This window comes from Acetanaerobacterium sp. MSJ-12, from assembly GCF_018917875.1.
GTDB lineage: Bacteria > Bacillota > Clostridia > Oscillospirales > Ruminococcaceae > Bittarella > Bittarella massiliensis.
The window spans coordinates 282,729-330,447 of the sequence record NZ_JAHLPK010000003.1 but is presented as its reverse complement, the minus strand read 5'-3'; the positions used below and the strand labels follow the sequence as shown (position 1 = coordinate 330,447).

Sequence of the window (47,719 nt, the reverse complement as noted above, 5' to 3'; positions counted from 1 at the left end):
CCGCCCTGCCCGGCGCCCGAGCGGGTGGCGGCCCCGGCGCGCCCGGCGGCTGCCGCCAGGGCAAAGGCGCCCGCCGCCAAGCCGTCCAGGGCCACCGTCTCCGGCGGGGAGGAGATCCTCGGCAAAAAGATAAAGCTCGGCCAGGTGACCCCCCTGGGGGAGCTGAACAGCGACTTCAACGACATGGCGGTGCTGATCCGGGGCAAAATCTTCGACATCGAGAAGAAGGAGATCCAAAACGGCCAGCGGCTGGTGGTGCAGCTCGACATCACCGACGGCACCGGCTCGATGACCGTCAAGACCATCAAGGAGCCGGCCAAGCTGGAAAAGGTCATGCAGCTGGGCAAGGGCGACAGCATCCTGGTGCGGGGCAAGGTGGTCTACGACCGCTTTGACCGGGACATCAACATCCAGCCCTACGACATCAACGAGACTGCCGACCCCATGCAGGGGCGCAAGGACACCGCCCCCCGCAAGCGGGTCGAGCTGCACATGCACACCAAAATGTCCTCTATGGACGGGATGAGCGAGGCCTCCGATCTGATCAAACAGGCCCACAAGTGGGGCCACCGGGCGGTGGCCATCACCGATCACGGGGTGCTGCAGGCCTTCCCCGACATCATGAATACGGTGGCCGGCATCCGCAAGGAGGACCCGGATTTCAAGGCCATCTACGGGGTGGAGGGGTACTATGTCAACGACGCCACCCCCTGCGTCAAGGGCCCCGACAGCGTCCCCTTCGACGGGGAGTTCGTGGTCTTTGACATCGAGACCACCGGGCTGCAGGCCGCCAGTGAGCGGATCACCGAGATCGGCGCCATCCTCCTGAAAAACGGGGAGGAGGTGGACCGCTTCTCCACCTTTGTCAACCCGGAGAAACCCATTCCCCCAAAAATCACCCAGCTCACCGGTATCGACGACACCATGGTGCGGGACGCCCCCAGCGAGAGGGAGGCGGTGGGGGAATTCCTGGCCTTCTGTGGGAACCGCACCCTGGTGGCCCACAACGCCGATTTCGACACCGGCTTCATCGCCGCCGCGGCCGCCCGGCACGGCCTGCCCTTTCAAAACACTTACATAGACACGGTGCTGCTGACCCAGATGATCCACCGGGACCTGCGCAACTACAAGCTGGACACGGTGGCCAAGTACCTGGAACTGCCCCCCTTCAACCACCACCGGGCCACCGACGACGCCAAGGTGCTGGCCGACATCCTGGTGCGGCTCTTTGCCACCCTGCGGGAGCGGGGGCTGCGCGCCACCGGGGACATCAACACCTCCCTCTCGGGGGCCGACCCCAAGAAGCTGCACTCCTACCACATCATCCTGTTGGTGCGCAACAACACCGGTCTGAAAAACCTCTACAAGCTGGTGTCTGAGAGCAACCTGGACTACTTTTTCCGCCGCCCGCGGATGCCCCGCAGCCGCATCAACGCCCTGCGGGAAGGGCTGATCATCGGCAGCGCCTGTGAAGCAGGTGAACTTTACAGGGCGATTGCCGACGGCAAACCCTATGAAGAGCTGCTGAAGATCGCCGACTTCTACGATTTCCTCGAGATCCAGCCCCTGGGCAACAACATGTTCATGGTGCGCAACGGCTCGGTGAGCGACGTGGGGGTGCTGCAGGAGCACAACAAGCTCATCTGCCGCCTGGCCAAAGACCTGGGCAAGCCGGTGGTGGCCACCGGGGACGTGCACTTTTTGAACCCCGAAGACGCCATCTTCCGGGAGATCCTCATGACCGGGCAGGGCTTTAGTGACGCCTCGGAGCAGGCGCCCCTCTACTTCAAGACCACCGACGAGATGCTGGAGGAGTTTGCCTACCTGGGGCGGGAGCTGGCCGAGGAGGTGGTCATCGACAACCCCGGCAAAATTGCCGACATGGTCGAGCAGATTCGCCCCATCCCCATGGGCACCTTTACCCCCACCATCGAGGGGGCGGAGGAGGACCTGGTGCGCATCACCAACGACCGGGCCAAAGAGCTCTACGGCGACCCCCTGCCCGATTTGGTGCGAAAGCGGCTGGATCGGGAGCTGGACTCCATCATCAAACATGGGTTTGCGGTGCTCTACATCATCGCCCAGAAACTGGTCTGGAAGTCGGAGGAGGACGGCTATCTGGTCGGCTCCCGGGGCTCGGTCGGCTCCTCCTTTGTGGCCAGCATGGCCGGCATTTCGGAGGTCAACCCCCTGGTGCCCCACTACCGCTGCCCGTCCTGCAAGTATACCGAGTTCTTTGACGACGGCAGCATCGGCTCCGGCTTTGACCTGCCGGACAAGGTCTGCCCCCAGTGCGGCGCCCCCCTGGTGGGGGATGGCCACGACATCCCCTTTGAGACCTTCTTGGGCTTCAACGGCGACAAGGCCCCCGATATCGACCTGAACTTCTCGGGCGAGTACCAGGCCAGCGCCCACAAGTACACCGAGGAGCTCTTCGGCAAGGACCACGTCTTCAAGGCCGGCACCATTTCCGGTATCCAAGACAAGACCGCCTACGGCTACGTGATGAAGTACCTGGAGGAGAAGGACCGGGTGGTCCACAAGGCGGAGATGAAGCGGCTGGTGCAGGGCTGTACCGGGGTCAAGCGGACCACCGGCCAACACCCCGGCGGGATGGTGGTCGTCCCCTCCAACCACGAGGTGTACGACTTCACCGCCGTGCAGCACCCGGCGGAAAAGGCCGACTCCGACATCATCACCACCCACTTCGACTTCCACTCCCTCCACGACACCATCCTCAAGCTCGACGAGCTGGGACACGATGTTCCCACCCTCTACAAGCACCTGGAGCGGCTCACCGGCATCCACGTCAACGACCTGCCCATGAACGACCCCCAGGTGTTCAAGCTCTTCACCAGCCCGGAGCCCCTGGGCATCACGGCGGAGGAGTTGGGGAGCGAGACCGGCACCTTTGCCATCCCCGAGATGGGGACCAATTTCGTCCGCCAGATGCTGGTGGACACCCAGCCCAAAAACTTCACCGACCTGCTGCAGATTTCAGGCCTCTCCCACGGCACCGACGTCTGGCTGGGCAACGCAAAGGACCTGATCAAAGACGGCATCTGCACCATCAGTGAGGTGGTGGGGACGCGCGACAGCATCATGGTCTACCTGATGCACAAGGGGTTGGAGCCCAGCATGGCCTTTAAAATCATGGAGATCACCCGAAAGGGCAACGCCAAGAAGCTCCTCACCGAGGAGCACTTTAAGGCCATGCGGGAACACGGCGTCCCCGAGTGGTACATCGAGAGCTGCCTGAAAATCAAGTACATGTTCCCCAAGGCCCACGCCGCGGCCTACATCATCGGCGCCATGCGGCTGGCCTGGTTCAAAATCTACCGCCCGCTGGAGTTCTATGCCGCCCACTTCACCGTGCGCGGCGGCGACCTGGACGCCGAGGCGGCGGTCCGCGGCCCGGCCTACACCAAGACCCAGATGGACAATCTCAAGGCCAAGGGGATGGAGCGCTCGGTCAAGGAGGAGGACACCTACGGCACCCTGCAGGTCATGTACGAGATGATGCTGCGGGGGTACGAGTTCCTGCCGGTGGACATCTACAAGTCCGGCGCCACCGACTACCGGTTGGAGGACGGCAAGATTCGGCTGCCCTTCAACTGCCTGCGCGGACTGGGCGACACCGCCGCCATCGCCCTGGAGGAGACCATCAAAGAGGGGGGCTTCATCTCCATCGACGAGATCCAGACCCGTTCGGGCATCTCCAAGACGGTGGCGGACAGCCTCAAGGAGTGCGGCGCCTTCGGCGACCTGCCCCAGTCCAGCCAGATGACCTTCTTCTGATCGCTCCGCCGTTTGTGCGCGCTTCTACTCGGCAGTCCGCCCCTCTCTGAGGCGGGCTGCTTTTTGTGCGAACCCCAAGCACACATCGTTTTCCCGGGACCTTCGCACCGAAAAATTGGGTAGCAGAGTGGGGGAAAGGGGAAGGAATGGGAGAATAGATCTTGCAGTTTGACATTTGTTTGTGGAAGTTGTATTGTTGTGGTGAAAGAATACCTGCCTTTTTGTAGGTGTTTGCTGTCTCGCTCCCACGCGGAGCGAGTGGATTGAAATGATATGCTCGCCTACAAAAAGCGCGCCAACCCCCGGTCTCGCTCCCACGCGGAGCGAGTGGATTGAAATGCAAAATCGCTTGAATTTGATCGCCAAATAGTGCGGTCTCGCTCCCACGCGGAGCGAGTGGATTGAAATACGTTATGACCAGCGATGTGCAGTTTCCCGCGCGTCTCGCTCCCACGCGGAGCGAGTGGATTGAAATGAGACAACAGGTGTAGTGATTGTGTACGACACATAGTCTCGCTCCCACGCGGAGCGAGTGGATTGAAATACCTGTCCATTCTGAAAGCTATCCTTGACCCGACGTCTCGCTCCCACGCGGAGCGAGTGGATTGAAATATAATTAATAATTTCAATAGAACCATCTACTTCTTGTCTCGCTCCCACGCGGAGCGAGTGGATTGAAATACCCCCGCCGCCTTGGCCCGCAGAAACTCCGCCTCGTCTCGCTCCCACGCGGAGTGAGTGGATTGAAATTGGGGCCGTCTACCATATCGAAAAGGTCGAGAATGTCTCGCTCCACGCGGAGCGAGTAACTAAAATCTTTCCGTCGATTTGAGAATTGCCTTACCCCCCTGCCTTTTAGAGGGTGGCAGGGGACATCCTATTCCCCACAAAGCACTTTCCCATTTCCCTCCATCAAAAAAGAGAGAGCCAGACAGCACCACCTGTCTGGCTCTCTTTTACTTCTTCTTGCGGGGCTGGTTTTGCCCTCGTTGTCCGCCCTGTCCAGCGGGTTTTCCATTGGCCGCGGGCCGTCCGCCCGGCTGTCTAGTTGCGGGCTGCCTGGGCGGAGCTGGGCGCTCTCTTCGGGGCGGCCGGGGCTGTTTGGGGGTGGGCTCCAGGATTTCCATGGGGTAGGGGTGGTTTTTGACCACCGGGATCTCCTGCTTGATGAGCTTTTGGATGTCCTTGAGGTAGGGGATCTCGTCGAACATGCAAAAGGAGATCGCCGTGCCGCTGAGCCCTGCGCGGCCGGTGCGGCCGATGCGGTGGACATAGGTCTCCGGCTCGTTGGGCAGGTCGTAGTTGATGACGTGGGACAGCTCGTCGATGTCGATGCCCCGGGCGGCAATGTCGGTGGCCACCAGCACCCGGATGGAGCGGTCCTTGAAGGCCTTGAGGGCGGTCTGCCGGGCGCCCTGGCTCTTGTTGCCGTGGATGGCCTTGGCCTCGATCCCCGCCCGGCCCAACTCCTTGACCACCCGGTCGGCCCCGTGTTTGGTGCGGGTGAAAACCAGGGCGGACTCGATTTCCGGCTGCTGGAGGAGGTCGGCCAGCAGCCGCTTTTTGTTGGGCTTGTCCACGTAGTAGAGGGACTGGCTCACCTTCTCGGCGGTGGTGGCGGAGGGGGTCACCGAGACCTTGAGCGGGTTTTTGAGGATGGTGCGGGCCAGCTTTTCGATTTCCGGCGGCAGGGTGGCGGAAAAGAGCAGGGTCTGCCGTTCCTGGGGCAACTGGGCCACCACCCGCCGCACGTCGTGGATAAAGCCCATGTCCAGCATCCGGTCCCCCTCGTCGAGGACAAATATCTCCACCTTTTTGAGGGAGATGTACCCCTGTCCGATCAGGTCGTTGAGCCGCCCGGGGGTGGCCACCAGGATGTCGACCCCCCGCTGCAGTTTCTCCACCTGCGGGTTTTGGGAGACCCCGCCGAAGATGACGGCGCAGCGCAGGGGGAGGTACTTGCCGTACTGGACAAAATTCTCGTAGATTTGCAGGGCCAGTTCCCGGGTGGGGGTGAGGACGAGGGCGCGGATGGGCGGGCGCTTGCCGACCCGGTCGGTGCCCAGCCGCTGGAGGATGGGGGCGGCAAAGGCGCAGGTCTTGCCGGTCCCCGTCTGGGCGCAGCCGAAGAGGTCCCGCCCGGCAAGCACCGGGGGAATGGCCTTTTCCTGAATGGGGGAGGGGGTTTGGTACCCCATCTCCGCCAGGGCTTTTAGAATGGGGGGAGAGAGTTTTAAATCGACAAATTGCAAATCAGTGTTCCTCTTTTCTGTATGCGGTGGGCGCGGTCTGCGCCCCTTCGTGGGGGAGGGAAAAGTCCCCTGGCAGGAACCAGGGGCGCAGGGAAAAGGTCTTTCCCTCCAGATAGGCGAGGGGGCTGTCCCCCTCGGGGTGGAGGCGGAGGAGGTAGGCGCAGAGGGCCTGTCGGGTGTAGCGGTCGGTGGGGCCGCCGTACTTGCCGTCCCCCAGCAGGGGGTGGCCGGCGGCGGCGAGCTGGGCCCGTATCTGGTGGGAGCGGCCGGTGAGCAGGGTGATTTCCACCAAGCTGTCCTCCCCCAAGGGGGCGATGACCCGGTAGCGGCTGTGCACCGGCTTGCTGCTTGGCTGGGGGGTGGGGTAGACCCGGGAGCGGTTTTTCCGCCCGTCCTTGACGATGTGGCCCTGCAGTTCCCCCCTGTCGGGGGAGAGGGCGCCGGCGGCCAGGCAGAGGTATCGCTTCTCCGCCCGCCCCTCCCGAATGAGCCGGGTCAGCTCCCGCAGGGCGGCGGCAGTTTTGCCAAAGAGCACCAGCCCCTGGGTGTTGCGGTCCAGCCGGTTGCAGGGGGCGGGGGCAAAGCTGTGCTCCCGCTGGGGGAGATAGCTGCCGTTTTGAATGAGGTGGGCCAGGGCCATCTCCCGCAGGGAGGGGGAGCCGCTGTCGTCCGGCTGGGTGGGCACCCCCACCGGCTTTTCCAGCACCAGCACCTGCGGGTCCTCGTACACCACCCGGCAGGGCTCCAGCGCGGGGGGGAGGGTGAGCCCCGCCCCCCGGCTTTCGCGGGGGGTGACCCCTTCGGGCAGGTAGAGGTCCAACTGGTCCCCCTCCTGCACAAAGGAGGAGAGCTCGACCCGTTTGCGGTTGAGCTTGATTTTTTTCTGCCGGTTCCACTTGTAAAAGAGGGAGGTCGGGCAGTCCGGCAGCAGCTTTTTCAGCAGGCGGTCCAGCCGCTGGCCCCCGTCGTTGGGGCCGATGGAATACTGGTACAAAACAGGCGCTCCTCTGTCGTAGCTTTTTTTGTGGGAATGGGGTATAATGGCCGCAAAGCAGCTGTTATACCGAGGGCGGCCGGGCAGGCCCGCAAACGCTGTTTGCTCCCTGCCCGATGGCCAACACCACCGCTCGCCTTGCGCTTGTGGTATAATGGATGCGCGGCGAACGCTGTCGAATGGGCCCCTTTGCCCCGCTTCGGGGGGCGGCGGGCCAAATTCGCATATCTGTCAGTATAACCCAAACGCCGAGAGATTACAAATGCGGCTTTTGCGCCGCTTCTTTCCGAGGTGAATATGAGCGACGAACACAAGGGCCACCGGGACCGCACCCGGCAGCTGTTTTTGCAGATGGGCGGGGAGGGCCTGCCCGACCATATCCTGTTGGAGATCCTCCTCTACTACGCCATCCCCCGGCGGGATACCAACGAGCTGGCCCACCGCCTGCTGGACGCTTTTGGCGGCATCAAGGGGGTGCTGGAGGCCGACGTGGACGAGTTGCAGCAGGTCCCCGGCATCGGCTACAACGCGGCGGTGCTCCTCAAGCTGGTGCTCTCCCTCTTTCGCAGCTATTTAAAGGACATGCAGTCGTTTGAAAACGTCCTCGACTGCACCCAGAAAATCGGGGATTACCTGATCCCCATGTTCATCGGCAAGACCGACGAATCCCTCTATCTGCTCTGCTTCAACGACCGCTACAAGCTGCTTCGCTGCGAGCTGATCGCCCAGGGCATCCACAACGCGGTCTCCATCAACCAAAAGAAGATCGTGGAGCGGGCCGCCCTCTCCAAGTGCAGCCGGGTGGTCATCGCCCACAACCACCCCGGCGGGGTGGCCCTGCCCTCGGACGAGGACGTCCGCTCCACCCTGCAGATCCACAACACCCTCAAGGCCCTGCACATCCAGCTGGTGGACCACATCATCGTCTCGGGGGACGACTACATCTCCCTGGCCGACAGCAACATCTTTGTCGCCCTTTAGGGCGGAGAAAAAGGAGGAAAAAATGACTGACTGGTACCTGGAAAACGACGACACCGAACCGGTGATCCAGGCGCGGGTCCACGCCCGCAGCGAGCACCGGGGGGAGCCCCTCGACCTGCCGGAGACGGCGGTCCTCTTCTTTCAGTCCCAGGGGGTGCCCTATCTGCAGGCGCACCATCCCGTCGTCACCCTGACGGAAATGCTGCCCCGCTTCCTCTTTCCCACCCCCGTCTACGCGGTGAAGGGGGAGGAGGGGGTCTGTTTTCTGGACGGCGGCCGGGGCGCGCCCCAGGGGGCCGACACGGTGGAGACCCTCTTTGCCCTGGGGGTGAAGAAATTCATCCTGGTGGGCTACTGTGGCTGCTTTGCGGGGGAGGTGGGGCTCTGCGACGCCGTCGCTCCCCCTCGCATCTTGGTGGAGGAGGGGACCAGCCACCACTACCACCCCCACATTCGCTGGGCCGCCCCCTCGCCGAAACTGCACCGGCAGGCGGTGGCGTTCCTCTCCCCCCGCCTGCGGGTGTGGGAACAGCCGACGGTCACCACCGACGCCGTCTACCGCCAGACGGTGCGCAAGGAGGCGCTCTGGCGGCAGCAGGGCTGCGTGGGGGTGGACATGGAGGCATCCGCCGTCCTGAGCGTCAGCCAGTACCTGGGGGCCGAGGCGGTGGCCCTGTTGCTGGTCTCGGACAAACACCCCACCGCCGAGGACCCCACCCCGTGGAGCTGGGGCGTCCGCCGCCGGGTCGAGGCGCGGGACCGCTTCTTTCAGGCGGCCATCGACTTCGCCTTTTCGCAGGGGCGGTAGTGGCTTGTCCCCGCGCGATTTGACCTCGCTGAGAGCCGAGGGCCGCTGGCCCCCGGCTCTTTTTGGCGGGGCGGCAGGCCTTTCTCTCGCCACTTCTTCATATCTCTTCATCGATTTATAGGAAAATCGACAAGGGGTTTTTGAGAACTCTCCTGTACAATGAGGGACAGAGAGGAGGAGAGAACGATGCATCGATTGGAAGCATATGCCAGGCTGGCGCTGATTTTTATTGTGGCGTTGGCGATTTTGTACCTGCCCGTCTTGTTCTTTTTGAAGAAGCGGGGAAAGCCCGTTTCCCGGCAAATCAGCTACTTGGGGCTTGTCTGCTCCCTTTTTCTCATCGCCTTTGCGACGATTTTCTTCACCCCGATTTCCTTTCACCCGGGGACGCACACTTTGAATGTCGTCCCCTTTGCATGGGTGGGGGCGGGGGACGATCTCTCCCTGCTCATCGTCGAAAAGGTCCCCAATGTCTTGCTTTTTATTCCGCTGGGATTTTTTCTCCCCGCCATCTTCCAAAAGATGAGGCGGCTCTCTGCCGTCGTGCCGGTTTCATTTTTGACCACCTTCAGCATCGAGTTTTTTCAGTTTTTTATAGGGCGTTCGTCCGACATTGACGACATCATAGCAAACCTGTTGGGCGCCGTGCTCGGATATGGCCTGTTCAAGCTGCTGGGCGCCCTTTTCCACAGCAAAAGCCACTGGAAATCGTTCATCGGGAGCCGCTAAAATGGAATGCCGCCCTTAAATAGACCACTTTTTTGTGCGGTCAGGGTCCCTTGCAGGCACTTGCCGCAAGGACCGGGGGAGAGCTGTGCGGCAGCCGCCGACCAAACGCCTGTCCACCGCTTCTCTGGCGGCGCTGGTTTGGCTGTCGCCCCTGTAGGATCCATGTGGGAAAGAAATAATTGGGTTGATTTGGCATCGACAAAATGCTACAATAAAGACACATATATCGGTATACGGCAAAGGGACGACTGCTTGCCGCCGACCGGGTGCTCTCAATCCCCTTCGATCGGCGTGCAGCCGCCTCTTTTTAACGGCGACAAGGGCGGGGCGGCCCTTCGACCGGTGTCGGTTTGGCCGACGGCAGGGTCTGGAGAGAGCGGACACCTGCCCTTTTTATTGGTGCAGGGCAAAGGGGGGCAGGCCCCCTAAAAAACAGGCAGCAGAGTGAGGACAGGTGGGCTTTGATGAAAAAGACGCCGGGGAATACAGGCCGGAAAAGTGGGCTGTACCAAGACAGGAAGAGCCTTTTTCGCATGGCGGGGAGCTTGGCGCTGGTGCTGGTGCTGATTGCCGGCGTGCTGGTGTTTGTCAACAGCATCAACGACAACCTGCGGGAGGACACCGAGAGCGGCATCAAGAGCATGACCAAGATCGGCGCGGACTACATCGAGGAGTATGTCGACCAGGACATGCGCTGTCTCGGTCAGCTGTCGGAGATGATTGCCCTGCTGCCGGAGGAGCGGCGGCTGGGGCAACTTCAAAAGTACGTGGAGCAGGGCGTTTTCAGCCGGGTTGCGCTGGTGTATGCCGGTGGTCACGGCGTCTTTGACGACGGCGCGGCGATCGCCCCTGAAACCGACATGCAGTGGAGCGACTTTCCCGCGGGCAGCGACATCAGCGACGCCTTTTTCGGCTGGAACGGCAGAAAACAGGTGGCCATGCGCACGCCGGTCACCCTGGGCGACGGCTCGCAGGCCATGCTCTACGGGTACGTGGAGCTGGAACACTACTACGTCCCGGCGGCAATGGAGTTTCTCGGCGGCCGCGGCTTTGCCTACATGATCGACGGGGCGAGCGGGGACTACCTGGTCTACACCAAAAATACGGTGGCCCAGCGGACCTACGCCTCCCTCTACAACACCCTAGAGGGGAGCGGGAACCCCGAGGGCTCTCTGCAAAAGGTGAAGGAGTTGGTGGAGGCCGGCCGCTCCGGGAGCATCGTCCTCACAATCGAGGACACCACCAACTACCTCTATTTCACGCCGGTGGCGGGTACCCCCGGCTGGTACATGACGGCGATCGTGCCGCTGGGCGTGATCCAGCAGGCCCGCAGCTCGATCCTCTTTCTCATGTCGGTCGTCTGCGCCTTTATCTTTGTCTGTGTGATCGTGCTGATGCTGCTGGTCAACAGCCGGAAGCGGGATGCCGCCCTCTCGCGGGAGAGGGGGTACCGCGACGCCCTCTTCGGCCTGATTGCCGAGAATGTGGAGCAGGTCTTTATGATCTACAACGGGCGCCGCCACCGGATGGAGATGGTCTTTCAAAACTCCCTCCAGGTACTGGGGATTCGGGACGATGTCTGCCGGGAAGACCCCATGCTGTTCTTCGGGCGCTGCGGAAGCGATGCCCTGCGGCGGGCGGCCAGCCAGATGCTGAGCGGACTGCTGCACAAAAATGTGGGGGAGGAGTGCCGGTACAACCACCCGGACGGCCAGACCCTTTGGCTCAAGGTGAAGATCCTGCGCGTTGGCGGCAACGAGGCCGAAAACCGCTACATCGTGGCGGTGGAGGACCAGACCGCCGAGCGGGAGATCAGAAAGAACCTGGACGACGCCCTGGCGGCGGCGGAGACGGCCAGCCGGGCCAAGAGCGACTTTCTCTCCTCCATGAGTCACGACATCCGAACCCCCATGAACGCCATCATGGGGATGACCGAGCTGGCGCTGTTGCAGGGGGACTGCCCCCCGCGGGTGAGAGAACTGCTGCAGAAAATCAGCAGTTCCAGCCGCTATCTGCTGAGCCTGGTCAACGACATTCTGGACATGAGCAGGATCGAGAGCGGGAAACTGCACCTCAAGTTGCAGCCGCTGCGGGTCGAGGAGGAGATCCAGAAGGTCGCCAACATCATCCGCAGCCAGGCGGAGGAGCGCGATCAGACCTTCACCGTCAAGGCCGACAAGCTGCGCTACAGCACCATCTACGGCGACGCGCTGCGGGTCAACCAGGTGCTGATCAACATCCTGGGCAACAGCGTCAAATTTACCCCCGACGGGGGAGCGATCTCCTGGGAGATCGCCGAGTTGGAGGACGAGCCGGGCTGGGTGAAAATCAAGCAGACGATCCGGGACAGCGGCATCGGCATGGCGGCGGAGTTCCTGCCCCACCTCTTTGACTCCTTTGAACAGGAAAACCGCGGGCAGGCCGGTCGGTCGGGCAGCGGTCTCGGCATGGCGATCGCCAAGAGGCTGGTCGACCTCATGGGCGGCTCCATCTCGGTGGACAGCGCGCCGGGCAGGGGGACCACCTTTGTCGTGGAGCTGCGCTTTCAAATCGCACAGGGCGAGGAGGGGCCCCAGACAGAGGGCGCGCCGCTCTCCCACAGCCGCGCTCTGCCCGCCGGCACCCGGGTGCTGCTGGTGGACGACAACAGCCTGAATCGGGAGATCGCCGTGGAGATGCTCTCTCTCTTCGGCCTGGCGGTGGAGACGGCTGTAAACGGGGCAGAGGCGGTGCAGAAGTTCACCGCCAGCGAGCCGGGGCACTACCGCGCCGTGCTCATGGACATTCAGATGCCGGTGATGGACGGCTATGACGCGACCCGCGAAATCAGGGCTCTCTCGCGGCCGGACGCAAAGGCCATCCCAATTGTCGCCATGACCGCCGACGCCTTTGCGGAAGACGTTCAGAAGGCCGCCGACGCGGGGATGGACGGGCATGTGTCAAAGCCGGTTGACTTTGAGCAGCTGTATGAGATCCTGCGAGAGCTCTTGCAGTAAAAAGGGGGAGGGGCACAGGTGAAACACCTAAAGAGAGGGATGGCGATCGCGCTCTGCGCGGCGATGGCGGCCGGGGGACTTTGCGGCTGCGAGCCCAAGAGCGGGATGCGCCTGGACGAGGAGACAGAGCCCGTCGTGCTGTCGTTTTTCATGCCCATGGGCGCCCAGAAGAAGGAGGGCGCCAACATATTCTTGAAACTGATCGACCAGTACAACGCCTCCCACAGCGACGTGCAGGTCGAGGTGGAGGGGATCTCCATAAAGGACGGGTACAACGAGGTGTTGGAGCGCCGTCTGGCGTCCGGCCAGGGGGACGACCTCTTCACCGTCAACGCGGACAGCGTCAAGTCCTTTGCCGCCAACGGGTATCTGTGCGATCTGTCCGGGCTGCCGGCCTGCAGCCGCCTTTACCCCGCGGCGCGAGAGCAGGCGGAAATAGGCGGGTTGGTCTACACCATCCCCCTCACCATGGCGGCCTACGGGATGTATGTGAACACCGACCTGCTGGCAAAATACGGCCTTGAGCCCCCTGCGGACTACAGCTCCTGGATGCACTGCTGCCAGGTGCTCAAAGAGGGCGGGGTGACCCCCTTTGCCGTCAACCGCTGGTACGCCATGACCGTGCCGGTGATGGCGAGGGGTCTCTACAAGCTCTACCAGTCCGAGCATTACGGCGAGCTGGTGGAGGGCCTCAACGACGGGAGCGTCCCCATCGGCGACTACATGTTAGAGGGCTTTCAGATGTTCGAGGAGTTCCTGGACCAGGGCTATTACGGGGACGACCTGACCCGGGAAGGGGTGGACAGCGTTCCGGCCCGCACCACCGACCTGCAGGATTTTCAAAACCAGAAGGTCGCCTTTGCCTTTTTCAGCAGCGGGGTGGAGAAGTACTTTGTCGACGAGGGGGAGGGGATGCCCTATTTGGTGCAGGGGGTGCCCGCTCTCCCGGAGGGGACAGTCTGTCTGCCCTCCATTGCCGACCGCCTCTGTGTCAATGCCAACAGCGAACACCTGGAGGAGGCGCTGGAGGTGGCGGAGTATATAACAGACGCCACCGCCGCGGAGCTGTTGACAAACGGGGACGGCTCCCTGCCGTCGCGGGAGGGTCAAGAGGGGGTGCCGCTGGGCGCTGAGCACATGCAAAGACTGCTGCCCCTGGTCAACCGGGAGGGGCAGATCCCCATTGAGGACATGAACCTGCACTTCACCTATTGGGACACCACCCGCACCCTCTGCCTAGAGATGATCGACGGTCTCTCTGCCCAGGAGGCGGCGGAGAAGTACAACGCCATCCAGCTCGAACAGATTGGAAAGTACGGGGACGAGTAGGGGGGCCGGGGAGGGCTTGGACGATCCTGTCCAGCCTCTCTCCGGCTTTTTGCGTGGGAAAATAGGGGAAGGCTGCTTCCGAAGTCCCGCGCCCTCTTGCCCCCTGCTGTGCAGTGGTCGGCGCCCCTGCATTTCCCGCGGCGATTTGGCAAAAATAGATATAAATTTCAATTTCTTACAAACAAATGTTTTTCCTTGTGAACCTTTTAAAGAGGGGGCCGCTGTGCTATAATATAGACTCGAGTTCTTGTGTGTGCGCCTTTGCCCGCCCGAGGAAAAAAGGGGGGACAAGGGCGGTCACACACGTCTTATATTGTCTGTTTTTTGAGATTTTTAGTGTTTGTCTGGTTTATCTCGTCCCCGCCCGGCGGGGGCGGCAGGGAGGTGCAGAAATGGGAAATACGAACGGGTCTTTCAAGCTGGTCTCCCCCTATCAGCCCACCGGCGATCAGCCCCAGGCCATCGCCCAGCTGGTGGAGGGGATCGAGCGGGGGGACAAGGAGCAGACCCTGCTGGGGGTCACCGGCTCGGGCAAGACCTTCACCATGGCCAACGTCATCGCCCAGGTCAACCGGCCCACCCTGGTGCTGGCCCACAACAAGACCCTGGCCGCCCAGCTCTGTTCGGAGTTTCGGGAGTTCTTCCCCGAAAACGCGGTGGAGTACTTCGTCTCCTACTACGACTACTACCAGCCCGAGGCGTACGTGGCCTCCACCGACACCTACATCGAAAAGGACTCCTCCATCAACGAGGAAATCGAGAAGATGCGCCACTCGGCCACTGCCGCCCTCTCGGAGCGGCGGGACGTCATCCTGGTGGCCAGCGTCTCCTGCATCTACTCCCTGGGCGACCCCATCGACTACCGGACCATGGTCATCTCCCTGCGCCCGGGGATGGAGAGGAGCCGGGACGACGTGGTCAAGCAGTTGGTGGACCTGCAGTACGAGCGCAACGACGTCAACTTCACCCGCAATAAATTCCGGGTGCGGGGGGACGTGGTGGAGGTCTACCCCGCCTACTCCACCGAGACGGCGGTGCGCATCGAGTTCTTTGGCGACGAGGTGGACCGCATCTCCGAAATCAACCCCTTGACGGGGGAGAGCAAGAATGTGCTGGGCCACATCGCCATCTACCCGGCCAGCCACTACATCGTCCCCAAGGAGAAGATGCAGCGGGCCATCACCGACATTCAGGACGAGCTGCGCGAGCGCATCCAGTACTTCAAGTCCCACGACAAGCTGCTGGAGGCCCAGCGCATCGAGCAGCGCACCATGTACGACATCGAGATGCTGCAGGAGATCGGCTTTTGCAAGGGGATCGAGAACTACTCCCGCACCCTCTCCGGCCGGGCGCCGGGCAGCACCCCCAACACCCTCATCGACTACTTTCCCGACGACTTCCTCCTCTTTGTGGACGAGTCCCACGTGACCCTGCCCCAGGTGCGGGGGATGTTCGCCGGCGACTACGCCCGCAAGAAAAACCTGGTGGACTACGGCTTCCGCCTCCCCTCGGCCTTTGACAACCGCCCCCTGAATTTCGACGAGTTCTACGGCAAGATCAACCAGGCGGTCTTCGTCTCGGCCACCCCCGGCGACTTTGAGCGGGAGAAGAGCACCCAGATCGTGGAGCAGGTGATCCGCCCCACCGGCCTCACCGACCCCGAGGTGATCGTCAAGCCCATCGAGGGGCAGATTGACGACCTCTACACCGAGATCCAAAAGCGCACCGCCCGCAAGGAGCGGGTGATGGTGACCACCCTCACCAAGAAGATGGCCGAGGACCTGACGGCCTACCTGGAGAACATGGGGGTGCGGGTGCGGTACATGCACCACGGCACCGAGACCATCGAGCGCATGGAGATCATCCGCGACCTGCGGCTGGGCGAGTTCGACGTGCTGGTGGGCATCAACCTGCTGCGGGAGGGGCTGGACATCCCCGAGGTCTCCCTGGTGGCCATCCTCGACGCCGACAAGGAGGGCTTCCTGCGCAGCGAGACCTCCCTGGTGCAGACCATCGGCCGCGCCGCCCGCAACGCCGGCGGCCAGGTCATCATGTACGCCGACGTGGTCACCCGCTCGATGGAGGCGGCCATCCGCGAGACCGAGCGCCGCCGCGCCATTCAGCAGGCCTACAACGAGGCCCACGGCATCGTCCCCAAGACCATCATCAAGGCGGTGCGGGACGTCATCGAAATCTCCAAGAAGGACACCGACGACGTCAAGAAGTACAAGCGCCTCAGCCGGGAAAAGAAGGCCGAGATGATCAACAAGCTGACCAAGGAGATGCGCCAGGCGGCCCAACTGCTGGAATTCGAGCAGGCGGCCTTCCTCCGCGACAAGATCGAGCAGCTCAAATCCTTAAAGTAAAGCGAGGAAATACGACAGTGGCAATGGACAAAATCGTCATCAAAGGGGCCCGGGAGCACAACCTGAAAAACATCGACATCGAGATCCCCCGGGACAAGCTGGTGGTCTTTACCGGCCTCTCCGGCTCGGGCAAGTCCTCCCTGGCCTTCGACACCATCTACGCCGACGGCCAGCGCCGGTACGTGGAGAGCCTCTCCTCCTACGCCCGCCAGTTTCTCGGGCAGATGGAGAAGCCGGACGTGGATCTGATCGAGGGGCTCTCTCCGGCCATCTCCATCGACCAGAAGACCACCTCCCGCAACCCCCGCTCCACCGTGGGCACCGTCACCGAGATCTACGACTACCTCCGCCTCCTCTACGCCCGCATCGGCATCCCCCACTGCCCCATCTGCGGCAAGGAGATCAAGCAGCAGACCGTCGACCAGATCGTGGACAAGGTGCTGGCCCTCCCCGAGGGCAGCCGCATCCAGGTGCTGGCCCCGGTGGTGCGCGGGCGCAAGGGAGAGCACGTCAAGGAGTTTGAGTCGGCCAAGCGCTCCGGCTTTGTGCGGGTGCGGGTGGACGGCAGCATCTTCGACCTCTCCGAGGAGATCAAGCTGGAGAAGAACAAGAAGCACACCATCGAGATCGTGGTGGATCGGCTGGTCATCAAGGAGGAGATCAAGTCCCGCCTGACCGACTCGCTGGAGACCGCCACCTCCATCTCGGGCGGGCTGGCGGTCATCGACGTCATCGGGGGGGAGGAGATGCTCTTCTCCCAAAACTACGCCTGCCCCGACCACGACATCAGCATCGAGGAGCTCTCCCCCCGGATGTTCTCCTTCAACAACCCCTACGGCGCCTGCGAGAAGTGCACCGGCCTGGGCACCTTTTTGCGGGTGGACCCCGAACTGGTGGTGCCGGACAAGTCCAAGTCCATCCGCGGGGGGGCCATCCGCGCCTCCGGCTGGTACTACAAAGACGCCTCCACCATCTCTCACATGTACTACGACGGGCTGGCCAAGGCCTACGGCTTTACCCTGAACACCCCCTTTGAGGAGATTTCGGAGGAGGGGCAGAACGCCATCCTCTACGGCACCGGCGACCGGGCCATCGACATGACCCGCCAGAACGAGTACGGCACCGGCAAGTACAAGACCACCTTTGAAGGGATCGTCAACAACCTGGAACGCCGCTTCCGCGAGACCAACTCGGCCTGGATGCGCGAGGAGATCCAGGAGGTCATGAGCTCGGTGCCATGCCCCGACTGCGGCGGCAAAAAGCTGAAAAAGGCCTCCCTGGCGGTGACGGTGGCGGGGAAGAACATCATCGACTTCACCGACCTGTCGGTGGTGGACGCCCTGCGCTTCATCGACTCGATGGAGCTCACCCCCCGCGACGAGATGATCGCCCACCAGATCCTCAAGGAGATCAAATCCCGGCTCAACTTCCTGCGCAGCGTGGGGCTGGGGTACCTGACCCTCTCCCGCGCCGCCGCCACCCTCTCGGGGGGGGAGAGCCAGCGCATCCGCCTGGCCACCCAGATCGGCTCCTCCCTGGTGGGGGTCCTCTACATCCTGGACGAGCCCAGCATCGGGTTGCACCAGCGGGACAACGACAAGCTCATCGCCACCCTGCGCCACCTGCGGGACATCGGCAACACCCTCATCGTGGTGGAGCACGACGAGGACACCATCCGCGCCGCCGACTACATTGTGGACATCGGCCCCGGGGCGGGTGTCAACGGGGGCGAAGTAGTGGCCCAGGGCTCTCTGCAGGACATCGAGGGCTGTGCGCGCTCCATCACCGGCCAGTACCTCTGCGGGGTCAAGAAAATCGAGGTCCCCGCGACCCGGCGCAAGGGGAGCGGCAAGTTCCTCGAGGTCAAGGGCGCGGCCCAGAACAACCTCAAGGACGTGAACGTGAAGATCCCCCTGGGCACCTTCACCTGCGTCACCGGGGTCTCGGGTTCGGGCAAGTCCTCCCTCATCAACGAGGTGCTCTACAAGACCCTGGCGCAAAAGCTCAACGGCGCCAAGTCCAAGCCGGGCAAATGCCAAAAGGTCCTGGGTCTCAAACACCTGGACAAGGTCATCGGCATCGACCAGTCGCCCATCGGCCGCACCCCCCGCTCCAACCCGGCCACCTACACCGGGGTGTTCACCGACATCCGCAACTTCTTCGCCCAGACCGCCGACGCCAAGGCCAAGGGTTACAGCTCCAGCCGCTTCTCCTTCAACGTCAAGGGCGGACGCTGCGAGGCCTGCCAGGGCGACGGCATCATCAAGATCGAGATGCACTTCCTGCCGGACATCTACGTCCCCTGCGAGGTCTGCGGCGGCAAGCGGTATAACCGGGAGACTTTGGAGGTAAAATACAAGGGCAAGAGCATCTACGACGTGTTGGAGATGTCGGTGGAGGAGGCCTGCGCCTTCTTCGAGAACATCCCCCGCATCCGCGAAAAGCTGCAGACCCTGCTGGACGTGGGGCTGGGCTACGTCAAGTTGGGCCAGCCGGCCACCACCCTTTCGGGCGGCGAGGCGCAGCGGGTCAAGCTGGCGCTGGAACTCTCCCGCCGGGCCACCGGCAAGACCGTCTACATCCTGGACGAGCCCACCACCGGCCTGCACACCGCCGACGTGCACAAGCTCATCGACGTGCTGCAGCGGCTGGTGGACGCGGGGAACACCGTCATCGTCATCGAGCACAACCTGGACATGATCAAGGTGGCCGACTACCTCATCGACATCGGCCCCGAGGGGGGCGACGAGGGGGGCGAGATTGTCGCCACCGGTACCCCCGAGCAGGTGGCCAAGGTGGAGCGCTCCTACACTGGACAATATTTGAAAAAAATGCTCTGAAATCGAAAGAGCCCCTTTACAATCGTGGAGTAATTCAGTATAATTGGGTCAGAAACCAAATCAAAGAAAAAAGGAGTGTTCCACAATGGCAAAATATGTTTGCACTGTGTGTGGGTACGTGTACGACGAGGCCGCTGGCGCCCCTGACGAGGGGATCGCCGCCGGCACCAAGTGGGCCGACGTGCCCGACGACTTTGTCTGCCCCCTCTGTGGCGTGGGCAAGGACATGTTTGAAGAGCAGGCGTAAAAGAAGCGATCGGGGCAGCCGCCTGTGGCGCGGCCGCCCTTCTTTTTTGCCAGGACTGTCAAAAGAAAAGGGGAGATCACTTTGTCCGGAACCAAGAAAATCAAGGACGGCATCTACTACACCGGGATCCTCAACCCCAACATGCGGGTCTTCGATGTGGTGATGCGCACCGAATACGGCACCAGCTACAACGCCTACACGGTGGTGGGCAGCGAGAAGACCGCCCTCATCGACGCCTCCCACCTCACCTTTGCCGAGGACTACCTCGAGACGCTGGAGCAGGTCTGCGACATCGCCAAGGTGGACTACCTGGTGATGAACCACTGCGAGCCCGACCACTCGGGCGCGGTGGCAAAACTCGTTGAAAAATACCCCGACATCACCGTTTTGGTGAGCCAGGCGGGCAGCATCTACCTCAAGGGGATCACCAACAACCCCAACATGAAGGTGGAGGTGGTCAAAAACGGTGACACCCGCGACCTGGGCGGCAAGACCTTGACCTTCCTTTCGGCCCCCTTCCTCCACTGGCCCGACTCCATCTTCACCTACCTGCCGGAGGACAAGGTGGTCTTTACCTGCGACTTCCTGGGCGCCCACTACTGCGAGCCCCTGGTGTGGGACAACAAGGTCACCTATCCCAAGGCCTATGAAGAGGCGGTCAAGGTCTACTACGACGCCATCTTCTCCCCCTTTGCCAGCTATGTGCGCAAGGGGCTCGACATCCTCTCCACCCTCGATTTTGACACCGCCTGCACCAGCCACGGCCCCATTTTGACCAAGGGCTGCTGCCTGGAGTGGGTGATGGAGCAGTACCGCCAGTGGAGCGCCGAGCCCGCCGGCGAAAAGCCGCTGATCCCCATCTTCTACTGCTCGGCTTACGGCAACACCACCCAGCTGGCCGAGGAGATCCGCGCCGGCATCCTCTCGGTCAAGCCGGAGGCGGAGATCCCCCTCTACAACGTCATCGAGCACGACCTGGGCGAGCAGGCGGCGGCCCTCAACCGAAGCACCGCCTTCCTGCTGGGTTCGCCCACCATCAACCGCAACGCGGTGCCCCCCATCTGGAACCTGTTGGCCCACATCGACGCCATCGGCAACCAGAAAAAGCCGGTGGCCGTCTTCGGCTCCTTCGGCTGGAGCGGCGAGGCGGTGCCCCTGCTCAACGGCTACCTGAGCAACCTCAAGTTCAATGTGGCCATGGACGGGCTGAAGGTCACCTTTGTCCCCAGCGAGGAGGATCTGAAAAAGGCCTTTGCCTACGGCAAGGAGTTTGCCGAGAAACTCTAAACAGCGCGCGAAAAAGGACCGGCCCCGCGGGGTCGGCCCTTTTTTGTGCCCCGCCCCTGGCGCCGGCTGGGGCGTTTCTGGTATACTGGTGGCAGAGAGAACACCCACCCGCGCCCGGAAAGGGGGAGTCTGCCGTGAAGCCCTTTGACACCGCTCGGCCGCTGCGGGGCGGGGCCCGTCTGGCCCTCTGCCTCTGTTTGCTGCTGGCCCTGTTTCCCGCCGTCGCCCAGGCCGATATGGGCCCCAAGCCCCAGGTCATCGTGGTGGTGGAACACCCGCCCCAGGGGGAGTACTACCTGGACCTGCTGGTCCCCGAGGGGGACTACGACAACCTGGGCGACCGGCGCGCCCAGTATGACCCGCAAAAGCTCGCCCTGCTGGCCGACTACCGGGAGGGCGGGTGGCACGCCGGTCTGACCGTCGGCACCCGCGCCCCCATGTGGGGCGACTTGCAGGGAGAGGCGCGGGGGGAGAGCCGCCGCCACACCTTCGGCTACTTCGGGGTGCCCGACCGCTTCAAACTCCTTGTCGCCACGCCGGAGGGGGGCTGCGGGTCTCCGACTGGGTCGATCGGGTCACCTTTCAGACCACCCTGACCTACGACTACCAGACCGGGCAGATGGCCCGCCCCAGCATCTGGCTGGCCTACCTGCGCCAGTTCGCCGTGACGCTGCTGCCCACCCTCCTCATCGAGGGGGTGTTGCTGCTGGCCTTCCGCTTCCCCCTCAAGAAAAACGGGCTGGTCTTCCTGTTGGTCAACCTGGGCACCCAGCTCTTTTTGACCGCCACCCTGGGGCGGCAGCTCCTGCTGCACGGGCTGCTCGCCGGTTACGCGGCCCTCGTCCCCCTGGAACTGGCGGTGGCCGGGGCCGAGACCCTTCTCTACCTCTACCTGCTGCGGGGGCAGGGGAGGGGCCGCCGGGTGGCCTACGCCCTCACCGCCAACGCCGCCAGTGCCCTGGCGGGCTGGCTGCTGCTGAAGTGGGAGTTTTGGCTGCACTTTTCCAGCTAGAGAGAAAGAGCGCTCCCTTCTCCCCGCACCGGCGGGGGAGGGGGCGCTCTTTTGTTTGGGGAAAAAGGGGCCGGGCGACGGGGTCACACCAGCTTTTCAAAGGGGACCTGGGCCACCTGAAAGCGCCGGCCGCTCAGGTACTGCAGCACCCCCTCGCCGGGGGGGAAGGCAAAGGTCACCTCCCGGGAGTAGAGGGCCTGGTAGGGCTGGTGGTAGCGGCGGTTGACCGGCTCCCGGCCGTACTTGCCGTCCCCCAGCAAGGGGTGGCCGGCGGCGGCGAACTGGGCGCGGATCTGGTGGGTGCGCCCGGTCACCAGCCGGGCCTCCACCAGGCTCAGCTCCCGGTTCGCCCGCAAGACCCGGTAGTGGGTCACCGCCTGCTTGGCCCCGGGGCGGGGGCTGTCGCCGACGTAGACCCGGCTCTTCTTGCTGTCCTTGAAGAGGTAGCCCGTGAGGGTCCCCTCCCGGCGGGGGAGGCGGCCCAGAACCACGCACCAGTAGGTCTTTTGCACCTGCCGCAGGCGGATGCGCTCCAGCATCTCCTCCAGGGCGGGCTGGTTTTTGGCGGCGATGACGATGCCCCCGGTCCAGCGGTCGATGCGGTTGCAGAGGGCAGGGGGAAAGGTCTCGCCGGGGCGGTACTCCCCCCGGTCGTAGAGGTAGCGCTGGATCTGGGCCTCCAGGGTGTTGACCCCCTCCTCCCGGTCGGGGAGGACCAGCAGTCCCGGATACTTGTCCGCCAGGAGGATATTTTCGTCCTCGTACACTACCTGAAATCGGGGCTTGACCCGCAGGTAGGCGTTTTCGGGGGAGGGGCGCTGAAAGAACTCGTCGTTGAGATAGCACTCCAGCCGGTCCCCCGCCTGCAACCGGTGCCCGGGCTGGGAGACCCGCTTCCCGTTGACCCGGACGCGGCCCTTGCGCAGAAACTTGTAGAGAAGGGGCTGGGGCAGACCGTGGGTCAGCTCCCCCAGCAGGGCGTCCAACCGCCGCCCGTCCGCCGCCCTGTCCACTGTGAATTCCCTCAAAAAACAACCTCCCCTCTGCCGCTTGGCGGGCAGAGTTTGGCCCGCTGCGGCTGCGCTCCCATCATATCACAAAAACCCCTCTGGGAAAAGCCGCTTCCCGGGGATTTGCCGTGCGCGCGGGGGCAAAATATGGTATAATAACCACCAAGTGGCGAGTGTGCCGGGGACGGCCGGGCAGATGCACAAACGCTGTATGCTCTCTGCCTTCTGGCCATCCCCCTGTGCACACCCGGCGCTTGTGGGAGAATGGCGGCGAATGCAGCCGTCGCCCGGCTGGCGAGCGGCTGTTCCCCGGCGTTGGGGGCGCGTCGGACCCTGTCGGGCGGTTCGCGTCCGGTCGGCAGGGCGGTCCGCCTTTTACCAGGACGGGCGGCAGCGCTTTTCAGGGCCGGTGCAGTCCCGCCCCGGGGAGACGGCTTGCCGACCGCCCAGTGTGGGAGGTCAGCGGCCATTCCCCGCAAACTCCGCCGGGGCAAAGATCCGCCGCCGGGCGGTGAGGTCGCCGGGCGAGTGGTTTGAGGGGGGCGGTTTTGACCCATCCTCAAACGGCCCCCTTTTGGGGCGGCTCGGATTGCCTTTTTACCGCTGGACACCCCGGCGGAGGGAAAATGATTTTTGAGATGCGGCTTCCCCGCTCGCGGGGAGAGCTGTGGGAATATGTGAAGAGAGGGCGTTGGTTTTGGAAATTTTGGAACCCAGCAGATACGGAGAGTACGAGGCGTTTGTCAGCGCCCACAAAAACGGCGGCTTTACCCAGTCCATCCACTGGCCGGAGGTCAAGGCCGGCTGGGGCCACCGGGTGGTGGTCTCCCGCAATGCGGCGGGGGAGATCGTGGGGGGGATGCTCATCCTCACCAAAAAGGTGCCGGGGCTGAACCGCCACTTTCTCTATGCCCCCCGGGGCCCGGTTTTTGACTACGGCGACGAGGCCGTCTTTGCCGACTTGGTCGAAGGGGTCAAGGCGGTGGCCAAGTTGGAGCACGGCTTTGCCTTTAAGATGGACCCCATGGTGATGACCGGGGACACCGCCTTTGTGGAGATGGCCCGCAAATACGGCTTCACCTACACCGAGGACCAGACCGACGACGACACCATCCAGCGCCGCAGCAACTACATGCTGCCCCTGGCCGGGCGCACCAAGGAGGAGCTGCTGGCCAGTTTCCACCAGAAGTGGCGCTACAACATCCGCCTGGCCGGGCGCAAGGGGGTGGTCTGCAAGGTGGGCACCAAGGCAGACCTGCCAGACTTTATGAAGGTCTACCAGGTCACCGGCCAGCGCGACGGCTTCAACACCCGCCCCATGAGCTACTTCGAGCGGATGCTCGACGCCCTGGGCGAACAGGTGCGCCTCTACCTCTGCTACTACGAGGGGCAGCCCATCTCCGGCGCCATCACCACCAACTACGCGGGCAAGACCTGCTATGTCTACGGCGCGTCGGACAACGCCTTTCGCAACGTCATGCCCAACCACCTGATGCAGTGGGAGATGATCCAGTGGGCGGTGGACACCGGCTGCGTGGTCTACGACTTTCAGGGCATCCCCCTGGACCTGTCGGGGAACGACCACATGCACGGGGTCTACCTCTTCAAAAAGGGCTTTAACGGCCAGGTGGTCACCTTTGCCGGGGAGTTCGATTTGGTCTTTACCCCCTGGGTGGAGAAATTCGTCGATTTTTCTGAAAAGCTGCAGGCCAGGATGCGCAAGCGCCGGGCCCGCAAAAAGGCCAAAGCGGCCAAGGCCAACTAAAGGCCGAGAGGGGAGAGAGGACAGATGGGTTGGATCATTTTGTGGGCGGTACTGGGGCTTTTGCTGCTGCTGATTGCCGCCATCCTGGTCAACACCCTGCGGGTGGGGACCAAGTCGGTGTCGCCCCAGGGGGCGCCCCTGCCGCCGGAGGAGCGGGTCGAGCACTACGCCGAGACCCTCTCCCGGATGCTGGCGCAGGAGACGGTCACCGTGGCCCCGGGCGGGGACCTGTCAAAGATCTACGCCTTCCACCGGCTGCTGGAGGAGCTCTACCCCAACATCCACCGCCAGTTGGAGCGGGTGGAGCTGGACGGCGCCCTCCTCTTTCGCTGGAGGGGGAGCGGCCGCTCCGACCGGCTGCCCCTGCTGCTCATGTCCCACATGGACGTGGTGCCCGCCGAGGGGGCGTGGAGCCACCCGCCCTTTGCCGGCGAGGTTGAGGATGGGGTCATCTGGGGCCGGGGTGCGGTGGACACCAAGGGCTCCCTCTGCGGCTTTATGAACGCGGTGGAGGAGCTGCTGGCCGAGGGGTACGTCCCCCCGCAAGACGTCTATCTGGCCTCCTCCTGCAACGAGGAGATCAACGGCCCCGGCGCCCCCGCCACGGTGGACTACCTGGCCGCCCAGGGGGTCAAGCTGGGCCTGGTGCTGGACGAGGGGGGCGTGGTGGCCGACAGCCCCCTGCCCGGCCTCGACTGCAAGTTCGCCATGATCGGTTTGATGGAGAAGGGGAACGCCCAGGTCAAGTTTGTGGCCAAGTCAACAGGCGGCCACGCCTCCACGCCCCCCAGGGGCACCCCCCTGGCCCGGCTGGCGGGGATGGTGAACTACATAGAGAAGAAAAATCCCTTCTCGGTGCAGTTCACCCCGCCGGTGGAGGGGATGTTCCGGGAGATGGCCCCCTATATGAGCATGCCCCTGCGGCTGGTGCTGGCAAATCTCTGGCTCTTTAAGCCCCTGCTCAAGTCGGTCCTCCCCAAATTCAGCGCCCAGGCCGGGGCCATGCTCCAGACCACCTGCGCCTTTACCATGGCCGCGGGGAGCGAGGCGGCCAACGTCATCCCCCAGGAGGCGTCCATCACCGCCAACCTGCGCTTCATGTCCCACGAGCGCAAGGAGGCCACCATGCAGAAGCTGCGCGCCATCGGCGAGCGCTTTGACGTGGAGGTACAGCTGGTATCGGGGTGGGACTGCTCGGGCGTCTCCTCCGCCGACAGCTACGGCTACCAGGCGGTAAAGGCCTGCGTGCAAAAGACCTTCCCCGAGGCGGGGGTGGCCCCCTACATCATGTTGCAGGGGAGCGATTCCCGCCACTACGAGAGGATTTGCGACTGCGTGCTCCGCTTTGCCCCCCTCTCCATCGACAAACAGCAGCTGGGCAGCATCCACGGGGTGGACGAGAACCTCGGCGTGGAGGCGCTGGCCAAGGCCGTTCTCTTTTACAAGGAGCTGGTGCAGAGCTATTCGCCCGCCGCACCGGCAAAATCAGAGCACAGACAAGGATAAAGTATGAAAAAAATAGCCAAGGTCCTGCTCAGCAGGATCGTCATCGTGGGGGTCTTGATCCTCCTGCAAGCGGCCTTTCTGGTGGTCGCCATCTGGCGCCTCAGCGAGGAATTTGTCTACTTACAGCCCATTCTCATCGTCCTCAGCGGCCTCTGTGCTGTCTGGGTCATCTCCAAGGACGACAACCCGGCCTACAAGATCCCCTGGATCCTCATCGTCATGGCCCTGCCCATCTTCGGCGGGCTCTTCTACGTCTTTTTCGGCAACAACAAGGTGCCCCGGGCCCTGCGCGGCCGGGTCAGCGAAATCTACGACAAGACCAAGGACGAGTTGATCGCCAACCGGGTGGTCACCGAGGAGATCGAGTCCTTGAGCAGGCACACCGCCAAACAGTCCCTCTACATCAGCAACAACTCCTTCTACCCGGTCTACAAGAACACCGAGACCTGCTACCTCTCCCCGGGGGAGCGGATGTTTGAGAAGCTGGTGGAGGAGCTGGAAAAGGCCCAGCACTTCATCTTTATGGAGTACTTTATCGTTCAGGCCGGGGTGATGTGGGACACGGTGCTGGAGATCTTGGAGCGCAAGGCCGCCCAGGGGGTGGATGTGCGGATGCTCTACGACGACGTGGGCAGCCTGGTCACCCTCCCCAGCGGCTACTACAAGGAGCTGCGCCAGAAGGGGATCAAGTGCTACGCCTTCAACAAGTTCCGCCCCCGGTTGCAGATGCAGATGAACAACCGCGACCACCGCAAGATCACCGTCATCGACGGGTATGTGGGCTTCACCGGCGGCATCAACCTGGCCGACGAGTACATCAACAGATACGAGAAGCACGGCCACTGGAAGGACGCCTCCATCATGCTCAAGGGGGAGGCGGTCTGGAACCTGACGGTGATGTTCCTGCAGTTCTGGCAGTACGAGACCAAGAAGGGGGAGGAGTTCAGCCAGTTTCGCCCCGAGCGGTACATGCCCGCCCCCTGTGAAAACGACGGCTATGTGCAGCCCTACGCCGACAGCCCCATGGACGACGAGATCGTGGGGGAGCAGGTCTACCTGAACATCATCAACAACGCCACTGAATACGTCTATATCAACACCCCCTACCTGATCGTCGACAACGAGGTGGTGACCGCCCTCAACCTGGCGGCCAAGAGCGGCATCGACGTGCGGATCGTCACCCCCCACGTGCCCGACAAGTGGTATGTGCACATGGTGACCCGCTCCTACTACAAACAGCTGCTGGAAGCGGGGGTCAAAATCTACGAGTACACCCCCGGCTTTATCCACTCCAAGACCTTTGTCGCCGACGACAAGGTGGCGGTGGTGGGCACCACCAACCTGGACTTTCGCAGCCTCTACCTGCACTTTGAGTGCGGTGTCTGGATGTACCGCTCCAAGGCGGTGCTCCAGCTGAAAAAGGACTTCTTGCAGACCCTGGAGTGCTGCGAGCAGATGACCATGAAAAAGTACAACGCCATCCCCCTCTACAAGCGGATGTTCGCGGCGGTGCTGCGGGTGTTCTCCCCCCTGATGTAGGGGGCTGTGGGGCCGGACGGCCAAGAGGAGAGCGCGAGATGGAACTTCACCAGATGACCGGCCTGGGCCGGGTGGCGGAGGAAAAGCTGCGCCGCGCGGGGATCGAGACCCCGGAGCAGCTGCGGGAGGTGGGGGCCAAGGAGGCTCTGCTGCGGGTGCGGCTGCACGCCGACCCGGGGGCCTGCCTGCACCTGCTCTACGCCCTGGAAGGGGCCATCCGCGGCCTGCCGAAAAAGGAGCTGCCCCCCGATGTGAAGGCCGATCTAAAGGCCTTTTACAGCGGTTTGGAGAGAGGGTAAACGGCTGCGGCCGGGCCGCAGAGAGGGGAGAGAGAAAATGAACATCATCTCACTGACCGACATTCTCGACTGCAACCACCTGTTGGAGGAGCGGGGCCTGGCCTTTCGCGTCCACCTGCGGGATGCCTGCGGCAAACAGTCCTGCTGGATCGAACCACTGGGGGAGTGCGCCTGTTCCGGCCGCTTTGAGGAGATGCGGCAGACGGTGGAGGCGTTTTTCGCCGCCCGCCGCTTTCGCATCACCTACGGCGACGAGGAGAAGCTCAATTTCTGGGTCGATTGAACTCGCGCCCTGTCAAAAGGGAGGTGGGGACCCGTCGACAAGGCTGGCGGTTTTGTCATATTGCGGGCAAAGCCCCAAGCTGCTGGCCGCGCCTTGAGGCGCGTTGGTGCGACCCGCCGCTTGTACGCGTTTGTTGCTTGCTGCCCGCAAACGGGTCCATCTATTCTTTGATTGCCGTCTGGTCTTCAACCTGCCCTTCTTTGGGCTGGCTTGGGTGCCCTCTGCTGTCTTTTTGGCACGCTTGCTTGCGGTATCAATGCAGTATCTCTGAACCCCCGGCATGGCCGGGGGTTTTCTTCTGCCAAAAAGAGAGGGGCCGCCGGTGTAGGGCGGCCCCTCTCTCCGGAGGAGGCAGTGGGCAAAAACGGCGCGGTGCACCACACCTGCCGCCAGAGCGTCAGCGAGGCCGTGTCCTATCCCCCCGGCCTTTGGGGGCAATCTTACCGCCGGCAGGGCGCTGGGAGTGGATGCGGCAGAATGGCCAGACCGCTCCCAGCTGGCGCGGACGGCTTGTTGGGCGTTTATACAATGAACCGGTAGTGCCCGGTGACGGTGCGATGGGTGAGGGCGTCCTCCTCCTTTTGGGGCTGGCCGTCCTGGTGGATGATGTAGGGCACCCCGTCCCGGTTGCGCCTGTCCGAGACGATGGCGATATGGCTGGGGCTGAAGGTGACGATGTCCCCCGGCTGCCAGTCGGCCACCTGGTAGGGGTCCAGGGTGAGGACGGCGCAGTGGCGGGAAAAGAAGACTTCCAGGTTTTTCACCCGCCGAAAGTCGATGTTGGGGTCCTCTGCGCCGGGGTAGGCAGCCGGCTCCAGGGCGATGTCTGCATCCACCATCCCCTTTAGGTCGTACCCGGCGTGGGCCAGCGCCCGCCAGATCACGTCGGTGCAGGCGCCCCTGCCCGCCTCCGGGTAGCCGCCCGCCGCGTAGGAGTTGTCGTAGACCGGGTTTTCCTCCACCGCCTTCCGGGCCCCCTCGAGGATGTCGGTGAAATCGTCCACCCCGTTGCCATTGCGGTCGGTTTCACTGCGCAGGGTCTCCACGCCGAAATCCGCCGCCGTGTAGCTGCGCTTGGGGAGGAGGGAGTGGTAGTCCAGCACCCCGCAGACCACCGCGAGGACCACCAGCGCGCAGAGGGAGAGCAGCACGATCTGCTGCTTTCCCCACCGCCAACGGGGGGACTGCGCGCCCCCGTCGGCCCCTGTCCGCACCTGTTTTGCCATCTCCCAGCCCCCCCTTTCTCGCGCGCCGTCCGCCGCCCCTGCAGGGCGGACAGATTGCCCGCATTTTTTCCATTATAGCTCATCTCCCCGGCAAAGAAAAGAGGACCGCTCCCCCCAAAATAGGGGAGCGGCCCTCTCGGCAGGTCTCTCTGTCCGCCCAATCAGTCGGCGGCCTGGCGCTCCTTGTAGTGGTGCGCCTGTTCGAGCATCATGTCCTTGACCTTCATCAGCCGGATCTGGGTGCTGCGCTCGTTCTCGTCCAGCTTCATGGTGATGTAGCGGATGTTCTCCTGGGTCTCGGGGATCATCACGTGCTCTAGGGCGTTGACCCGGCGGCGGGTCTTTTCGATCTCGGCCGCCATCAGCTGGCAGGCCTTTTCGCACTCGGCCAGCTGCAACAGGTCGGGCAGCACGTCCGCCAGGCTCTTGACCGCCCCGTCCAGCTCGCTGGAGGTAAAGGCAAAGCCGTAGGAGTAGATGTCCCCCGGGTCGGAGGTCCGGGTCCGGTAGGAGAACTGGGGGACCTCCACGCTCATCACGTTGCGGGCCCCCGCGTCCAGGGTGACCTCCTGTTTGGGGGTCATCAGGGCGGCGGCCAGGTACTCGTCCTCCATGGCGGCGCGGGCCATCACGAAGTTCTGGTTGGCGGCGCCGATGCCCCGCTCCACCTTTTCCCGCAGGGCCTTGTTCACCCGCACCAGCTCCAAAAACTGCCGCATCAGCTCGTCTCGCTTGTCCTTGAGCAGCTTGTGCCCCCGCATGGCGGTGGCCAGCTTTTTTTTCTGCTTGGTCAGCTCCATCCGGGTGGGATTTACATGGGTAGATGCCAATGGTATTCCCCCTTTCTATGGGTTTTGGCGGGCTCAGTCGGCCGAGTAGTACTCGTCCAGGTATTCGTCCTTGATCCGCTTGAGCTCGCTCCGGGGGAGGATGCGCAGCAGCTTCCAGCCGATGTCCAGGGTCTCCTCGATGCTGCGGTCGGCGTGGTAGCCCTGGGAGACGTACTCCCGCTCAAACTCGTCGGCGAACTTGGCGTAGAGCTTGTCGATGTCGGTGAGGGCCGCCTCGCCCAGCACCACCATCAGCTCCTTGGCCTCCTTGCCGCGGGCGTAGGCGGAGAAGAGCTGGTTCATGGTGTTGGCGTGGTCCGCCCGGGTCTTGCCCTCGCCGATGCCCTTGTCCTTGAGTCGGGAGAGGGAGGGGAGGACGTCGATGGGCGGGGTGACGTTTTTGCGGTAGAGTTCCCGGCTGAGGATGATCTGCCCCTCGGTGATGTAGCCGGTCAGATCGGGGATGGGGTGGGTCTTGTCGTCCTCGGGCATGGTGAGGATGGGGATCATGGTGATGCTCCCGTTTTTCCCCTTCTGCCGCCCGGCGCGCTCATAGAGGCTGGCCAGGTCGGTGTACATGTAGCCCGGGTAGCCGCGGCGGCCGGGGACCTCTTTGCGGGCCGCCGAGATCTCGCGCAGGGCGTCGGCGTAGTTGGTGATGTCGGTGAGGATGACCAGCACGTGCATCCCCTTGTCAAAGGCCAGGTACTCGGCGGCCGTGAGGGCCATGCGGGGGGTGGCGATCCGCTCGACGGCGGGGTCGTTGGCCAGGTTGACAAAGAGGACGGTCCGGTCGATGGCGCCGGTCTCCTTGAAGCTCTCGATAAAGAAGTTGGCCTCTTCAAAGGTGATGCCCATGGCGGCAAAGACCACGGCGAAGGGCTCGTCGGTGCCCCGGACCTTTGCCTGGCGGGCGATCTGGGCGGCCAGCTCGGCGTGGGGGAGGCCGGAGGCGGAGAAGATGGGCAGCTTCTGCCCGCGCACCAGGGTGTTGAGCCCGTCGATGGCGGAGATGCCGGTCTGAATGAACTCCTGCGGGTAGTTGCGGGCGGCGGGGTTCATGGGCAGGCCGTTGACGTCCAGCCGCTTTTCGGGCAGGATGTCGGGCCCCCCGTCCATGGGGCGGCCCAGGCCGTCAAAGACCCGGCTGAGCATGTCTTCCGACACCCCCAGCTCCATGGTGCGGCCCAAAAAGCGGACCTTCGAGCTGTCCAGGTTGATGCCGGCGGAGTTTTCAAAGAGCTGGACCAGGGCGTTGCCGCCGTCGATCTCCAGCACCTTGCAGCGCCGGGTCTCGCCGTTTTGCAGCTCGATCTCGCCCAGTTCGTTGTAGGTGACGTTCTCCACCCCGCGAACCAGCATCAGAGGACCGGCCACTTCCTGTATGGTGCGGTATTCCTTTGGCATGTTACTCCTCCTCCTTCCGGTTCAGCAAGTTGGCGATCTCGCTCTGCAGCTGGTGCAGGACGTTGTTGTACTCCCGCTCCATCTCCTCGTCGGGGGTGTACTTGAAGCGGCCGATCTGCTCGCGCACCGGCAGCTTGACCAGCGACTCCACCGAGGCGCCCTGGTTCAGGGCCTTGGTGGCCTCGTCGAAGTAGGCCAGCACCAGCCGCATCATGGCGCCCTGTTTCTGGGGCGGGGTGTAGGTGTCCACCTCGTGGAAGGCGTCCTGGTGGAGGAAGTCCTCGCGGATCGAGCGGGCCGCCTCCAATTTCAGCCGGTCGGGGGCGGAGAGGGCGTCCATCCCCACGAGCTTGACGATCTCGTCCAGCTCGGCCTCCTCCTGCAGCAGCCGCATCAGCCGGTTGCGCAGATCGGTCCAGTCCTCCTCCACATTGGCGGAAAACCACCTGCCGATGGTGTCGGCGTAGAGGGAGTAGGAGGTCAGCCAGTTGATGGCGGGGAAGTGGCGGGAGTAGGCCAGGTTGGAGTCCAGGCTCCAGAACACCTTGACGATGCGCAGGGTGGCCTGGCTCACCGGCTCGGAGATGTCGCCGCCCGGAGGGGAGACGGCCCCGATGACCGAGAGGGCGCCCTCGCGGCCGTCCTGGCCCAGGGAGACGACCCGTCCGGCGCGCTCGTAGAACTGGGCCAGGCGGCTGCCCAGGTAGGCGGGGTAACCCTCCTCGCCGGGCATCTCCTCCAGCCGGCCGGACATCTCGCGCAGGGCCTCGGCCCAGCGGGAGGTGGAGTCGGCCATCAGCGCCACCGAGTAGCCCATGTCGCGGAAGTACTCGGCAATGGTGATGCCGGTGTAGATAGACGCCTCGCGGGCGGCCACCGGCATGTCGGAGGTGTTGGCGATGAGGACGGTGCGCTCCATCAGGGAGTAGCCGGTCTTGGGGTCTTTCAGCTCGGGGAACTCGTTGAGCACGTCGGTCATCTCGTTGCCGCGCTCGCCGCAGCCGATGTAGACCACGATGTCCGCCTCCGACCACTTGGCCAGCTGGTGCTGCACCACCGTCTTGCCGCTGCCGAAGGGGCCGGGCACGGCGGCCACGCCGCCCTTGGCGATGGGGAAGAGGGTGTCGATGACCCGCTGCCCGGTGACCAGGGGCACGTCGGGGGAGAGTTTCTCCCGGTAGGGCCGCCCCACCCGGACCGGCCACTTCTGCATCAGGGTCAGCTCGCGCTCGCCGCCCTCGTCCAGGGCGACAGTGGCCACCGCCTCTTCAATGGTATACTCGCCCCCCTCGATTTTGGCGAGGGTGCCGGACACCCCCTGGGGGACCATGATCTTGTGCAGGACCACCGGGGTCTCCTGCACGGTGCCGATGATGTCGCCGGGGACGACCCTGTCCCCGACCTTGGCGCTGGGGACAAAATCCCACCTGTCGGCCCGCTTGAGGGAGGGGATGGACACCCCGCGCTGCAAGTTGTTGCCGGTGGCCTTCATGATGTCGTCCAGCGGGCGCTGGATGCCGTCGAAGATGCTGCCGATGAGGCCGGGCCCCAGCTCGACGCTCATGGGGGACCCGGTGGACTCCACCGGCTCGCCCGGCCCCAGGCCGGAGGTCTCCTCGTAGACCTGTATGGAAGCCAGGTCGCCGTGCATCTCGATGATCTCGCCGATGAGGTGTTGTTCGCTCACCCGCACCACGTCAAACATGTTGGCGTCGCGCATCCCCTCGGCAATGACCAGCGGGCCGGCCACCTTTTTGATGGTACCTGTGCTCATTTCTCTTCACCTGCTTTGCTCTCATTGGGTTCGCCGCCAAACAGAATATCGCTGCCGACGGCCTGCTCGACCGATTTTTTGACCAGTGCCTCGCCGATCCCGGTGTTCCCGATCACGCCGGGAATGGGGATGATGGCGGGCAGCGGTGCCTCCCGATAGCGGTCCACCACCTCGGAAAGCGCCTCGAACAGGGCCTCGGTCATGTAGATGATGGCGTAGTTGCCACCGGCCAGCTCCTTGAGCTTTTTGCCGGCGGCGACGGGGTCGTCTATGGAATAGGTGTCCAGGCCCAGGGCGGCGAAGCCGTACACGCTGTCCCGGTCGCCCATGACTGCGATCTTATACATACATCTCACGCGCCCTTTCCCGGAGGAACTCCTCCGACAGGCCGTTTCGCTTGCCCGCCAGAATGATCCGCACCGTCTTGATCTCGTTTTCCCGCGCCAGGATGTAGGCGCAGAGGGGGCCGATGGTAAAGGGGTTGTGCAGCTGGGGGCGGATCTCCCGGATGATCAGGTCGTCGCACCACCGCTCAAAGGCGGAGGGGCTCTCCCGCAACTGCTCGATGGCGTCGGCGTAGGGGGTGTACTGCAGGTACTCGCAGATGGCGTCGACCCCCTTGACGGCGGCGTCGGCCAGGGCCGAGACGTCCAGGCTGTCGCAGGGGGCCAGGGCGTCCTGCACGAAGCTCTTTTTCTTCTTCATCCCTGCGCAGCGCACGGCGGTCTTGATGTCGGCGGCCGCCACGGTGCGCTCGGCGTACCCGGCGATCAGCTCACTCCCTGATGCCTTGCCCGCCTTCAGGATGGCGCTGAGGGCCGCCCGGTCCAGCAGAATGTCGCAGAGCTGGCCGTCGTGGGTATGCAGCAGCACCCGAAAGGCCTTTTCCGCCGCCTGGCGCATCTCCGCGGGCAGGGGGGCGTAGTCGTGCTCCTCCACCGCCTTGACGATGACCTCCCGGGGGATGGAGCCGTTTTCCACGAACACCCCCTCGGCGCTGGCGCCGGTGCAGACCATCTTGATGGCCGTCTTCAAATTGTGGTAGTCCGCCGGGTACAAAAACACGTCGAACACGGAGAGGTCGTCCACCAGTTCGCCCATCAACTCCCAGGTCTTCTGCCGCTGGGCGCGCAGCACCTCTTCGTCGCTCTCCTCCGGCTTGCCCCAGCCCTTTTCCCCCAGCAGGCGGCGGCAGTCCTCGTGGGTCTTGCAGCCGATGAGCTGGTCGATAAACGGGCCGTTCAGGAGTTCAAGCTCCTTGGAGCGCAGCCGGGTCACGGCAAAGGTGTACAGGTTTTCAGACATGGTGACCCCTCCTTTTCGGTGCCCGACGGCACCGGTTACTCAAACAGCACCCCGCAGACGGCGTCCTGCAGCCGGTCCCTGGCGGCGGAGAAGAGCGCCGAGAAGGAGCAGTTCTCCTCGATGCCGCCGTAGACCAGCACAAAGCCGCCGTCGATGGGGCGGGTGCCGTCGGCCAGGGCGAGGGCGGCGCCGCTGCCCGCCAGCCGGGCCTTGAGGTCTTTGAGGAAGGCGGGGGGGACCCGCTCCCTGTCCCGGGTGTTGAGGTAGAGCACCCCGCTCTCGCCGGGCTGGGCGTTTTTCTCGATCAGATCGGCCAGGAGGGAGAAGTACTCCTCCTCCGGGGCGTTGACCAGGGAGAGGCGGGCCTCTTCCAGAATTTCGGTGACCAGCTGCTGTTTGGCCTGCAAGAGGCGGGCCTTTTGGCGCAGCGCCGCGGCCGAGACCGCCCGCTCGTGCAGCTGGGCGACCTCTCTGCGGGAGTCCTCGGCGATCTTGGCGGCCCGCTTTTCGCCCTCGGCGCGGCCCTGCAACTCGATCTGGGCCGCCTCCTGCCGGGCGTCCTGCAACAGCTCTTCCACCCGGGCGCTGGACTCGCTCTGTATCTGCTGGATGATTTTTTCAAGTCCTGTCATAGACAAGCAACTCCTAACTCTTTGGAATCGGTCAGATGTTCAGGCCGCCGATGCCGAAGATCGAGAGGATGGAGATCAGCAGGGCCAGAATGGCGTAGGTCTCGACCATGGCGGGGAGGATGATGGCCTTGCCGAAGGTCTCGGGGCGCTTGCAGAACATGCCGATGCTGGCCACCGAGGCGCGGGCCTGGCGGATGGCGGAATACAGCCCCACAAAGCCCATGGGCAGGCAGGCGCAGAAGTAGAGCAGGCCCTTGGCCAGGCTCATCTCAGCGCTGCCGCCCATGATGCCGATCTGGGTCAGGGTGATGAAGGCGATCAGCAGGCCGTAGATGCCCTGGGTGCCGGGGAGAAGCTGCAAGATCAGCACCTTGCCGAAGCGGCCCGGCTCCTCGGTGATGGCGCCCGCGGCGGCCTCACCGGCCATGCCGACGCCGATGGCCGAACCGATGCCGGCCAGCAGTGCGGCCAGCGCCGCGCCCAACAGTGCAAAAGCAATACCAAGAGAACTCATTTCATTTTTCCTCCTTGAATTTGAAGTATTTGGTGTGGGCCCCAAACGGGGAGAACCCGCGTCCGCCGCCCTCGTAAAACTTGCCGAAGAACTCGACAAACTGCAGGCGGTTGGTGTGCACGTAGGCGCCCAGCAGGTTGATGCCGATGTTCAGGGTGTGGCCGATCAAAAAGACCACGGTGAAGAGGATCGCGCCCCCCACGCCGCCGCCCAGCATGGTGCCCATCTTGTTGAACACCGTGGCGATGACGCCGGTGGCCAGCCCCAGGGCCAGCAGCCGGGAGTAGGAGAGGATGTCGCTGAGGTAGCTGGTGACCCCGTAGACCCCGTAGAGGCCCTTGAGCAGCCGCTTGAAGGGGTTGCGGGAGTCCCGCCCGGAAAAGGCGATGATCCCCAGGGCGCCCAGCCCCGCCACAACGGCGGCCACCGTCCCCACGGTGGGGGAGAGGGTGAAGGAGAGGCCCATCATGTTGGTGATCATCTCCATGGTCAGCAGGTAGACGACCGCGCCGCCCACCAACATGTACCAAAAGACCACGTCGTAGACGGCGTCTTTGACCTTGCCCTCCCGGCAGAGCTGGTAAAACTTCATCCCCAGCCCAACGAAGAGGTGGATGATGCCCAGCAGGAAGGAGAAGACCAGCAGCCGCATGGGCTCGCTCACCGGCTCGAACCAGAGGGCCTTGAAGGTCAGGTCGCTGTGGAAGAAGGTGCTGGCGATGACCCCCACCGCGTCGCCGAAGAAGCCGCCGAAGAGCACCCCCCAGACGGTGGTGGAGATGCCGCAGTAGAGGAACATCTGCATCGACTTCTTCAGCCCCGACTCGATGTTTTTGCACTTGAGGAGGACAAAGGAGCAGGCGGCCACCATGATCAGCCCGTACCCCGCATCCGACAGCATCATCCCGAAGAGGACGTAGTAGAAGATGGCCATCACCGAAGTGGGGTCCACCTCGCCCCGGCCGGGCAGGCTGTAGGAGGCGACGACCCCCTCCACCGGGGCGGCCAGGGGCCCGTTTTTCAGGGCGACGGGCACGTCCTCGTCCGGCGCGGGGTCAAAGAAGTCAAGGGCCACGTCGAAGTGGGCGGTGAGCTCCGACTCCAGGGCGGGGACGTCCCGGGCGGCGATGTAGCCGGTGAGCACAAAGGTGCGCTTGGACTGCATCAGCTTGCCGATGACCCCGTATTTCTCCTCCCGCATGGCGTAGAAGTCCGACAGCAATTTTAAATCCTGCCGGTGCTCGGCCAGGGAGTGAATCTCCGCCACGTCGGCGTCGATTTTGGCCTGCAACTTGTCGATCCGCTCTTCCAGCAGCCGCTTTTTGTCCGCCGGGACCCGGTGGGTGACGTGGGCGGGCCGGGCAAAGCCCATCTCCCGCAGCGCGTCCTCGGCCTGCTGGGCCTCGCTCTTGGTGGCGGTCACAAAGAGACAGGTCTGTTCCCGCGAGGCGCTGACGATCTCGATGTCCACCGCCGAGACGCTCTCGGCGCGGGACTTGAGCTCGGTGTAGATGCCCTCCAGCGTCCACTCCCCGGGCAGGGCCCCCACAAAGGAGTCGGTGGCGTGGGTGCCGGGGTGGCGCATGGGAACATCCAGCCCCAGCCAGGGGGTCAGCTCCTCCACCTGGGCCTGCATGCGGGGGATCTCCGCCCGCTGTTCGGCCACCCGTTTGTCCAGCGCCTGCAGCCGGTAGGCGACTTTTAGGGTCTCGTCCTGCCGGTCCTGAAAGGCGGTGTACTCCTCCAAGGTCATTTCCTGGCGGCCCTCCAGCATCGACAGAAGCGGCTTTTGCTCGGGGGCGAACCGGGCCAGCACGTCCAGCGCCTGGTTGGCGAGGGCGGCATTCTTTTGAAAAATGCTCCTGGCTTGGCTCATGTCGGCGTGGGTGAAGACCTCGTCTTCGCCGGTGTCCTGCACCTCCACCGCGCCCCGGCGCTGCAGCAGCTCCAAGATCGCCTTGCGGTTTTTCTTGAGGGCGCACAGCTGCAGCCGCTTCATAGGCAGTACGGCCATAGGCAAATGCCTCCTTTCTCGTGTTTCTTTTGAAAACGCCCTACAAAAGGGCCTGCTTCACCGCTTGTATCGCAGCAGGCCGCTTTTCCAGGGCGTCCTCGCGCAGTTTTTGGGCCTGCGCGTCGGCTTCTCTCTCCGCTTTGCTCAAAAGGTCGTCTTGATCGCGCTTGGCCTGGGCCAGCGCCTTGGCCGCCTCCAACTGGGCGCCCTGCGCCAACTCCACCGCGGTGCGGTCTGCGTTTTGGTGGGCGGTCTCCACCAGTTCCTTGGCGGCGCGGACCGCTTCCTTCTCCGCCCGCTCCGCCGCCAGCTCTGCCTGGCGGATCGCCTCCACTGTCTCTTGTGCCATTCTCTCACCACCTGACTGTAAACTCTGCAAAAGGTATAAACATTATTATAGCGCGTTTTGGTCACCTAATCAAATACATTATCACCATATTTCCCCTTTTTTACCCTACCGGCCTCTCTTTTTTTGGGAAAAGGGGAGAGGAAAGAAATGACTGATGGTCAGTTGCGCAGTTGCCAGTATAAACGAAAAATGACCAAAAGTCAATATCTGACTTTGGCCATTCTCGCGCCTCTCTAAAAAAGGGCTAAAAATCAGGTTTTGCGGGAGGGGAGGCCCCCTCTGGACCGTCCCGGTAGTACTGGGCCTGGGCCTCCCAGAGGCGGGTGTACAGGCCGCCCTTTGCCAGCAGCTCCCGGTGAGGGCCCCGCTCCACCAACTGTCCCCGGTCAAAGACGGCGATGTCCTGGCAGAAGCGGCAGCTGGAGAGCCGGTGGGAGATGTAGACGGCCGTCTTCTCGCTGGTCAGGGCGTCGAAGCGGCGGTAGATGTCCGCCTCCGAGAGGGGGTCGAGGGCGGCGGTGGGCTCGTCCAGGACGATGAAGGGGGCGTCTTTGTAGAGGGCCCTGGCGATGGCGATCTTCTGGGCCTCGCCCCCGGAGATCTCCACCCCGCTGTCGTCGAAATTTTTGTAGAGAGGGGTCTCTGTTCCCAGGGGGACCCGGTCGAGCCAGTCCCCCATCCCCGCCTCTTCCAGGCAGCGGCGCACCGCCTTTTCGTCCCAGCGAACAGAGGCCGCCACGTTCTGCGCGCAGGGGAAGGAGAAGAGCTTGAAGTCCTGAAAGACCACCGAGAAGAGGGAGAGGTACTCCCGGTAGTCGTACTTCTGAATGTCGATCCCGTTTAGGAGGATCCGCCCCTCGGTGGGGTCGTAGAGCCGGCAGAGCAGCTTGATGAAGGTGGTTTTGCCCGAGCCGTTGCGCCCCACCACCGCCAGCTTCTTGCCCACCTTGAGCTGGAGGGAGAGGTCCTTGATCGCCCACTGGTCGCTGCCGGGGTAGCGAAAGGAGACGTGTTCGAAGGCGATCTCGTACTCCCCGTCGTCCCGCTTTTCAACGGGGATGGTCCCCTTGTACATGCTCTGGGGGAAGTCGATGAAGTCGAAGTAGGGCCGCAGGTACTGGGTGTTGAGCTGCATATAGACCAGGGTGCCAAAGCCCAGGGAGACCGCGAAGCAGAACTGGCTGATGCCGGCGGCGGTCTGTACCAGGGCGTCCACCGGCATCAGCCCCGTCAGGGCCCGCACGCCGGTCAGCAGGTAGACCGCGCCGGTGAGGAGCGCCGTGAGGGTGTCGATGGAGCCAAAGCACCACCCCTGCAGAGAGGAGAGGTTGGTCATGGCCCGGCCGAGGGTCTGGGCCATCTGGTCGATGGCCGACTGGATGAGGGGCTGTTCTCCGAACAGGCGGATGTCCTTTCCCACCTGGTAGTCCCCCACCAACTGCTGCAGGTAGTAGCTGCCGAAGCGGTTGCTCCACATGCAGGAGGAGAACTGGCTGTACTGCCCCCGATTGTAGCGCAGGTCGGTAAAGACGGTGAAGGTGCTCACCCCGACGAGCGCCAGCAGAAAGAGCGCCGGGAGGAGGGGGGAGGCGATGAGGGGGTGGGCGGCTGCCACCTCTGCCGGCGGGGTCTGAAAGATGGGCAGCAGAAAGAAGACCGAGTAGAGCAGCAAAAAGAGGCAGCGCAGGGCGACCCCCACCTGGTAGGCCAGTTGGAAGAGGCCGCCGCCGTTGAAGCTGTAGCTGTCGTCGAGGAGCTGCTTTTTCAGGTGCAGTTGCGGATTTTCCAACTGTTCGTAGTCGGCGGTGAGGACCGCCTGGTCAACTTCCCGGCGCTGGGCAAAGTTCAGGGCCTGAAAATGCAGATCGGCGGCCTCCCAGAGCGCGTCTTTGAGGACGTTGACGAGAAAGGTGAGCGACACCAGCAGACAGCCGAAGAGGAGCAGCCGCTCTCGATTTTGGTTTCCCAGCAGTTCTCCCAGCAGCCGGGCGGAAAAGTAGACCGGCACAAAGGGGGCCGCCGCAGTGACGGCGGCGGAGGCCGCCACCCAGAGCCAGAGCCAGCGGTCGAGCTTGACGATGTGCTTGACCCCCCGCCAGTTGACCGCCAGGTCTTGGCGCAGGGTGGTGCGGGTCTCGCTATCGGCAGTCTTCATCGGAAAACCCTCCTTCTCGGTTTTGGTAGTAGCGGCTCTGCACCCGGTACATCCGGGCGTAGGAGCCGTCCAGGGCCATCAGCTCCTCGTGGGTGCCGCTCTCGGCGATCCGCCCGCCCTCAAAGAAGAGGATGCGGTCGCAAAAGCGGGTGGAGGAGAGCCGGTGGGAGATGAAGAAAGAGGTCTTGCCGCGGGTCAGCTCCCCGTACTGCAGGTAGACCTCGCTCTCGGCGATGGGGTCGAGGGCGGCGGTGGGTTCGTCCAGCACCAGGATGGGGGCGTCTTTGTAGAGGGCCTTGGCCAGCAGCAATTTTTGCAGTTGGCCGCCCGAGAGCTCCACCCCGCCGTCGTTGACCGACTTGACCAGCTTGGTCTCCACCCCCTGGGGGAGGGCGGCCACCTCCTCCCAGAGGCCGGCCTGTTCCAGGCAGCGGCGCACCCGCCTGGGGTCCAGCTCTTCCAGCTTGCAGGCCGCCACATTTTCGGCGATGGTCAGGGGGAGGACCCGCACGTCCTGAAAGACCGCGGTGAAGAGGGAAAAGCGCTCTTCCAGCGACCACCGGGCGGCGTCGGTCCCGCCGATGCGCACCTGTCCGGCGTCGGGAGGATAGAGGCCGCAGAGCAGCTTGGCAAAGGTGGTCTTGCCCGCGCCGTTGGCCCCGACGATGGCGATCTTCTCCCCGGCGCGCACGGTGAGGTCGACGGTCTCCAGGGCCTTTTCCCCGCCGCCGGGGTAGGAGAAGGAGACCCCCTCAAAGGCGATGGGACAAGGGAAGGCGGAGGGGAGGGGGGCCTGGCTCTCCTTGGGGGAGTGCTCCGGCATCTCCAGAAAGGCCCGCACGTCGCAGAGGTCCAAGGAGGCCAGCCGCAGCCGGGAGAAGCCGTCGACCAGTCCGCTCATCCAGGTGGAAAAGCCGCCGAAGACCCCGACAAAAAAGAGAAAGTCGCCGCCGCCGAGCGCGCCGCGCAGCACCAGGTCGATGAGGTAGCCGTAGGCGAAGGCGTCCTTGCCCAGCAGGAGCAGGGCGCTGCCGCAGGCGGCCCCAAAATCGCGCTTGTGGGTGCGCAGGTGCCAGGCCATCCGCAGGGCGGCCAGATCCCGGCAGAGGTCGCCCAGCCAGATTTCCATCCCGTACAGCCGCACGTCCTTGCCGGCGGTGAAGTCGGTGGAGCGGTTGTCCAGGTACTGCAGCTTTTTGTCCAGCTCCACCCAGTCGTCCTTGTGGCGCTGCCGATAATTCTGGGCCCCCCGCGCCAGCAGGATGCTTCCCCCCGATGTCAGCAGCAGCGCCAACAGGAGCAGGGGGTGGAGAGCGGCGGTGAAACAGCCGTAGAGCAGCGCCCCCACGGCGCTGGAGAGGAAGAGGGCGATGGTTTGGGGAAGCCGTTGGATGGGGCCGTTGCCGCTGTTGGTGGCGTTGAAGGCCTTCTGCCAGGCGCTCTGTCCGGCGGGGCTCTCCATGTTGGGGTAGTCGGTCTGCAGGGCCTTTCTCGCCGCCAGGGTGTGAAAGTGCACCCGGTAGTTGTTGCTGCGCCAGGTGAGCTTGCAGGAGAAGATCCGCTCCCCCAGGGTGCACAGCGCCAGGGCCAGCGCCACCGGCAGACAGGCGAGCACCAGCGAGGAGACCGCCGTCCCCCGGGACACCTGGTCCACCACCACCTTGGGCAGGGCGATGGTGAGGAAGGGAACGGCCACCAAAAAGAGGCTGTCCGCCAGGGCGCAGGCGAGAATGTTGCGGTCGCATTCCCGCAGTCTGGCGAGGGCGTAGCGGAGGTTTTGCGGCAGGGGATAGGCGGGTTTGGGCGATTTCATGGGGCGCCCCTCCTTTACAGGTAAAAAGTGTGGGAGGGCCCAAAGAGGGCCTTTGCAAGAAAAGGATACCACGGGCGGCACAGGGGGGAACAAAAAAGCGCGCGAACGGCTCGTTTTCGCGCGCAGACGGTTTTTCAGTTCAGAGGGGGAGGAAGATCTCGGTGGCAAAGACCCCCGGCTCGTCCTGCCGGTTGACGATGCCGCCGTACTGGGCCACCAGGGCGTCCACCCGCCGCAGGCCGAAGCCGTGTCCCTCGCCCTTGGCGCTGCGGTAGCCGCCGCCTCGCCGGTCAGCCCGCCCGGCCACCGCGTTTTGCACCGAGATGTAGAGCTGCTCCTTCACCCGCCCGACATAGATGCGCAGGAACCGCTCCCCCTTGTCGGGGAGCTGGCGGCAGCTCTCCAGGGCGTTGTCCAGCAGGTTGCCGATGATGACGCAGAGGTCCACGTCCGCCACGGTGAGGGAGGGGGGGACCGACGCCTTGGCCCGGATGGCCACCTCCCCCTTCTCGGCCAGCGAGAGTTTGGAGTTGAGGATGGCGTCGAGCATCAGGTTGCCGGTTTTCAAGATGGTGTCCACCGACTGCAGGTCGCTTTCCAGTTGGCGCAGGTAGCTCTCGGCCTCCCCGCAGCGGCCCAGGGAGAGCAGCCCCTTGAGGGTCTGGAGATGGTTGTGGTAGTCGTGCCGCCAGCCCCGCATCTGGGTGTAGATGTTCTGCACCTCGGCGCAGTGGGTCTCCAGGAGGTCGTTTTGGTAGCCGGCCAGCCGCCGCTCCGAACGGCGGGCCGCCAGGCGGTAGAGCAGCCAGCCGCCGGCTGTCAGCAGCAGGGCGCAGAGGGCGGCAAGCGCGGCGACAAGAAAGGGGTTCACAGCAGCATCCCTCCGTTGCAGCGGGCAAAGGCCCGCCCCAGTTGGGGCCCCATCCGCCGGCTGACGGGCAGGCGGGTGCCGTCGTCCAAAACCAGCTCCTCCCGCCCCAGGCGGGCGATGGCGCGCAGCGACACCAGACAGGAGCGGTGGCAGCGAAAAAAGAGGTCGGGGGACAGGGCCTTCTCCACCTTTTCCAGCGAGAGGGGGAGGGCGAAATCCCCCCGCAGGGTGTGCAGCAGGGTCTGGCGGTCGCCGGCCTGGGCGCAGAGGATCTCCCGCTGCAGCAGGCGGCGCTCCTCCCCCTCGACCCGGATCACCAAAGTCGGCTCCGGCAGCCGCCGGGCCGCCCGGTCCAACAGGGCGAAAAACCGCTCTTCCGACACCGGCTTGACCAGGTAGTGCAGGGCCTCCAACTCGTAGCCCTCCCCCAGGTGCTCGTCGAGCCCGGTGACAAAGGCGATGGGCAGGGTCTCCCCCTCGCCCCGCAGCCGCCGGGCCAGATCGAGCCCGCTCTCCCCCGGCAGCTGGATGTCCAGCAGGAGGAGATCGGCGCCCGCATCCCCCTGCCGGGCAAACCAAAAGCTCTCGGCGGTGGGGTAGCAGTCCACCTGCAGCGCCTGGCCCTGGTCGGCGGCCCAGCGCCGCGCCAGGGCCGCCAGGTACTGGGCCTGGGCCTCCTCGTCCTCACAGATGGCAATGCGCACGGCGCCGCCCTCCCTTCGCAAATACAGGTTATCATCAAGTATACCACAGGGGGGCGGTGGGGGGAAAGGGGACCTCTCTCGACCGAGTTTTGACAGGGGGATGGAAAACGCCGCACAAATTCGCTATAATGGTACCAATAGCCCCACGGGGCGACACGAGAAAAAGCAGCAGGAGGAAGAGCATGCAACAGGACAAGACCACCATCATCGGCATTGCGGGGGGCACCGGTTCGGGCAAAAGCACCCTGGCCTACAAGCTGAAAGCGGCCTTTTGCGATGAAGATGTGATCATCATGTGCCACGACGACTACTACAAGGCCCACGACGACATGACCTATGAGGAGCGCGCCAAGCTCAATTTTGATCACCCCAACGCCTTTGAGACCGAGTTGCTCGTCACGCACTTAAAACAGCTCAGGGAGGGTAAATCGGTGATGCGGCCGGTCTACTCCTTTGTGGAGCACACCCGCACCGGCGAACAGGTGCAGGTCAACCCGGCCAAGGTCATCATCCTCGAGGGGATCATGATCTTTGAGGACAAGACCCTGCGGGACATGATGGACATGAAGGTCTTTGTCGACACCGACGCCGACGTGCGCATCCTCCGCCGGCTGGTGCGCGACGTCAAGGAGCGGGGCCGCGACCTGGACTCGGTGGTCAACCAGTACCTGACCACCGTCAAGCCGATGCACGACCAGTTTGTCGAGCCCAACAAGAAATACGCCGACATCATCGTCCCCGAAGGGGGGCACAACCAGGTGGCCCTGCACATGCTCATCGACAGGATGCGGGCCATCATCGCCCAGAAGGGGTAAACCAGACCGACCGTACACCCGTTTGCCGTAAAAAGGAGTGTGTTTTGCAATGCGCCATCCCCTGTTGGAACGCGCCTGGGAACTCCAGGACCAGATGGTGGCTGACCGCCGCTATCTGCACCAAAACCCCGAGCTGGGCTTTGAACTGCCCCTCACTGCCGCCTACGTGAAAAAGCGCCTCACCGAGATGGGGTATGAGGTGGAGGACATCTGCCCCAGCGGCTTTGTGGCCATGGCCGGCAAAAAGACCGACGGCAAGGTGCTGCTGGTGCGCGCCGACATGGACGCCCTGCCCATGGCCGAGGAGACCGACGAGCCCTTCAAGTCCCAAAACGGGGCCATGCACTCCTGTGGGCACGACATCCACACCGCCACCCTGCTGGGGGCCGCCCAGCTGCTCAAAGAGCACGAGGACGAGCTGGAGGGCCGGGTCAAACTCTGCTTCCAGCCCGCCGAGGAGCCCATCAAGGGCGCGGTGGAGATGATCGAGAAGGGGGTGCTGGAAAACCCCCACGTGGACGCGGTCTTCGGCACCCACACCTCCATCCCCATGAAGGCCGGGGCCGTCCGGCTGCTGGAGGGGCCGATCCTCGCCTCCAGCGACATCTTCAAGGTCACCATCCACGGCGAGGGCAGCCACGGCTCGATGCCCGAGACAGGGGTGGACCCGGTGAATGTGGCGGCCCACGTCGTCATCGCCCTGCAGTCCATTATCGCCCGCGAGGTCTCGGCCCTGCAGCCGGTGGTGTTGACCTTCGGCAGCATCCAGGCGGGGCAGGCGCCCAACATCGTCCCCTCCGACTGCGTGCTGCAGGGGACCCTGCGCGCCTTTGACCCCGAGGTGCGGAAATTTGCCAAGAAGCGGATGGAGGAGATCATCCACAGCACCGCCGCCACCTTCCGCGCCACTGCCGAGATCAGCTACGAGTCCGAGACGCCCCCCACTGTAAATGACCCCGCCTTTACAAGGGAGATGCAGGGGTACATGAAAGAGGTGGTGGGGGAGGACTGCATCACCGAGGGGCCCCGTATCATGGGCTCGGACGACTTCGCCTACTTCACCGAACAGCGCCCGGGGGCCATGTTCCACTGCGGCATGGGCACCCGGGAAGAGGGCCATCTCTTCGGGCTGCACAACCCCAAGGCCCTCTTTGACGAGCGCTCCCTGCCGGCGGTGGCGGCGGTCTACGCCAACTGCTGCATCCAGTGGCTCAAACACAACAAGTAGCGGGGAGGAGAGGTCGCCCATGGAACAGGAAGTGGACTACAAGGCCGAGTTTATCTCGCTCTTCACCCAGCACGTCTCCCGCCCCGGCAGCGAAAAGCTGCTGGCCTGGCTGGAGAACACCGACTTCTTCACCGCCCCGGCCAGCACCCGCTACCACTGCGCCTGTGAGGGCGGGCTGGCGCGCCACTCCATCAGCGTCTTTCACACCATGGTGGAGCAGCACTTTCAGGAGGGGGAGGACAACCTGGAGAGCTTTGCCATCTGCGGGCTCCTCCACGACCTCTGCAAGGCCCAGTTTTATAAGGTGGGCAGCCGCAACGTCAAAAATGAGGAGACCGGCCAGTGGGAGAAGGTCCCCTTCTACCAGGTGGAGGATTCCTTCCCCTACGGCCACGGCGAAAAGTCGGTCTTTCTCATCGAGCGGTTCATGCGCCTCAAGACCAGCGAGGCCATGGCCATCCGCTGGCACATGGGGGGCTTTGACGACTCGGTGCGGGGCGGCAGCTTTGCCATGAGCAACGCCTTTCGGATGTACCCGCTGGCGGTGAAGCTCCACCTGGCCGATCTGGAGTCCACCTACCTGCGGGAAAAGGGCACCTCCGACGTGCCCAACCGCTGATTTCCCGGGAAACCCGCCCGGCCCTTGACAGGAGGAGAGACGATGCTGCCCTTTCGCGCCGCCATCTTTGACATGGACGGCACCCTCACCCAGTCCACCCACATCTGGGACGGGGTGACCGACCGCTATATCGAGCAGCTGGGCCACCCCCTGCCCGAACACTACTACCAGCGCATCCAGGGGAAGACCTACGAACAGGCCATGGCCTGGCTCATCGCCCTCTACGGCCTCGACAAGACCCCGGGGCAGATGGTCTTTGAGCAGTACCAGATGGTCAGGGACCGCTACTGCGCCGTCCCCCTCAAGCCGGGGGTCCTGCCCTTTCTCCAGTATTTAAAGGGGGAGGGGGTCCCCTGCGCGGTGGCCACCCTGGCCGACCCGCGGGTGGCGGGCGAGGTGCTGGGCGCCCACGGGCTGCTGCCCTACTTTGCGGCGGTGGTCAGCGCGGTGGAGCTGGACGACAAGCCCAAGAGTGACCCCGCCGTCTTTTTGGAGGCGGCGGCCCGGCTGCAGACCCCGGCGGGGGACTGCGCGGTCTTTGAGGACAGCCCGCTGGCCGTCGAGACGGCGAAGGGGGCCGGGTTTCAGACGGCGGCCATCGCCGACGACAAAAACGCGCCCCAGTGGGACCGCCTGCGCGCCCTGGCCGACTGGGCCCTGCACGACTATCGGGAACTGATCCCCGCCGCCGAGTAGGCGGGCCAAAGGAAGAGACATTTGCTGCGCCCTCTTTTTCCAAAAGGGGAGAGGGCGGTGGAAAAAAGGGCCGAGGGGCCGCCAAAGAGGCGGTGCTTCGGCCCCTTTTTTGGCACGATGTTGCAAAATGGAGCGGGGTTGTGCAGCTCTGAGCAGAAAAACGTCAAAAATCGGCAGCATTCCCGCTTCCCCCTTTACCCCTGCGGGAATGGGTGTATAATGAAAATGTGAATAAAAGCGAAATATTGTAAAGTGGGTGTGAACGTGCAGCTATTTCGATGTGAGAAGTTGATGCGGGGCGTGGAGCAGGAGGGGGAGGTCCCCGACGAACGGACCGTCTTAAAGACGACGCTGAACATTGCCTGGCCCTCCATTTTGGAGTCCTTCCTCATCAGTCTGGTGGGGATGGTGGACACGGTGATGGTCAGCTCGCTGGGCTCTTACGCCATTGCGGCGGTGGGGCTCACCACCCAGCCGAAATTCATCGCCCTGGCGGTCTTTATGTCGCTGAACGTGGCCATCTCGGCCATTGTGGCCCGCCGCCGGGGCGAGGGGGACCGGGACAGCGCCAACCGGGTGCTGGTGCAGGCCCTGATCATCTCGGTGGTGCTGACGGTCGTCATCTCGGTGGTGACGGTGATTTGGGCCGACCCCATCATCCGCCTGTGCGGCTCGGCCCCCGACACCCACGACGCGGCGGTGGGCTACCTGCGCATCATCCAGGGG

39 protein-coding genes and 1 CRISPR repeat array (1 of these 40 running past the window's edge) are annotated in these 47,719 nt (G+C 63.8%); of the genes, 22 read left to right on the top strand and 17 right to left on the bottom strand.

The features are described 5' to 3' along the window. Window positions 1-3,798: PolC-type DNA polymerase III (locus KQI11_RS05260; protein WP_216401323.1), on the top strand; the 3,798-nt coding region annotated here is incomplete at its 5' end. A gap of 236 nt (window positions 3,799-4,034) precedes the next feature. Continuing rightward, window positions 4,035-4,548: a CRISPR direct-repeat array (repeat unit 34 nt; unit sequence GTCTCGCTCCCACGCGGAGCGAGTGGATTGAAAT). A gap of 206 nt (window positions 4,549-4,754) precedes the next feature. Here the strand turns inward: KQI11_RS05260 and KQI11_RS05255 are convergent. Both KQI11_RS05255 and KQI11_RS05250 read right to left on the bottom strand, forming a co-directional pair. Next, entirely contained in the window at window positions 4,755-6,050 is a 1,296-nt protein-coding gene (locus KQI11_RS05255; RefSeq protein WP_216401322.1) for a DEAD/DEAH box helicase, read from the bottom strand. A gap of 1 nt (window position 6,051) precedes the next feature. After that, a complete protein-coding gene (locus KQI11_RS05250; protein WP_216401321.1) occupies window positions 6,052-7,044 on the bottom strand; it encodes an RluA family pseudouridine synthase in 993 nt (330 codons plus the stop codon). A gap of 297 nt (window positions 7,045-7,341) precedes the next feature. Between KQI11_RS05250 and KQI11_RS05245 the strand changes: the two genes are divergently transcribed. From KQI11_RS05245 to KQI11_RS05195, 11 genes are all read left to right on the top strand, one after another. Further along, window positions 7,342-8,025 (top strand): JAB domain-containing protein, encoded by a 684-nt coding sequence (locus KQI11_RS05245; RefSeq protein WP_021658287.1) that lies wholly within the window; start codon window positions 7,342-7,344, stop codon window positions 8,023-8,025. A gap of 22 nt (window positions 8,026-8,047) precedes the next feature. Next, window positions 8,048-8,833 (top strand): nucleoside phosphorylase, encoded by a 786-nt coding sequence (locus tag KQI11_RS05240; RefSeq protein WP_216401320.1) that lies wholly within the window; start codon window positions 8,048-8,050, stop codon window positions 8,831-8,833. Between the two features lie 186 nt (window positions 8,834-9,019). Beyond that, on the top strand, window positions 9,020-9,562 hold the full coding sequence (locus tag KQI11_RS05235; RefSeq protein ID WP_216401319.1) for a VanZ family protein: 543 nt from the start codon (window positions 9,020-9,022) through the stop codon (window positions 9,560-9,562). A 533-nt stretch (window positions 9,563-10,095) separates the two neighbouring features. Next, window positions 10,096-12,558 (top strand): ATP-binding protein, encoded by a 2,463-nt coding sequence (locus KQI11_RS05230; RefSeq protein ID WP_216401318.1) that lies wholly within the window; start codon window positions 10,096-10,098, stop codon window positions 12,556-12,558. A gap of 18 nt (window positions 12,559-12,576) precedes the next feature. Continuing rightward, on the top strand, window positions 12,577-13,887 hold the full coding sequence (locus tag KQI11_RS05225; protein ID WP_216401317.1) for an ABC transporter substrate-binding protein: 1,311 nt from the start codon (window positions 12,577-12,579) through the stop codon (window positions 13,885-13,887). A 392-nt stretch (window positions 13,888-14,279) separates the two neighbouring features. Continuing rightward, entirely contained in the window at window positions 14,280-16,253 is a 1,974-nt protein-coding gene (gene uvrB / locus KQI11_RS05220; RefSeq protein WP_185915066.1) for an excinuclease ABC subunit UvrB, read from the top strand. A gap of 17 nt (window positions 16,254-16,270) precedes the next feature. Continuing rightward, on the top strand, window positions 16,271-19,093 hold the full coding sequence (gene uvrA / locus KQI11_RS05215) for an excinuclease ABC subunit UvrA (protein WP_216401316.1): 2,823 nt from the start codon (window positions 16,271-16,273) through the stop codon (window positions 19,091-19,093). 85 nt (window positions 19,094-19,178) lie between these two features. After that, window positions 19,179-19,340 carry a rubredoxin gene (locus KQI11_RS05210; RefSeq protein WP_021658277.1) on the top strand — a complete coding sequence of 54 codons (162 nt, stop codon included), beginning with the start codon at window positions 19,179-19,181 and terminating at the stop codon, window positions 19,338-19,340. Between the two features lie 81 nt (window positions 19,341-19,421). Then, complete coding sequence (locus tag KQI11_RS05205) at window positions 19,422-20,627, top strand: FprA family A-type flavoprotein (protein ID WP_242861768.1); 1,206 nt, start codon at window positions 19,422-19,424, stop codon at window positions 20,625-20,627. A 134-nt stretch (window positions 20,628-20,761) separates the two neighbouring features. Next, complete coding sequence (locus KQI11_RS05200; protein ID WP_216401315.1) at window positions 20,762-21,223, top strand: hypothetical protein; 462 nt, start codon at window positions 20,762-20,764, stop codon at window positions 21,221-21,223. Between the two features lie 23 nt (window positions 21,224-21,246). Next, window positions 21,247-21,639 (top strand): hypothetical protein, encoded by a 393-nt coding sequence (locus KQI11_RS05195; RefSeq protein WP_216401314.1) that lies wholly within the window; start codon window positions 21,247-21,249, stop codon window positions 21,637-21,639. A gap of 83 nt (window positions 21,640-21,722) precedes the next feature. Here the strand turns inward: KQI11_RS05195 and KQI11_RS05190 are convergent, their stop codons facing one another. Then, a complete protein-coding gene (locus KQI11_RS05190) occupies window positions 21,723-22,667 on the bottom strand; it encodes an RluA family pseudouridine synthase (RefSeq protein WP_216401313.1) in 945 nt (314 codons plus the stop codon). 679 nt (window positions 22,668-23,346) lie between these two features. Between KQI11_RS05190 and KQI11_RS05185 the strand changes: the two genes are divergently transcribed. From KQI11_RS05185 to KQI11_RS05165, 5 genes are read left to right on the top strand one after another with little or no spacing between them, the layout of a single operon-like run. After that, a complete protein-coding gene (locus tag KQI11_RS05185) occupies window positions 23,347-24,414 on the top strand; it encodes a lipid II:glycine glycyltransferase FemX (RefSeq protein ID WP_216401312.1) in 1,068 nt (355 codons plus the stop codon). A gap of 24 nt (window positions 24,415-24,438) precedes the next feature. Continuing rightward, window positions 24,439-25,920 (top strand): M20/M25/M40 family metallo-hydrolase, encoded by a 1,482-nt coding sequence (locus KQI11_RS05180; RefSeq protein ID WP_216401311.1) that lies wholly within the window; start codon window positions 24,439-24,441, stop codon window positions 25,918-25,920. A gap of 3 nt (window positions 25,921-25,923) precedes the next feature. Beyond that, on the top strand, window positions 25,924-27,459 hold the full coding sequence (gene cls / locus KQI11_RS05175) for a cardiolipin synthase (RefSeq protein ID WP_216401310.1): 1,536 nt from the start codon (window positions 25,924-25,926) through the stop codon (window positions 27,457-27,459). 38 nt (window positions 27,460-27,497) lie between these two features. After that, on the top strand, window positions 27,498-27,758 hold the full coding sequence (locus tag KQI11_RS05170; RefSeq protein ID WP_185915073.1) for a TfoX/Sxy family DNA transformation protein: 261 nt from the start codon (window positions 27,498-27,500) through the stop codon (window positions 27,756-27,758). A gap of 37 nt (window positions 27,759-27,795) precedes the next feature. Continuing rightward, the gene (locus tag KQI11_RS05165; protein ID WP_216401309.1) at window positions 27,796-28,041 is read left to right on the top strand and encodes an RDAC family protein; all 246 of its coding nucleotides are present in this window, start codon (window positions 27,796-27,798) and stop codon (window positions 28,039-28,041) included. 521 nt (window positions 28,042-28,562) lie between these two features. On the opposite strand, the gene KQI11_RS05160 is transcribed toward KQI11_RS05165, so the two are convergent. From KQI11_RS05160 to KQI11_RS05095, 14 genes are all read right to left on the bottom strand, one after another. Next, entirely contained in the window at window positions 28,563-29,267 is a 705-nt protein-coding gene (locus KQI11_RS05160; RefSeq protein WP_216401308.1) for a DUF1287 domain-containing protein, read from the bottom strand. 161 nt (window positions 29,268-29,428) lie between these two features. Further along, window positions 29,429-30,097, bottom strand: a complete 669-nt coding sequence (locus KQI11_RS05155; protein WP_216401307.1) for a V-type ATP synthase subunit D — start codon at window positions 30,095-30,097, stop codon at window positions 29,429-29,431. 33 nt (window positions 30,098-30,130) lie between these two features. Then, window positions 30,131-31,504 (bottom strand): V-type ATP synthase subunit B, encoded by a 1,374-nt coding sequence (locus tag KQI11_RS05150; protein ID WP_021658264.1) that lies wholly within the window; start codon window positions 31,502-31,504, stop codon window positions 30,131-30,133. Between the two features lies 1 nt (window position 31,505). After that, window positions 31,506-33,278 (bottom strand): V-type ATP synthase subunit A, encoded by a 1,773-nt coding sequence (locus KQI11_RS05145; RefSeq protein ID WP_216401306.1) that lies wholly within the window; start codon window positions 33,276-33,278, stop codon window positions 31,506-31,508. Then, window positions 33,275-33,625 carry a V-type ATP synthase subunit F gene (locus KQI11_RS05140; RefSeq protein WP_185915078.1) on the bottom strand — a complete coding sequence of 117 codons (351 nt, stop codon included), beginning with the start codon at window positions 33,623-33,625 and terminating at the stop codon, window positions 33,275-33,277. Before KQI11_RS05140 ends, KQI11_RS05145 begins: the two co-directional genes overlap by 4 nt. Further along, window positions 33,618-34,583 carry a V0D/AC39 family V-type ATPase subunit gene (locus tag KQI11_RS05135; RefSeq protein WP_216401305.1) on the bottom strand — a complete coding sequence of 322 codons (966 nt, stop codon included), beginning with the start codon at window positions 34,581-34,583 and terminating at the stop codon, window positions 33,618-33,620. The genes KQI11_RS05140 and KQI11_RS05135 overlap by 8 nt, the downstream gene beginning before the upstream one ends. A 35-nt stretch (window positions 34,584-34,618) precedes the next feature. Continuing rightward, a complete protein-coding gene (locus KQI11_RS05130) occupies window positions 34,619-35,215 on the bottom strand; it encodes a V-type ATP synthase subunit E (RefSeq protein ID WP_185915080.1) in 597 nt (198 codons plus the stop codon). 31 nt (window positions 35,216-35,246) lie between these two features. Continuing rightward, entirely contained in the window at window positions 35,247-35,729 is a 483-nt protein-coding gene (locus KQI11_RS05125; protein WP_021658258.1) for a V-type ATP synthase subunit K, read from the bottom strand. Between the two features lies 1 nt (window position 35,730). Beyond that, entirely contained in the window at window positions 35,731-37,743 is a 2,013-nt protein-coding gene (locus KQI11_RS05120; RefSeq protein WP_216401304.1) for a V-type ATP synthase subunit I, read from the bottom strand. 40 nt (window positions 37,744-37,783) lie between these two features. Then, a complete protein-coding gene (locus tag KQI11_RS05115) occupies window positions 37,784-38,092 on the bottom strand; it encodes a hypothetical protein (protein ID WP_216401341.1) in 309 nt (102 codons plus the stop codon). 244 nt (window positions 38,093-38,336) lie between these two features. Continuing rightward, the gene (locus KQI11_RS05110) at window positions 38,337-40,247 is read right to left on the bottom strand and encodes an ABC transporter ATP-binding protein (protein ID WP_216401303.1); all 1,911 of its coding nucleotides are present in this window, start codon (window positions 40,245-40,247) and stop codon (window positions 38,337-38,339) included. After that, window positions 40,231-42,060 carry an ABC transporter ATP-binding protein gene (locus KQI11_RS05105; protein WP_216401302.1) on the bottom strand — a complete coding sequence of 610 codons (1,830 nt, stop codon included), beginning with the start codon at window positions 42,058-42,060 and terminating at the stop codon, window positions 40,231-40,233. Before KQI11_RS05105 ends, KQI11_RS05110 begins: the two co-directional genes overlap by 17 nt. A 139-nt stretch (window positions 42,061-42,199) precedes the next feature. Next, window positions 42,200-42,931 carry a sensor histidine kinase gene (locus tag KQI11_RS05100; RefSeq protein ID WP_216401301.1) on the bottom strand — a complete coding sequence of 244 codons (732 nt, stop codon included), beginning with the start codon at window positions 42,929-42,931 and terminating at the stop codon, window positions 42,200-42,202. Then, on the bottom strand, window positions 42,928-43,635 hold the full coding sequence (locus tag KQI11_RS05095; protein ID WP_216401300.1) for a LytR/AlgR family response regulator transcription factor: 708 nt from the start codon (window positions 43,633-43,635) through the stop codon (window positions 42,928-42,930). The genes KQI11_RS05100 and KQI11_RS05095 overlap by 4 nt, the downstream gene beginning before the upstream one ends. A 182-nt stretch (window positions 43,636-43,817) precedes the next feature. On the opposite strand from KQI11_RS05095, the gene udk reads away from it, so the two are divergent. The 5 genes from udk to KQI11_RS05070 all read left to right on the top strand — a co-directional run. Further along, complete coding sequence (gene udk, locus KQI11_RS05090; RefSeq protein ID WP_216401299.1) at window positions 43,818-44,450, top strand: uridine kinase; 633 nt, start codon at window positions 43,818-43,820, stop codon at window positions 44,448-44,450. 49 nt (window positions 44,451-44,499) lie between these two features. Continuing rightward, window positions 44,500-45,678: a M20 metallopeptidase family protein gene (locus KQI11_RS05085; protein ID WP_216401298.1), complete on the top strand. Its 1,179-nt coding sequence runs from the start codon at window positions 44,500-44,502 to the stop codon at window positions 45,676-45,678. 19 nt (window positions 45,679-45,697) lie between these two features. Next, entirely contained in the window at window positions 45,698-46,297 is a 600-nt protein-coding gene (locus tag KQI11_RS05080; protein WP_286172551.1) for a hydrolase, read from the top strand. Window positions 46,298-46,339: 42 nt separating this feature from the next. Continuing rightward, window positions 46,340-46,993 (top strand): HAD family hydrolase, encoded by a 654-nt coding sequence (locus KQI11_RS05075; protein WP_216401297.1) that lies wholly within the window; start codon window positions 46,340-46,342, stop codon window positions 46,991-46,993. Between the two features lie 264 nt (window positions 46,994-47,257). Further along, on the top strand, window positions 47,258-47,719 hold the 5' end (the start) of the coding sequence (locus tag KQI11_RS05070; RefSeq protein ID WP_353653917.1) for an MATE family efflux transporter. 930 nt of this gene lie beyond the right edge of the window; only the first 462 of its 1,392 coding nucleotides appear in the window; its start codon is at window positions 47,258-47,260; its stop codon lies beyond the right edge, outside the window.

Excerpts from the sequence above, each read along its gene's own strand:
- KQI11_RS05245 (WP_021658287.1), top strand. The coding sequence starts at position 7,342 with ATGAGCGACGAACACAAGGGCCACCGGGACCGCACCCGGCAGCTGTTT.
- KQI11_RS05240 (WP_216401320.1), top strand. The coding sequence starts at position 8,048 with ATGACTGACTGGTACCTGGAAAACGACGACACCGAACCGGTGATCCAG.
- KQI11_RS05235 (WP_216401319.1), top strand. The coding sequence starts at position 9,020 with ATGCATCGATTGGAAGCATATGCCAGGCTGGCGCTGATTTTTATTGTG.
- KQI11_RS05230 (WP_216401318.1), top strand. The coding sequence starts at position 10,096 with ATGGCGGGGAGCTTGGCGCTGGTGCTGGTGCTGATTGCCGGCGTGCTG.
- uvrB (WP_185915066.1), top strand. The coding sequence starts at position 14,280 with ATGGGAAATACGAACGGGTCTTTCAAGCTGGTCTCCCCCTATCAGCCC.
- KQI11_RS05210 (WP_021658277.1), top strand. The coding sequence starts at position 19,179 with ATGGCAAAATATGTTTGCACTGTGTGTGGGTACGTGTACGACGAGGCC.
- KQI11_RS05195 (WP_216401314.1), top strand. The coding sequence starts at position 21,247 with ATGGCCCGCCCCAGCATCTGGCTGGCCTACCTGCGCCAGTTCGCCGTG.
- KQI11_RS05180 (WP_216401311.1), top strand. The coding sequence starts at position 24,439 with ATGGGTTGGATCATTTTGTGGGCGGTACTGGGGCTTTTGCTGCTGCTG.
- cls (WP_216401310.1), top strand. The coding sequence starts at position 25,924 with ATGAAAAAAATAGCCAAGGTCCTGCTCAGCAGGATCGTCATCGTGGGG.
- KQI11_RS05170 (WP_185915073.1), top strand. The coding sequence starts at position 27,498 with ATGGAACTTCACCAGATGACCGGCCTGGGCCGGGTGGCGGAGGAAAAG.
- KQI11_RS05165 (WP_216401309.1), top strand. The coding sequence starts at position 27,796 with ATGAACATCATCTCACTGACCGACATTCTCGACTGCAACCACCTGTTG.
- KQI11_RS05160 (WP_216401308.1), bottom strand. The coding sequence starts at position 29,267 with ATGGCAAAACAGGTGCGGACAGGGGCCGACGGGGGCGCGCAGTCCCCC.
- KQI11_RS05150 (WP_021658264.1), bottom strand. The coding sequence starts at position 31,504 with ATGCCAAAGGAATACCGCACCATACAGGAAGTGGCCGGTCCTCTGATG.
- KQI11_RS05145 (WP_216401306.1), bottom strand. The coding sequence starts at position 33,278 with ATGAGCACAGGTACCATCAAAAAGGTGGCCGGCCCGCTGGTCATTGCC.
- KQI11_RS05140 (WP_185915078.1), bottom strand. The coding sequence starts at position 33,625 with ATGTATAAGATCGCAGTCATGGGCGACCGGGACAGCGTGTACGGCTTC.
- KQI11_RS05135 (WP_216401305.1), bottom strand. The coding sequence starts at position 34,583 with ATGTCTGAAAACCTGTACACCTTTGCCGTGACCCGGCTGCGCTCCAAG.
- KQI11_RS05130 (WP_185915080.1), bottom strand. The coding sequence starts at position 35,215 with ATGACAGGACTTGAAAAAATCATCCAGCAGATACAGAGCGAGTCCAGC.
- KQI11_RS05125 (WP_021658258.1), bottom strand. The coding sequence starts at position 35,729 with ATGAGTTCTCTTGGTATTGCTTTTGCACTGTTGGGCGCGGCGCTGGCC.
- KQI11_RS05120 (WP_216401304.1), bottom strand. The coding sequence starts at position 37,743 with ATGGCCGTACTGCCTATGAAGCGGCTGCAGCTGTGCGCCCTCAAGAAA.
- KQI11_RS05115 (WP_216401341.1), bottom strand. The coding sequence starts at position 38,092 with ATGGCACAAGAGACAGTGGAGGCGATCCGCCAGGCAGAGCTGGCGGCG.
- KQI11_RS05110 (WP_216401303.1), bottom strand. The coding sequence starts at position 40,247 with ATGAAGACTGCCGATAGCGAGACCCGCACCACCCTGCGCCAAGACCTG.
- KQI11_RS05105 (WP_216401302.1), bottom strand. The coding sequence starts at position 42,060 with ATGAAATCGCCCAAACCCGCCTATCCCCTGCCGCAAAACCTCCGCTAC.
- udk (WP_216401299.1), top strand. The coding sequence starts at position 43,818 with ATGCAACAGGACAAGACCACCATCATCGGCATTGCGGGGGGCACCGGT.
- KQI11_RS05085 (WP_216401298.1), top strand. The coding sequence starts at position 44,500 with ATGCGCCATCCCCTGTTGGAACGCGCCTGGGAACTCCAGGACCAGATG.
- KQI11_RS05080 (WP_286172551.1), top strand. The coding sequence starts at position 45,698 with ATGGAACAGGAAGTGGACTACAAGGCCGAGTTTATCTCGCTCTTCACC.
- KQI11_RS05075 (WP_216401297.1), top strand. The coding sequence starts at position 46,340 with ATGCTGCCCTTTCGCGCCGCCATCTTTGACATGGACGGCACCCTCACC.